Annotated in this window: 50 protein-coding genes and 2 pseudogenes (2 of these 52 cut by a window edge); 24 read left to right on the forward strand and 28 right to left on the reverse strand. The window is 70.0% G+C overall.

Annotated elements, in window-relative coordinates; all coding sequences use genetic code 11:
• The 8 genes and pseudogenes from ACZ4Z2_RS21540 to ACZ4Z2_RS21575 form a co-directional block, all read left to right on the forward strand.
• Nucleotides 1-62, forward strand: the final stretch of a protein-coding gene (locus ACZ4Z2_RS21540) for a GvpL/GvpF family gas vesicle protein (protein WP_468078236.1). Its footprint begins 652 nt before the window's first position; 62 of the gene's 714 nt are visible here — the last part of the coding sequence; the start codon falls outside the window, past its left edge; the stop codon is at nt 60-62.
• A 40-nt stretch (nt 63-102) separates the two neighbouring features.
• Nucleotides 103-366: a gas vesicle protein GvpG gene (locus ACZ4Z2_RS21545; protein WP_468078237.1), complete on the forward strand. Its 264-nt coding sequence runs from the start codon at nt 103-105 to the stop codon at nt 364-366.
• Nucleotides 367-397: 31 nt separating this feature from the next.
• On the forward strand, nt 398-1,006 hold the full coding sequence (locus ACZ4Z2_RS21550; protein WP_468078238.1) for an ABC transporter substrate-binding protein: 609 nt from the start codon (nt 398-400) through the stop codon (nt 1,004-1,006).
• The gene (locus ACZ4Z2_RS21555; protein WP_468078239.1) at nt 999-2,402 is read left to right on the forward strand and encodes an SRPBCC family protein; all 1,404 of its coding nucleotides are present in this window, start codon (nt 999-1,001) and stop codon (nt 2,400-2,402) included. Before ACZ4Z2_RS21550 ends, ACZ4Z2_RS21555 begins: the two co-directional genes overlap by 8 nt.
• Complete coding sequence (locus tag ACZ4Z2_RS21560; protein WP_468078240.1) at nt 2,399-2,968, forward strand: gas vesicle protein; 570 nt, start codon at nt 2,399-2,401, stop codon at nt 2,966-2,968. Before ACZ4Z2_RS21555 ends, ACZ4Z2_RS21560 begins: the two co-directional genes overlap by 4 nt.
• Nucleotides 2,965-3,201 (forward strand): annotated as a pseudogene (locus tag ACZ4Z2_RS21565) (gas vesicle protein); the annotation flags it as partial. The gene ACZ4Z2_RS21560 and the pseudogene ACZ4Z2_RS21565, both read left to right, overlap by 4 nt.
• A gap of 169 nt (nt 3,202-3,370) precedes the next feature.
• Complete coding sequence (locus ACZ4Z2_RS21570) at nt 3,371-3,784, forward strand: gas vesicle protein K (RefSeq protein ID WP_468078241.1); 414 nt, start codon at nt 3,371-3,373, stop codon at nt 3,782-3,784.
• 91 nt (nt 3,785-3,875) lie between these two features.
• Entirely contained in the window at nt 3,876-4,850 is a 975-nt protein-coding gene (locus ACZ4Z2_RS21575; RefSeq protein ID WP_468078242.1) for an isopenicillin N synthase family dioxygenase, read from the forward strand.
• A gap of 4 nt (nt 4,851-4,854) precedes the next feature.
• Here ACZ4Z2_RS21575 and ACZ4Z2_RS21580 read toward each other — a convergent pair whose 3' ends face one another.
• Together ACZ4Z2_RS21580 and ACZ4Z2_RS21585 are read right to left on the reverse strand one after the other, a co-directional pair.
• Nucleotides 4,855-5,343 carry an iron chaperone gene (locus tag ACZ4Z2_RS21580; RefSeq protein WP_468078243.1) on the reverse strand — a complete coding sequence of 163 codons (489 nt, stop codon included), beginning with the start codon at nt 5,341-5,343 and terminating at the stop codon, nt 4,855-4,857.
• A gap of 77 nt (nt 5,344-5,420) precedes the next feature.
• Nucleotides 5,421-6,059: a glyoxalase gene (locus ACZ4Z2_RS21585; RefSeq protein WP_468078244.1), complete on the reverse strand. Its 639-nt coding sequence runs from the start codon at nt 6,057-6,059 to the stop codon at nt 5,421-5,423.
• Nucleotides 6,060-6,204: 145 nt separating this feature from the next.
• Here ACZ4Z2_RS21585 and ACZ4Z2_RS21590 point away from each other — a divergent pair, with 145 nt between their 5' ends.
• Both ACZ4Z2_RS21590 and ACZ4Z2_RS21595 read left to right on the forward strand, forming a co-directional pair.
• A complete protein-coding gene (locus ACZ4Z2_RS21590; protein WP_468078245.1) occupies nt 6,205-7,074 on the forward strand; it encodes a hypothetical protein in 870 nt (289 codons plus the stop codon).
• Nucleotides 7,071-7,445 (forward strand): GntR family transcriptional regulator, encoded by a 375-nt coding sequence (locus ACZ4Z2_RS21595; RefSeq protein WP_468078246.1) that lies wholly within the window; start codon nt 7,071-7,073, stop codon nt 7,443-7,445. Before ACZ4Z2_RS21590 ends, ACZ4Z2_RS21595 begins: the two co-directional genes overlap by 4 nt.
• A 7-nt stretch (nt 7,446-7,452) precedes the next feature.
• On the opposite strand, the gene ACZ4Z2_RS21600 is transcribed toward ACZ4Z2_RS21595, so the two are convergent.
• Nucleotides 7,453-7,896, reverse strand: coding sequence for a DUF7848 domain-containing protein (locus tag ACZ4Z2_RS21600; RefSeq protein ID WP_468078247.1), 444 nt, complete (start codon nt 7,894-7,896; stop codon nt 7,453-7,455).
• 2 nt (nt 7,897-7,898) lie between these two features.
• A complete protein-coding gene (locus ACZ4Z2_RS21605; RefSeq protein WP_055540979.1) occupies nt 7,899-8,108 on the reverse strand; it encodes a hypothetical protein in 210 nt (69 codons plus the stop codon).
• A 183-nt stretch (nt 8,109-8,291) separates the two neighbouring features.
• On the opposite strand from ACZ4Z2_RS21605, the pseudogene ACZ4Z2_RS21610 reads away from it, so the two are divergent.
• The 3 genes and pseudogenes from ACZ4Z2_RS21610 to ACZ4Z2_RS21620 all read left to right on the forward strand — a co-directional run.
• Nucleotides 8,292-8,972 (forward strand): annotated as a pseudogene (locus ACZ4Z2_RS21610) (helix-turn-helix domain-containing protein); the annotation flags it as partial.
• Nucleotides 8,973-9,057: 85 nt separating this feature from the next.
• A complete protein-coding gene (locus tag ACZ4Z2_RS21615) occupies nt 9,058-9,315 on the forward strand; it encodes a DUF397 domain-containing protein (RefSeq protein WP_468078248.1) in 258 nt (85 codons plus the stop codon).
• A gap of 74 nt (nt 9,316-9,389) precedes the next feature.
• The gene (locus ACZ4Z2_RS21620; RefSeq protein WP_468078249.1) at nt 9,390-10,307 is read left to right on the forward strand and encodes a hypothetical protein; all 918 of its coding nucleotides are present in this window, start codon (nt 9,390-9,392) and stop codon (nt 10,305-10,307) included.
• Nucleotides 10,308-10,485: 178 nt separating this feature from the next.
• On the opposite strand, the gene ACZ4Z2_RS21625 is transcribed toward ACZ4Z2_RS21620, so the two are convergent.
• A complete protein-coding gene (locus ACZ4Z2_RS21625; RefSeq protein ID WP_468078250.1) occupies nt 10,486-10,680 on the reverse strand; it encodes a GNAT family N-acetyltransferase in 195 nt (64 codons plus the stop codon).
• A 248-nt stretch (nt 10,681-10,928) separates the two neighbouring features.
• On the opposite strand from ACZ4Z2_RS21625, the gene ACZ4Z2_RS21630 reads away from it, so the two are divergent.
• Both ACZ4Z2_RS21630 and ACZ4Z2_RS21635 read left to right on the forward strand, forming a co-directional pair.
• On the forward strand, nt 10,929-12,926 hold the full coding sequence (locus ACZ4Z2_RS21630) for a M20/M25/M40 family metallo-hydrolase (protein ID WP_468078251.1): 1,998 nt from the start codon (nt 10,929-10,931) through the stop codon (nt 12,924-12,926).
• A 127-nt stretch (nt 12,927-13,053) separates the two neighbouring features.
• The gene (locus tag ACZ4Z2_RS21635; protein ID WP_468078252.1) at nt 13,054-15,069 is read left to right on the forward strand and encodes a M36 family metallopeptidase; all 2,016 of its coding nucleotides are present in this window, start codon (nt 13,054-13,056) and stop codon (nt 15,067-15,069) included.
• Between the two features lie 33 nt (nt 15,070-15,102).
• Here the strand turns inward: ACZ4Z2_RS21635 and ACZ4Z2_RS21640 are convergent, their stop codons facing one another.
• The 12 genes from ACZ4Z2_RS21640 to ACZ4Z2_RS21695 form a co-directional block, all read right to left on the reverse strand.
• Nucleotides 15,103-16,152, reverse strand: a complete 1,050-nt coding sequence (locus ACZ4Z2_RS21640; protein ID WP_468078253.1) for a polyprenyl synthetase family protein — start codon at nt 16,150-16,152, stop codon at nt 15,103-15,105.
• Between the two features lie 12 nt (nt 16,153-16,164).
• Nucleotides 16,165-16,629, reverse strand: a complete 465-nt coding sequence (locus ACZ4Z2_RS21645) for a hypothetical protein (RefSeq protein WP_468078254.1) — start codon at nt 16,627-16,629, stop codon at nt 16,165-16,167.
• Between the two features lie 241 nt (nt 16,630-16,870).
• The gene (locus ACZ4Z2_RS21650; protein ID WP_468078255.1) at nt 16,871-17,980 is read right to left on the reverse strand and encodes a CU044_5270 family protein; all 1,110 of its coding nucleotides are present in this window, start codon (nt 17,978-17,980) and stop codon (nt 16,871-16,873) included.
• Nucleotides 17,977-18,606 carry an RNA polymerase sigma factor gene (locus tag ACZ4Z2_RS21655; protein WP_468078256.1) on the reverse strand — a complete coding sequence of 210 codons (630 nt, stop codon included), beginning with the start codon at nt 18,604-18,606 and terminating at the stop codon, nt 17,977-17,979. Before ACZ4Z2_RS21655 ends, ACZ4Z2_RS21650 begins: the two co-directional genes overlap by 4 nt.
• A gap of 87 nt (nt 18,607-18,693) precedes the next feature.
• Nucleotides 18,694-19,791: a c-type cytochrome biogenesis protein CcsB gene (gene ccsB, locus ACZ4Z2_RS21660; protein ID WP_468078257.1), complete on the reverse strand. Its 1,098-nt coding sequence runs from the start codon at nt 19,789-19,791 to the stop codon at nt 18,694-18,696.
• The gene (resB, locus tag ACZ4Z2_RS21665) at nt 19,788-21,491 is read right to left on the reverse strand and encodes a cytochrome c biogenesis protein ResB (protein ID WP_468078258.1); all 1,704 of its coding nucleotides are present in this window, start codon (nt 21,489-21,491) and stop codon (nt 19,788-19,790) included. The genes ccsB and resB overlap by 4 nt, the downstream gene beginning before the upstream one ends.
• A 4-nt stretch (nt 21,492-21,495) precedes the next feature.
• A complete protein-coding gene (locus ACZ4Z2_RS21670; protein ID WP_257234684.1) occupies nt 21,496-22,266 on the reverse strand; it encodes a cytochrome c biogenesis CcdA family protein in 771 nt (256 codons plus the stop codon).
• A 28-nt stretch (nt 22,267-22,294) separates the two neighbouring features.
• Complete coding sequence (locus ACZ4Z2_RS21675) at nt 22,295-22,897, reverse strand: TlpA family protein disulfide reductase (RefSeq protein WP_468078259.1); 603 nt, start codon at nt 22,895-22,897, stop codon at nt 22,295-22,297.
• Nucleotides 22,898-22,974: 77 nt separating this feature from the next.
• Nucleotides 22,975-24,249 carry a polysaccharide deacetylase family protein gene (locus tag ACZ4Z2_RS21680; protein ID WP_468078260.1) on the reverse strand — a complete coding sequence of 425 codons (1,275 nt, stop codon included), beginning with the start codon at nt 24,247-24,249 and terminating at the stop codon, nt 22,975-22,977.
• Between the two features lie 415 nt (nt 24,250-24,664).
• Nucleotides 24,665-25,339, reverse strand: a complete 675-nt coding sequence (locus ACZ4Z2_RS21685; RefSeq protein WP_055717429.1) for a histidine phosphatase family protein — start codon at nt 25,337-25,339, stop codon at nt 24,665-24,667.
• On the reverse strand, nt 25,336-26,655 hold the full coding sequence (hemL, locus tag ACZ4Z2_RS21690) for a glutamate-1-semialdehyde 2,1-aminomutase (protein ID WP_468078261.1): 1,320 nt from the start codon (nt 26,653-26,655) through the stop codon (nt 25,336-25,338). Before hemL ends, ACZ4Z2_RS21685 begins: the two co-directional genes overlap by 4 nt.
• Before the next feature lie 290 nt (nt 26,656-26,945).
• Entirely contained in the window at nt 26,946-27,179 is a 234-nt protein-coding gene (locus ACZ4Z2_RS21695; protein WP_468078262.1) for a DUF7848 domain-containing protein, read from the reverse strand.
• A gap of 354 nt (nt 27,180-27,533) precedes the next feature.
• Here ACZ4Z2_RS21695 and ACZ4Z2_RS21700 point away from each other — a divergent pair, with 354 nt between their 5' ends.
• Entirely contained in the window at nt 27,534-28,385 is an 852-nt protein-coding gene (locus ACZ4Z2_RS21700) for a helix-turn-helix domain-containing protein (protein WP_468078263.1), read from the forward strand.
• A 14-nt stretch (nt 28,386-28,399) separates the two neighbouring features.
• On the forward strand, nt 28,400-28,954 hold the full coding sequence (gene cyaB, locus ACZ4Z2_RS21705) for a class IV adenylate cyclase (RefSeq protein ID WP_468078264.1): 555 nt from the start codon (nt 28,400-28,402) through the stop codon (nt 28,952-28,954).
• 251 nt (nt 28,955-29,205) lie between these two features.
• On the opposite strand, the gene ACZ4Z2_RS21710 is transcribed toward cyaB, so the two are convergent.
• The 6 genes from ACZ4Z2_RS21710 to ACZ4Z2_RS21735 form a co-directional block, all read right to left on the reverse strand.
• A complete protein-coding gene (locus tag ACZ4Z2_RS21710; protein ID WP_468078265.1) occupies nt 29,206-33,789 on the reverse strand; it encodes an aggregation-promoting factor C-terminal-like domain-containing protein in 4,584 nt (1,527 codons plus the stop codon).
• Between the two features lie 1,678 nt (nt 33,790-35,467).
• Entirely contained in the window at nt 35,468-35,716 is a 249-nt protein-coding gene (locus tag ACZ4Z2_RS21715; protein WP_468078266.1) for a hypothetical protein, read from the reverse strand.
• A gap of 6 nt (nt 35,717-35,722) precedes the next feature.
• Nucleotides 35,723-36,088 carry a hypothetical protein gene (locus ACZ4Z2_RS21720; RefSeq protein WP_468078267.1) on the reverse strand — a complete coding sequence of 122 codons (366 nt, stop codon included), beginning with the start codon at nt 36,086-36,088 and terminating at the stop codon, nt 35,723-35,725.
• A gap of 8 nt (nt 36,089-36,096) precedes the next feature.
• The gene (locus tag ACZ4Z2_RS21725; protein ID WP_468078268.1) at nt 36,097-37,056 is read right to left on the reverse strand and encodes a hypothetical protein; all 960 of its coding nucleotides are present in this window, start codon (nt 37,054-37,056) and stop codon (nt 36,097-36,099) included.
• A 1,147-nt stretch (nt 37,057-38,203) separates the two neighbouring features.
• Nucleotides 38,204-38,623 (reverse strand): hypothetical protein, encoded by a 420-nt coding sequence (locus ACZ4Z2_RS21730; protein ID WP_468078269.1) that lies wholly within the window; start codon nt 38,621-38,623, stop codon nt 38,204-38,206.
• A 408-nt stretch (nt 38,624-39,031) separates the two neighbouring features.
• Nucleotides 39,032-40,777: a recombinase family protein gene (locus ACZ4Z2_RS21735; protein ID WP_468078270.1), complete on the reverse strand. Its 1,746-nt coding sequence runs from the start codon at nt 40,775-40,777 to the stop codon at nt 39,032-39,034.
• A gap of 1,540 nt (nt 40,778-42,317) precedes the next feature.
• Between ACZ4Z2_RS21735 and ACZ4Z2_RS21740 the strand changes: the two genes are divergently transcribed.
• Nucleotides 42,318-42,755: a hypothetical protein gene (locus tag ACZ4Z2_RS21740; protein ID WP_003974483.1), complete on the forward strand. Its 438-nt coding sequence runs from the start codon at nt 42,318-42,320 to the stop codon at nt 42,753-42,755.
• Nucleotides 42,756-42,813: 58 nt separating this feature from the next.
• On the opposite strand, the gene ACZ4Z2_RS21745 is transcribed toward ACZ4Z2_RS21740, so the two are convergent.
• Nucleotides 42,814-43,752 (reverse strand): MerR family transcriptional regulator, encoded by a 939-nt coding sequence (locus ACZ4Z2_RS21745; RefSeq protein ID WP_468078271.1) that lies wholly within the window; start codon nt 43,750-43,752, stop codon nt 42,814-42,816.
• 259 nt (nt 43,753-44,011) lie between these two features.
• On the opposite strand from ACZ4Z2_RS21745, the gene ACZ4Z2_RS21750 reads away from it, so the two are divergent.
• The 3 genes from ACZ4Z2_RS21750 to ACZ4Z2_RS21760 all read left to right on the forward strand — a co-directional run bounded on the left by ACZ4Z2_RS21750 (nt 44,012) and on the right by ACZ4Z2_RS21760 (nt 46,208).
• A complete protein-coding gene (locus tag ACZ4Z2_RS21750) occupies nt 44,012-44,734 on the forward strand; it encodes a dienelactone hydrolase family protein (RefSeq protein WP_468078272.1) in 723 nt (240 codons plus the stop codon).
• A 160-nt stretch (nt 44,735-44,894) separates the two neighbouring features.
• Nucleotides 44,895-45,587, forward strand: coding sequence for a hypothetical protein (locus tag ACZ4Z2_RS21755; RefSeq protein WP_468078273.1), 693 nt, complete (start codon nt 44,895-44,897; stop codon nt 45,585-45,587).
• Between the two features lie 225 nt (nt 45,588-45,812).
• Nucleotides 45,813-46,208: a TOBE domain-containing protein gene (locus tag ACZ4Z2_RS21760; RefSeq protein ID WP_468078274.1), complete on the forward strand. Its 396-nt coding sequence runs from the start codon at nt 45,813-45,815 to the stop codon at nt 46,206-46,208.
• 68 nt (nt 46,209-46,276) lie between these two features.
• Here the strand turns inward: ACZ4Z2_RS21760 and ACZ4Z2_RS21765 are convergent, their stop codons facing one another.
• Nucleotides 46,277-50,254, reverse strand: a complete 3,978-nt coding sequence (locus tag ACZ4Z2_RS21765; protein ID WP_468078275.1) for an nSTAND1 domain-containing NTPase — start codon at nt 50,252-50,254, stop codon at nt 46,277-46,279.
• A gap of 148 nt (nt 50,255-50,402) precedes the next feature.
• Here ACZ4Z2_RS21765 and ACZ4Z2_RS21770 point away from each other — a divergent pair, with 148 nt between their 5' ends.
• Nucleotides 50,403-50,897, forward strand: a complete 495-nt coding sequence (locus ACZ4Z2_RS21770; protein ID WP_468078276.1) for a hypothetical protein — start codon at nt 50,403-50,405, stop codon at nt 50,895-50,897.
• Nucleotides 50,898-50,913: 16 nt separating this feature from the next.
• Here the strand turns inward: ACZ4Z2_RS21770 and ACZ4Z2_RS21775 are convergent, their stop codons facing one another.
• Complete coding sequence (locus tag ACZ4Z2_RS21775) at nt 50,914-51,405, reverse strand: ATP-binding protein (protein WP_468078277.1); 492 nt, start codon at nt 51,403-51,405, stop codon at nt 50,914-50,916.
• A gap of 416 nt (nt 51,406-51,821) precedes the next feature.
• Between ACZ4Z2_RS21775 and ACZ4Z2_RS21780 the strand changes: the two genes are divergently transcribed.
• On the forward strand, nt 51,822-52,607 hold the full coding sequence (locus tag ACZ4Z2_RS21780; RefSeq protein WP_468078278.1) for a transglutaminase domain-containing protein: 786 nt from the start codon (nt 51,822-51,824) through the stop codon (nt 52,605-52,607).
• A 161-nt stretch (nt 52,608-52,768) separates the two neighbouring features.
• On the opposite strand, the gene ACZ4Z2_RS21785 is transcribed toward ACZ4Z2_RS21780, so the two are convergent.
• Together ACZ4Z2_RS21785 and ACZ4Z2_RS21790 are read right to left on the reverse strand one after the other, a co-directional pair.
• A complete protein-coding gene (locus tag ACZ4Z2_RS21785; protein ID WP_468078279.1) occupies nt 52,769-54,259 on the reverse strand; it encodes a HAMP domain-containing sensor histidine kinase in 1,491 nt (496 codons plus the stop codon).
• 11 nt (nt 54,260-54,270) lie between these two features.
• Nucleotides 54,271-55,038 carry a response regulator transcription factor gene (locus tag ACZ4Z2_RS21790; RefSeq protein WP_468078280.1) on the reverse strand — a complete coding sequence of 256 codons (768 nt, stop codon included), beginning with the start codon at nt 55,036-55,038 and terminating at the stop codon, nt 54,271-54,273.
• 244 nt (nt 55,039-55,282) lie between these two features.
• Between ACZ4Z2_RS21790 and ACZ4Z2_RS21795 the strand changes: the two genes are divergently transcribed.
• On the forward strand, nt 55,283-56,417 hold the 5' portion of the coding sequence (locus ACZ4Z2_RS21795; protein ID WP_468078321.1) for a glycosyltransferase family 4 protein. It continues 170 nt past the right edge of the window; 1,135 of the gene's 1,305 nt are visible here — the first part of the coding sequence; its start codon is at nt 55,283-55,285; the stop codon falls past the right edge of the window.

The raw sequence follows: 56,417 nt of genomic DNA on the forward strand, positions 1-56,417 counted from the left end.
GCCTGGGCGAGGGTGCCGAACTCCGCCTGCGCGGCCCTCTGCCGCCGTACAGCTTCGTCTGACCGCGGCAGCTTCGTACCTGCGTCGTGAGGAGGCGAGGACGTGGGACTGGTGGGGAGCATCGTGACACTGCCGTTCGCCCCTGTGCGCGGCATCGGCTGGGTGCTGGACAAGGTGCGGCAGACCGCCGAGGACCAGTACTACGACCCGGCGCCGATCCAGGAGGAGCTGGTGAACCTGGAGCGCGCGCGGACGGAGGGACGCATCGACGAGGAGGAGGCCACGCGGCGCGAGGACGAGTTGCTCCGCCGGTTGCAGGAGATCAGCGCCTACCGGGCCCAGCAGGGCGCGGGGCCCGGACCGTGACGTGCGCGGCCTACGGAAAGAAGACAAGATCATGAAGAACGCGACGATCGGCGCGGCCGTCCTGGGGGGTTACCTCCTTGGCCGGACGAAGAAGGGGAAGCTCGCGCTCAGCGCGGGGGCTCTGCTGGCCGGTTCGAAGGCCAGGCCTGGGCAGCTCGGGCATCTGCTGGACTCCCCGTTCCTCAGCAACATCACCGAGCAGGTGCGTACCGAACTGACGGACGCGAGCAAGGCGGCGGCGACTTCCGTGCTGACGGCGAAGGCCGACAGCCTGGCCGATGCCCTCCACCACCGCACCGAGGGGCTCCGCGAACGGGCCCAGGCGGGCGGCGGTGAGCCCGACGCCCAGCAGGACGAGCCGGACGAGCAGCAGGACGAGCCCGACGAGCAGCAGGACGAGCCCGAGGGGCCGGACGACCAGCAGGACGAGGAGCCGGACGAGGGCGAGGAACAGGAGGACCAGAAGGAGCCGGAGGAACAGGAGGAGCAGAAGGAGCCGGAGTCGAAGAAGAGCCGGGGCGGGTCGCAGCGCCGGAGTCCGGCGTCACGCGCGAAGAAGCAGACCGCCAAGCAGACCGCTTCCGCCGGCCGCACCAAGAGCGGCGGCACCTCCAGGTCGAGGAGGCAGGACGATGGCTGAGGGCAACGGAGCGAGGGGCGGTGCCGGCACCCTCAGCAAGGTACGTGACGAGGCACTGCACAACCCCGGCACGGCCCGGCTGAAGGAGGAGCTGCAGGAGTACGTCGAGGCCCGGCTGGGCGTGATGCTCGAAGGCGCGGGCCACAAGCTCGGCGAGGGAGCCCGCCGGATCGGCGAGGGCAGCCTGACGGGCGGCCTGGCCTCGGGCGCGTCCCACGCCAAGGGCGCCCTGCTGGAGAAGGCGAAGGGCGCCGGCGGCAAGGCCATGGACGTGGCCGGGAAGGCCAAGGACGCGGCGGGGAAGGCGAAGGACTCCGCCGCCGGCAAGAAACACGGGAGGCAGCCCGAGGGCGGCACCGGCCGGGGGCACACCATCATCGAGGACATCGACGTGGGCGTGCCCGTGCGCGAGGCGTACGACCAGTGGACCCAGTTCCAGGAGTTCAGCCGCTTCGCCAAGGGTGTGGTCTCCGTCGACCAGCAGGACGACGCGACGACCCAGTGGCAGGTGAAGGTCGCCAAGTCGAAGCGGCGCTGGCGCGGCAACATCACGGAACAGGTGCCCGACCAGCGCATCGCCTGGACGTCGGAGGGTGAGAAGGCCACCACCAAGGGCGTCGTCACCTTCCACCCGCTCGGCGAGAACCTCACCAAGGTGCTGCTGATCATCGAGTACTCCCCCAAAGGGCTGTTCGAGAAGACCGGCGGGCTGTTCCGGGCCCAGGGCCGCCGCGCCCGCCTGGACCTCAAGCTCTTCCGCACGTTCGTGACGATGCGCGGCGAGGCCACCGGCGGCTGGCGCGGCGAGATCCACGACGGCGAGGTCACCGAAACTCACGAAGCGGCCGCGGAGAGGGAGGACACCGAGGACACGGGCGACTCCGAGGACACGGGCGACACCGAGGAAACCAAGGACACCGAAGCCACCGGCGCCGACGACACCGACACCGACACGGACACCGACACCGACACGGACACCGACACGGAGGACGAGAGCCCCGAGGACGAGCAGGAGCCCCAGGACCGCGAGGACGAGGACGACGAGGACGAGGACGAGGACGACGACCAGGACACGGAGGCGCGCGACGAGGAGGACGAGGAAGAGGAAGAGGAAGACGACGAAGACAGGGACAACGAGGACAGGGACGACGAGCCGGACGACCAGCACGACGACGAGCGGGACGAGGACGACGAGCGGGACGAGGAGGCGGATGACGAGTACGAAGACGACGCGGACGCCGAGGACGACTCCGAAGCCGAAGGCGACGAAGACGAGGAAGACGACGACGTAGCCGACCAAGAAGACGAGCAGGACGGCGAGGAGGACGAAGAAGGCGAGGACGAGGAAGACGAGGACGAGGAGCCGGTAGAGGAAGCGAGGTCGAGCGAGTCGTGAGCGGGCCCGCCGATCCCCCCGCACAGACCCCGTCGCGGGCCTTCACCCCCTACGGCGGCGGCCAGGGTTCCAGCGCGAACCTCGCCGACATCCTGGAACGGGTCCTCGACAAGGGCATCGTCATCGTCGGCGACATCAAGGTGAACCTCCTCGACATCGAGCTGCTCACCATCAAGTTGCGGCTGCTGGTGGCGTCGGTCGACAAGGCCAAGGAGATCGGCATCGACTGGTGGGAGCACGACCCCGCCCTCTCGTCGCGCGCGTCCCGCTCCGACGGCAGCCGCTCCCTGGAGGAGCAGAACGAACGCCTCCGCGAGGAGATCAGGGAACTCCGCGGCCGCCTCGCGGAGTCCCCGGCGGAGCTGTCCCCGAGCGACTCGCCGGAGCGCCGTCGCGTCGACGACCTGTCCGAACGCCGTCGCGCCCCCGCTCCCGACCCCGAGCGCAAGGCCCGCGCCGCCCCCCGCAAGGAGCGCGGCGGGGACGAGCCGCGCCCGAAGCGGCGCAAGGCGTCCGCCGCGCCGCCGAAGGACGACGACGAGCGGGACGAGGACCGGCACCGATGAGCGGGTACGACGCGCCCGCCGCGTACGACGACGAGTACGACCGCCCCCTCAGCGGGCGCCAGGTCGCACTGATCGATCTGCTCGACCGGTTGCTGAGCGGTGGCGTCGTGCTGACCGGCGACCTCGTGCTGAGCATCGCCGACATCGACCTGGTGCGGATCTCGCTGCGTGCGGTGATCGTCGCCGTCCGGGAGCAGATGGAGGAGCAGTGGGCCCCGATCCTGCCGCCCGGCACGCAAGCGAACCCGGCCCATACGGACCTGGCCCACACGGACCCGGCCCATACGGACCGCCACACGGACCTGGCCCACACGGACTCGGCGCACATGGAACCACCACACACAGGCCCGGCGCACGTGGACCCTGCGCACACAGGCCCGGCGTACACCGAAGGGCGCGGCCATGGCAGCGCCGACGCCCTCTGAAGGGCCGCCCATCGACCGGCTCCGGGAGGTGGCGGAGGCCGCGCGGCGCGCGTTCTCGCTGCTTCCCGCGCGGCCGGACGAGATCGCCCCGCCACCGCTCTCCCGCGGCGGGGCGGTCGCGCACCGGCTGCGGACCGACCCGGACACGGTGGAGCGGGACCTCGTCAAACTGGTGCTCACCATCGTCGAGTTGCTGCGCCAGCTGATGGAGCGCCAGGCACTCCACCGGGTCGACGCGGGCGGGCTGACCGAGGAGCAGGAGGAACGCCTCGGCATGACCCTGATGGTCCTGCACGACCGCATGAACGAACTCTGCGACCGTTACGGCCTCACCCTCGACGACCTCAACCTCGACCTCGGCCCCCTGGGAACCCTCCTCCCGCCCCCCTGATCCCCTGATCCCCTGATCCCCTGATCCCCTGATCCCCTGATGATCTTCCGCCGCACACGTGGGCCCGCCGTTTCCCGGGCAGAGTGAGGCCATGGCTGACGAAGAGACGACCCGCGTCCCGACCATCGATCTGACCCCCTGGTTCGACGGGGACGAGCGGGACCGGGCCCGTATCGCGCGGACCGTCGACGAGGCGCTCCAGACCGCCGGGTTCCTCCTGGTGACCGGGCACGGGGTGGACCCGGCGCTTCGGACGCGTGTCCGGGAGGCGGCGCGGGCCTTCTTCGCGCTGCCCCCGGAACGCAAGAGGGTGTACGAGGTGAAGGTCGGCGGGCGGGGGTGGCTGGGGCCGGGCGCCGAGGCGAACGGCTACGCGGAGGGGACCGAGACCCCGCCGGACCTGAAGGAGTCGCTGACGTTCGCGACGCACGAGCCGTTCGAGGACCCGGTGGTCAACGCGGAGTGGTACCAGCCGAACGTCTGGCCGGCGGAGGTGCCGGAGCTGCGGCCGCTCTGCGAGGAGTACCTGGCGCGGATGGGCGAACTGGAGCGGCAGCTGCTGACCCTGCTCGGCGACGCGCTCGGCCTCGAACGGGACTTCTTCGCCCGGCACATGAGCCACCCGACCTACGGTTTCAACATCAACTGGTACCCGGGCCGGGACGTCCTGGGCGACCCCGCTCCCGGCCAGTTCCGGATCGGCCCGCACACCGACTTCGGCACGGTCACGATCCTCGACCGGCAGGCCGGCAAGGGCGGGCTCCAGGTGTACACGGACGAGGGCGGCTGGGAGGACGCGCCGTACGACCCGGCGGCCTTCACCATCAACATCGGTGATCTGATGGCCCGTTGGACCGGCGACCGGTGGCGCTCCGGACGGCACCGCGTGCTGCCGCCGCCGGCCGACGAGCCCGCCGAGGAACTGATGTCGCTGGTCTACTTCGGCGAGTGCACACCGGGCACGGTCGTCGAGTCGGTGCCCGCCCCGGTCGGCCGGGTCGCGTACCCGCCGGTCGACTCGCACGTCTACCTGCGGGAGAAGCTCGACGCGATCACCGTGGGCTGACGCCTCAGCCCACCGCCTTCTTGACGAGGGCACTGATGACCTGTTCGTCGGCCGGGGTCAGCTCCTTCAGGGCGTAGGCGGTCGGCCACATCGTGCCGTCGTCGAGTGCCGCCTGGTCGCTGAAGCCGAGCGTGGCGTACCGCGTCTTGAACTTCTCCGCGCTCTGGAAGTGGCAGACGACCTTGCCGTCCCTGGCGTACGCGGGCATCCCGTACCAGAGCTTCGGCGCGAGTTCCGGAGCGGCGGCCTTGACGATCGCGTGGATCCGCTCGGCGAGGCCCCGGTCCGCCTCGGGCATCTCGGCGATCTTCGCGAGCACGTCCCGTTCCGCCGCCGCCTCCTTCTCCGCCCGGGACGTACCGCGCCGCGCCGCCGCCTTCTTCTGCTCCTGCGCGTGCTCCTTCATCGCGGCCCGCTCCTCGGCGGTGAATCCGCTGTACTTCTCGTCGGTGGTCGTGCCGGGGTTCTCGGAGGACGACTTCGTGGAGGGCATGGCGGGTTTCCTCTCGTGCGGGGTGGGACAGGCCGGCGTGCGGGGCGGGGAGTCAGGAAGGACGGCGCGGGGGCGGACTACGCGGCGGTCTCCCAGGCGAAGCCGTCCGGGTCGGTGAAGGCGTCGGCGGTGCCGCCGAGGACGACGCGGTGCGAGCCGGCGCCATCGGCGGGGACGCCGAGGTCCTTGGCCAGGCCGCGGCGCTTGTACAGCGCCAGCTTGACGGGGCTGGACCCGCCGGAGGCGAACTCGGCGTACTTGCCGCCGAAGCTCTTGGACACCGTCAGGCCCCGGTCGACGTAGAACTGCCTGGTGGCCTTCACGTCCTCGACGCCGAGCAGGAGGACGACCTCGTCGATCTCTCGGGTGGCCGGGCCGGTGTCCTTCTTCGCCGAGGTGGCGATCTTCCAGATCGTCCCGTCCGGGGCCTGGACGACGCCGCCGTAGCCCCACAGCGACTTCGCGGCAGGCTTCAGCACCGTGGCGCCCGCGTCCACGGCGGCGGCGACGAAGCCGTCGACGGTGGCCGGCCCGGACACCGTGAGCGCCACGGTGAAGCCGCGGAATCCGGTGGAGGGCGCCTCGGACGCCCGCAGGCGTACGTACGCGTCCACCCCGAAGGCGGAGTAGAAGCGGCGGGCGGCGTCGAGGTCGGCGACCTCGAGGGTGAGGGAGGCGAGGGACGTGCGGGCTGCGGTGGAAGCGGTGGTTGCCATGACCACCACGCTAGGGGCCGGGCGGTGGCCGTGGCTTCTCGATTCCTGACCGGTCCTGCCGAGAGAGCGGGCGTTTGACACAAGGCGCGGGCAGGGCCATCTTGTATCCACCACTTGGTACAAGATGATCCGGGGGGATCTCCACATGCTCGACAGCGCCCCGCTCCCCTACCGGCTGCTCGAACACGCCGATCATGTCGCCCGCTGGTCGGGGCTGGCCGTCGGCGTGGTCGTGGCGCAGGCGGTCTCGACGCTGGGAGACGGAGACGTGGAGTTCGAGCAGCGCGTGGTGTTCTGCATCACGGCCTTCGGCCTGTGCGCGGTGGCCGGCGTCCTGCTCGCCGACGCCCTGACCCTGCGCCCGCAGGAGGCGGTACGGACCGCGAGCCTCGCCCCGCGCCTGGTCAGAGACCATGTGCCACCGCGCATGGGCCCCCTGATCGCCCTCCAGGGGGTCTCGTTGGTGGCCCTGCTGGTGATCACCGCCGCCACCGCCTCCGTCGATCCCGACCGCGCCCTCAGCACGGGGAAGGTCGTCCACATCACCTGCAACGGGATGCGCGCGAACCTCGGCCCGTGGCCCGGCCTCTACTACAGCCTCCCCATGTTCGGCGCGCTCGCCATAGCCACCCCCACCTGCGCCTGGGCGCTGCGCCGCATCGCTCATGGGCCGGGCGGGGACCAGCAGCGCCGCGACCGCGCGTGGGCGGTGACCGGGGCGTGGGGCCTGCTGGTGTCGAGCCAGCAGCTGTACGCCGTGCTGATGATCTCCGTCGCGCTGACCGAGACGGGCTGCGCCGGGGTGGTGGGCGCGCTCACGTTCTGGGTGTTCTACCCGCTGGCCCTGCTGAACCTGTTCACCCTCGTCTGGTCCCTGGTCACCGTGGTGGCCCCGAGGGCGGTCGAGGACGAACGGCCCTTCGACGACAGGGCGGGACGCGACGGCGGTACGGCCCTCGACGACGAGGTCGCCCTGGACGCCGGACCCGCCGCCGAAGGGGCGCTCCGCCGATGACCGACCCCGCCGTCCGCGTCGACACCACCAGCCAGGTGCCGCCGTACGAGCAGATCCGCGCCCAGCTGGCCGCGCTGATCCGCACCGGCCGGCTGACCGAGGGCGAGCGGCTGCCGACCGTACGCCAGCTCGCCACCGACCTCGGCCTCGCACCCGGCACGGTCGCCCGCGCCTACCGCGAGCTGGAGGCCGCCGCGCTGATCCGCACCCGCCGGGGCGCGGGCACCCGGGTCGCCGCACTCCCCGCCGGACCGCGCACCCACGACGCCGACCACCTCACCACGCTGGCCCGGGACTTCACGTCGGCCGCGCGGGCGCTGGGCGCGGAGACGGAGGACATCCTGACCGCCGTACGCGAAGCGCTGGCATGACGGCACGTCAGGAGGTCGTCCCCTCGTGGGGCACGTCCTCCTGCGCCTCGAACACCGCGTAGTCGCCGAAGGTACGGCGGTAGCGCAGATGCCCGGTCTCCTGCGTGTGCCCGCGCAGCCACTCCTCCACGTCCGCCGGGCCGCTCCGCACACCCGACGCCGCGCCGCACTCCGTCTCGTCGCCCGACACGCACCGCGCCTCGTACTCCGGCTCCGCCGTCGGGTCCTGCGCGATGACGTAGGGCACGTACCGGAAGACCCGTCGGGTACGGGCGGCTCCGCCGTGGTCGCGCCGCTGATGGTGCCGGAGCATGACGTTCGCGTCCGTCTCCGCGCTCCCGTCGTACCGGGCCCGGGCCTCGTCCCGCCGTGCCGCCAGCTCCGCGCACGCCGCGCAACCGGGGACCGGAACGGGTGGGCGGCCCGGCTCGCCCTCGTCACTGCGACGCACCCTCACACCCTCCTCTTCGTACGCCGGTTCGCCGCGCGTACCTGCGCGCCGATCCGCTCCGCCTGCGTCGCCGGCCGCAAGGCCGCCGGGTCCGCCTCCCACTCCCGGCCGCCGCCGACCGGTCGCAACAGCGCGTACGGGCCGACCTTGTCCCGGTACTCGCCGACCCGCCGCGTCATCGGGTCGTAGACAAGCTGTCCCTCTGGTTCCACGTGCACTCCACAGCCCTGCCAGTAACTCTGGGTGTACACAGCGTCGCCGAGGGGAACGGTGGCAATCAACGCGGGACGTGTGGCACTGGGCCTTTGCCACGCTGGAGCACGAGGGGGACGCGGGTGACGAGGCGGAACGCGGACGGGGCGGGCGGCGCTGGGAGCGCGGCGCTGTTCGGCGAGGTGCTCCGGCACTACCGCGAGGCGGCGCTGCTGACGCAGGAGGCGCTGGCGAGGGAGATCCCGTGCGACCGGTCGCAGGTGGCGAAGATCGAGGCGGGCACGAGGGTCCCGAGCGACCAGTTCGCGAAGCGGTGCGATGAAGTGCTGGACGCGGGTGGGGTGTTGACCCGGATGTGGGGCAAGATCGACTGGTATCCCGCCGTCCAGCATCCGGATTGGTTCGAGCGCCGGGTGGAGATGGAGGCGGTGGCGGTCGGGTTGCGGGAGTACCAGGAGCAGGTGATTCCGGGCCTGTTGCAGACACCGGGTTACGCCCGCGCGCTCTTCTCCCGGACTTGGACCGGGGATGAGGTCGAGGAGCGCGTCCGGGCGCGCATGAGCCGACAACCGCGCTTCCTGGCCGACGACGGCCCGCTGTACGTTGCGGTTCTGGATGAGAGTTGCCTCCGGCACGGGGTGGGGAGCCCGGAGATCATGCGCGATCAGTGCGCGCACCTGCTGAACGTGGGGCAGCGCCCCAATATCCGTATCCAAGTGGCCCCCGCCGACCATTTCGGAGTCGTCCGCCCCAGACAGTCCATGTCGCTGATCGAGCTGCCCGATGAGCGCTGGGTCTACTCGGAGTCGCTGGACCGGAGCCACTTCAACAACGAGCCGACGACTTACGCTCGTTATAGCCAGACCTATGATGTGCTCAGGGCCGACATCCCGTCAGCCCGCGATTCCGCCGCTCTGATCAGCGACGTGATGGAGGGGTACGAGCGTCATGGACGGCTACGAGCTGAGCGCGGCGATCTGGATCAAGAGCAGCTACAGCGGCAACGACGGCGGCGACTGCCTGGAAATGGCTACCTGGATCAAGAGCAGCCACAGCGGCGACAACGGCGGCAACTGCATCGAAATCGCCCCCGGTATCCCCGACCTCGTCCCCGTCCGCGACAGCAAGAACCCTGACGGACCCGTGCTGATCATCAACCGGTCCGCCTGGCAGCACTTCGTGGACGCCGTTCCGACATTCTCGTAATACGAACGAACAATCTGCGCCCGAGTCCGAAACAACTCCCCCTCGCGCCACAGCTGTTGATACCCACAGCTTCTATGACCCACGCGAAGGAAGAGCCGTTCGTGGTGCTGGCCGATGCCCGGGGCCCGGGCAAGAGCACGGCGCTGCGGGAGCTGCGGGACGCGTACGCGGGGCGTACCCCCGTCGCGTTGATGGACGGCGAGGAGACACGGTTCGAGCGGCCTCCGCCGGGCCGCCCGGCGGAGTCGTGGTCGCCCGTCTACGAGGCGCTGTCGACGATCGCGGAGCAGCTCGCCGCACCGGTGGCCGGGGCGGGGCGCGTCGCGTTCCCCCGGCTGGCGTGCGGTCTGCTCGCCGTCGCGGCCGGTGGATGGAGCGACCGTGAGGTGCCGAGGCTGCGGGAGGAGGCCGAGCGGGCACTGCTGCTGAGCGGCACGGGCGGTGGTGTGCTGGGGAGACCGGCGGGCCGGTGGACGGGCAAGGTGGTCGCACGGCTGGTGTCGTCCGTGTCGGGGACGGGGCCGGTGGTGGAGGCGATCGTCGAGGCGGCGTTGGAGGCGTTCACCGAGGGGGTGTCGTCGTCGTACCGGCGGTTGCGGAGAGGGGCGGTCTGGTACCGGGACTATCCGTACGCGGCGGGCAGTCCGAAGCTGGGGCTGGTCCTGTTGTCCCGGCACTTCCGGGCGGGCGGGGACGCGCGGGCCCACGCCGAGCGGCATCTCGTACGGGCGTTGCTGGCGGACCTGGGGGACGCGGGGACCGGGGGCGGGCGGCCGGTGATCCTCATAGACAACGTGCAGGAGACGGCGGGGCTGAGGGTGATGGAGTCGGTGCTGCGGGACCGGGCGGCCGGGATAGCCGACCGGGCGGTGTTCTATGCGGGATTGCGGGGCCGGGACCACCCGGCGCTGCGGCACGCGACGCGAACGAACGACTGGGTGCCGGGGCGGGCGCCGTCGTCGCGGGCGCTGCTGGTGTCGCTGCCGCAGTGAGGCCGCCGGGCGCGTAGGGCGTGCACCGACTCACTGGACGTCTCGAAGCGTGTGGGGCGGCCGCATCCAGTCGTCGTGGAGACCGGATGGTGCGGCGCCCCGCACGGACGAAGGCGTACGCCGGGTGAAGTCCCGGGCGGCACGGGTGAGGTGTGCCTGATCGGAAAAGCCCGGGGTCTTATGCCTGAACCCGGCCGCGAGTCTGCTGTTCGTCGAGGACGCCGCCGTCACGAATCCACCGCACGACCTCGGGGTCGGAATTGACGGCAACCATGGGCGCGATGTCTTCCTCGCGCCAGCGGCGCAGGATCAAACGGGGAGTCCCAAGCGTGACCATCCCACCATCCTGGAACACATGAGGGAGGTCGCTCACTCCGTACCTCATTCAACTGTGCCAAGTTGAACGGCATTCGCCTGCATCCCGGATGCAGGCACGCAACCGAAGGCGCACGATGGAGTGGTCGGCAGCCCGTTCCCGGAGGGGAGTGTGTGGCAGTGGCCGGCCGGCGCGGAGCCGTCCGAGGTCTCGCGCCGCGCCAACCGCTCTCGCGGCCGGCCGTTGCCGCCCGGGACGTTCACTCGGCCACGTGCCGACTCCCGGTTCCTCTCGGAGGCATTGAAATGCCCGTTCTCTTCTTCGACATAGGAGCGACCCTGGCGGATGCGCGGGAGGAGGCGGACGGTTCGCTGACGTTGCTGCCCCGGCCCCGCGTCCTTGCCGTGCTCGACGCCTTCCTCGACGTACGCAAGGGCGTCATCTCCAATCCGGGTTCGAGTGAAGGCGCCGCGGAGCGGGCCGCGTCGGCTCTGCGGGAGGCGTTCCCCGGCCGGTTCACCGACGACGCGCTCATCCATTGGGGCCCCAAGAACAGCCGGGAGATCTTCGAGGAAGCGGTCGTCGGCACGGCGGGCGAGGGGAACCCGTCCTCCGCGTCCGGCGAGTGCGTCTTCGTGGGCGAGGACAACCAGGAGCGCGCGTTCGCCCGGCAGGCCGGGCTGCGTACGGCGGCCCACCCCGTGTTCACCGCCGCCGCTCTGGAGAACCGTCCCGTCTTCTGGGCGCGGATCGGGTTGCCCGAGGACCGGGGCCTGCCCGCACTGGAGATGGTCGCGAACCGGACCGAGGTCGTTCCCGTGCATATCGCCTCCGTGCGGCTCGTACTGGCCATGGCGAGCATGCGCGGCGCTGCGGCGCTCGAACAGGCGGGGTTCACGGTCGACCTGCGGGGGCCGGTGGAGGACACGGCGGCCTTCCTGATCCGCGACGACCGCCCTCTCACCCCCGCCCAGGGCTTCGCGGACGCCTCGGACAGGGCGACGACGCGCGCCACGTCCGCTTTCGGCGCCGTAGCCGGCGAACTCGCCGGCGTCACGGCCCCACCGCTCCTCCCGCTGGGCCCCGCGCCGGGCGGCGTCTACGTCGCCGCACCCGTCGGCGCCCCGATCGAGGACGTCCACCCGCCGGGCGCGAAGCCCGGCCACACCGAGCGACTGCTTCCGGACCCGGCGCTCCTCTCCCGCCCCGGCGAGGCATGGGCACAAGAACTCGCCGCAGGCCCTGCGGAAGGCGTGGAAGGCGCTACGGAAGTTCCTGCGGCGCCGGGGCCGGCTGTGTCGGCGGCCGGCGACGGCCGCCCCTCCCCGGAGACGATCGCCGCGGTACGGGCGGCCGTGACCCCCGGGGTACTGCGCGGCCATGTCGCGCGCCTCTCCGGTGTCGAACCGCTCGGAGACGGCGAGGCGCCGCTGGTGTGCAGCCGTGACGCGTCCGCCGCGGACAACCCCCGAGTTGTCGAGGCGTGCGCGGATCGCTTCCAGAACCTCGGCCTGGACGTACGACTGCACCAGTTCCGGTGGCGTGGACGCCGGTTGTTCAACGTGGAGGCCGAGCACCGTGTGGCGGGTGCCAACTCCACGGTCCTCGTCACCGCGCATCTGGACTCCACTGCCTCGAGCGGTGAATTCGTCGACGAGAACGGCGCCCCGCGCCCCTACGACCCCACTGTGGACCCCGCACCGGGCGCCGACGACGACGGCAGCGGGACTGCCGCCGTCCTGGCTGCGGCCGAGTGCCTGCACCACGTGCTGGCGGAGGGCAGGACGCCGACCCGGAACGTGCGCTTCGTGCTCTTCAACGCCGAGGAACAGGGCTTGGTCGGCAGCAAGTTCTACGCCCGGGCCGCCGCCGCGGCCGACGACCGCATCACCGGTGTCTTCCAGATGGACATGATCGCGGGGCGTCAGCAGGGCAGGACACCCACCGTCGAGATCCACGCTGGTTCCTCAGTGCCGGGTCCGGTCGCCGGCGCGTCCGACACGCTGGGCGCCCTCGTCGCGGACACCATCCCCGCCATCGACCCGGCGGTGACGGTCCAACACCTCACGGGCCCCTCCGACCCGGCGATCGGACGGAGCGACCACGCCAGCTTCCACGAGCGGGGGTGGGCGGCCATAGCCGTCTCCGAAGACATCTTCGCTCCGGACGGCGGGCCCGGTACGGGCACCCGGCAGTATCACACGCCCGGAGACACCCTCCTCGACCAGGATCACAGCCCGGAGTTCGCGGCCACGGTCGCCCGCTCCGTCATAGCGACCGCCCTCACCCTCGCGGGCCTGTGAACCACAGAAGCGCCGAAGAGACCACAAGGGAGCCAAGCCGAAGAGCGCACCAGAGCCGAAGAGCGCACCAGAGCCGAAGAGCACAGACAGCCGACGCCGGGCCCCGCGCCCGTGGCAGGAGCACGTCATGACACAGCTGATCGACAAGCGGGATCTGCAGTACGACCGGCTCGCCCGGGTCCGGGGCGCCGAGGCGTTCCTCGCCGAGACCGACCGTGTGGCGGAGTCGGTGCAGCACACCCTCATAGCCGACGACAGCAAGGTCAACCGCTTCACCGGGCACCTGACCGAGCTACGGGTGGAGGGCGCACCGGTCGGCCTCGCCGAACGGGCGGGCGCCGAGGCAGCCGACGGCGACTACATCGTCCGCGCCAAGGAGTACCTTTCCTCGGTCTCGCGGGCGATCGGCTTCGCCGCCGGAGAGCCCGCCGAGTTCGAGGCCGATCCGAAGGTGACGTCCACGAGCGGCGGCATGCGCGTGGTCAGCCTCCAGCAGACACTCAACGGCATCGACGTGTGGGGCATGGCACCCAAGGTGTGGCTGAGCGAGGACGGCACGGTCGACAGGGTCGTCGGCGACACGGCGAGCGTGCCGGGCAACGTGCCCACGATGCCCACGGTGCCGGTCGAGACGGCTCTGGCCGCCGGCGCCGCGAAGGCCGCCGAACCGGTCACGATCGACGGCCTCTTCGGCACCGACGAACTTCCGGCTCTGGACATCTCGGAAGGCTTCCGCCGACTGAGTTCCCAGGCGCGCAACGACCAGCCGATGACGTTCGACAAAGGTGCCTTCGACGAGGCGGTCCCCGCGCGGCTCGTGTACTTCTACATGGGCGACGACGTCCGTCTCGCCTGGTCGTTCAGGTTCTCTCGCGCGAACGGTGCCGTGCAGTACCACGCGCTCGTGGAGGCCGACGACAAGACGAGGGACACGGCGGCACCCCAGGTCCTGTACCTCCAGGACCTGACCGATCACGTCGTCGGAGGACTGGTGGTCCGGCAGAACCCGGCCAGGACGGAGCCCGCCCTGGCCTCCTTCCCGCTGCCGCTGACCGACTATCCGGTCGAACGCCCGGCGACGCCGTTGCCCGGGTTCCCCGGGCCCTGGGTCACCCAGCAGAACGGGCACGTGGCGACCGTCGGGAACAACGTGCAAGCCGTCCACGCGGACACCGGCGACACCTTCCAGGTCGATGTCGACGCGGCGGGCAACGCGCTGTTCGCCCCGAAGCCCGGCACGCCGGAACAACTCGTCACGAACATCTTCTTCCTGTGCAACGAACTGCACGACCTCCTCATGATGCTCGGCTTCACCGAGGAGCACGGCAACTTCCAGACCGTCAACTTCTCGGGCCTCGGCGTGGGAGCCGACCCCGTCGTGGCCCGCGCCCATCCTGGGCCGGTCTTCGGCACAGCCAACATGCTCACGCGCGCCGACGGTTCGGCAGCGGAGATGAACATGGGTCTGGTCGCCGGAACCCATAGGCACACGGCCATGGACGCGGCAGTCGTCCGCCACGAGTACACGCACGGTCTGACCAACCGGCTGGTCGGCGGTCTGCACGATGCCGACGGCCTGCGCGAGGACCAGTCCCGGGCGATGGGGGAGGGCTGGTCGGACTACTTCGCACTCACCATCCCCAACTTCTTCCGGGAGCGGGAACATACCGTCGTCGGAGACTGGGTGGTCGACGACCCGGGCGGCATCCGCCAGCGGCCGTACGACGACGACTACCCCGGTGACTTCGGGGACGTCGGGCATGCCACGGGCGGGCTGGACTACACGAGGATCCACAACGTCGGCGAGATCTGGTGCGCCGCGCTCATGGAGATGACGCGCCGGATCAGCGCGGTGCTCGACAGCAGGGAGCGCGGCTACCGGGTCGCCTGGCAGGCCGTCGTCGACGGGCTGAAACTCACCCCGAAGAACCCGTCGTTCCTTACCGCGCGTGGCGCTGTCCTGCGGGCTCTGAAGGGCCTCGAGGGCAGGGCGTTCACCGAGGCCGAGTACCCCGAGGTGCGCAAGGCGGCCTGGGGATCCTTCGCCCGCTACGGCATGGGCTTCGACGCCTTCTGCCCCAACGCGTCCTTCATCGGCTGCCGGGCCGGTATCCAGCTGCCCCCGGCCGGGCACGAGGACTGAAGCGGTCGGCCGTACGACGAGGACAGAGGCGATTCAGCTGTCCCGCTCCACCATGTAGTACGGCAGGTCGAGCAGGAACTGCTTGTCCTCGGAGTCGGGGCTGTCGTCGAACGCCTTGAGCGCCTCCATGTGCGCCTCGTCGGCGAGGGCCCTCGCCCTCGCCCGTACGGTCTCGACGCAGCCCGACGCGAGCAGTTCGTCGCGTACCCACTGCACCTCGTCCTCGGTGCGGGCGGCACGCGTCCTGCCCAGGAAGCGCTCCATCCGCGCCCGCTGCGCGGCGTTACAGCGGCGCATGTATTCGATGAGGACGAGCGTGCGCTTGCCCTCCCGGAGATCCCCTGAGATCTCCTTGCCGTACTGCGAGTAGTGACCGGTCAGGTTGAGCAGGTCGTCCTGGATCTGGAACGCGGCACCGAGATAGCAGCCGTAGCGGTCGAATCGGACCGTCGCCCGGTGCTTGCCCTCGGCCACGAGGGCGCCGACGCGACAAGGGTGGATACACGTGTACCAGGACGACTTCTTCATGCACATCCGGTAGTAGTCCTCGTCGACCAGGTCGCAGGCGTTGTTCCGGATCCAGCCGACCTCGATCGCCTGCCCCTCCAGCGAATGGCGCATCATCAGGGCGGATTCCTGGAGAATCGCCCACGCGAGGTTGGGCCCGAGAGCCCACCGGTTGGCCATCAGGTGCTGCAGCGCCAGCAGATTGGTCGCGCTGCCGACGTTGACCGCGACCCCGAGGCCGTACTCGGCGGGCAGCGTCGGCGACCCGCGGCGCATCTCGCTGCCGTCCTGCACGTCGTCGAGGATGAGGAACGCGTTGTGGGTGAGCTCGATGGCGACCGCCGAGTCGATCGCCTTCTCGATGTCGCCACCGAGCGCCCGGCACACCGCCAGGCACAGCGCCGGGCGCAGCCCCTTGCCGGATCGGCTGGGGTAGTCGCGTACGAGGCTGTAGAGCTCGTCCTGCGTCGAGTCCGGAATGTCCGACAGCAGCCGTGCGATCGTGAGGTCGCGGTAGCGCGCGAGAACGGACTCCACGGCTGAGGGGCCGAGGCCCACGCCCGGTTCAGCGGTCATGGAGCGACCCTCTCAGGCGCTGGGCTGCGGTGGTTCGCCACCGGCATCCGGTGTGGCGTCCGACGCCGGCGTGGCACCCGCGGGTGGCGGCGTGGTGAAGCCCAGATTCGCCAAGGTCTTGGCGGTCGCCGGCGCGTTCTCGATGAGGTTCATCGTGGTGTCGACCACGTCGTGCGCGTCGGTGGCCATCCGCGACACCAGGGACTGGACCTCATTGGTCTTGAGTTCGGTGAACATCTCGGCGGCCATCGCGATGAGGTCGTGCACGTCCTTGCGGACCCGGCTGCTCAAGAGCTGGAACTCGTTGGGGTCCACCTTCTTCGTCGCCGCGTACTTCTTCTGCATGGTCGTGGCGCGACCCGAGCCGTCGGTCAGCTCCTGCTGAAGAATCGTGGCCGCCTGTTTGACCACCTGAGAAACCGCGCGAGACAGCTGAAGGCGCTCCGGATCGACTCGATTGAGGTGCTCGTCGGGCATGCGCTCTCCCCACACAGAGAAATGTCCTAGTTATGGCGATATGCGCGATCGTAACGGACACCGTCGGTGAGCCCTTCCGGCGAACCGCCGCGATTTTCCGCTGGGCAGGGCCCGGTGGCGATCGCCATACGACGAGAGCCGCCACTACGGCGAGAGCCGCCACTCCGTGACTGGCCTGCCCGAACCGGTACCGCTCCTGGCCGGACACGGCCCAGGGCCGCGGGCCCCTGCTTCGACTGCCTCACGGCCGCTCCCCCGCCCGGTCCACCACCCCCCGCTTCAGGATCGCCTCCGACGACACCAGGTCCCCCACCCGCAGCGACTCGCAGTCCTCGTCCAGCGCGTCGAAGTTGACCGAGTTGAACGCCAGGAACGCCGATGTCCGCTCGTCGAAGAGCAGTTCGTGGCGGGACCGGCCCTGCCCGAAGTCGGGGAAACGGCCCGCGATCCCGACGGACACCCCCGTACGGCCCACCGTGTCCCGCGCCCCCTCGTACACGGTCAGCCCGGGGATCCGGGCGAGCGCCCGGTACAGCGCGGCCTCCGCCTTCGGGGGCAGCAACAGCCCGGCCAGCAGCGTGGCGCCCTTCTCGAACGCGGCCCGGTCGGCGCGCCCGTCCCCGGCCTTCGGCTGCTCGCCGGCCTTCGCCCCGTACAGATACCGGTACATGCCCTCGACCCCGGTGGGAAGCTCGTCCTCCGCCTCCCGGTACGAGCCGACGAATCCCTTCATGCGCGGCACCACGGCGAGGCGCCGCTTGACCAGCTCCCCGTCCTCCTCCTCCCATGACAGACCGGCGTGCTTCCCGTCGACCGACCTCCAGAACTCCCGGGTCCCGAATGGATGCCCCTCCAGGGTCCGCGCGCACTCGGACCCCATCAGCCTGTCGTCCGCCTTCCAGTGGTAGTCCTCCCGCTTGGTGTAGACGAACCGGTCGTCCTCGATCGCGGGTGGCCTGCGCTTCCCGACGGCCTCGGCGGCCCGCTCCAGCACCTCGGCGGCGCTCCGGTCGCTGCGGGTGCCGCCCCACCGGCCGTCGTCCTCGAGCACACTGGGCGCCGAGGGCCCGGTGACGTGCTGGGTCACCGCGGAGCCGACGACCACGGCGACGGTCAGGGCGGCGGCGACCGCGGGCGCGGCGAAGGCGGGCCGCCGCCAGAGCGGCCGTACGGCCACCGGACGCGAGGTGTCCGCGCTCTCGGTACGGTTCTCGATCTCCCGCATCAGATGCTCCCTCAGGACGCTGTGGCGGCCCGGGGGAAGCTCCCGCTCCACGGCGGACGGGACGTCCGGGGAAGCCGCCGCGTCCGGCGGGGACGGGATGCCGCGGGGGGACGGGTTCTCGTTCACTGGTTCCCCTCCTGGATGGGCCCGGCCACGGGTGCGTGGCCGCCTTGTGTCTGTCCGCGTCGGGCGGCGGGTTCCCCGGTGAGCGCCGCGGCGAGCTTGGCGCGGGCACGGGAGAGGCGGGAGCGGACGGTGCCCACGGGCACGCCGAGCACCTCCGCCGCGGCGGCGTAGTCGAGGCCGCCCCAGGCGCAGAGGGCGAGCACCTCGCGTTCGGGCCGCCGCAGCCGGTCCACCGCCGTGCGTACGGCGCGCAGATACGCCGTGTCGTCGAGCTTCCCGGCCACGTCGTCGGCGAAGTCCCGCACGGACTCGGGCCTCGGCAGCCGGGCCACGGCGGCGGCGTGCCGCCGGGCGGTGCGGCGGCTGTTGCGGGTCACGTTGGTGGCGATGCCGAGCAGCCACGGGCGCGGCGAACCGCCCTCCGGGTCCAGCCGGTCCCGCAGCCGCCACGCCTCCAGAAAGGTCAGCGACACGATGTCCTCGGCCGTGGACCAGTCCCCCGTCAGCCGGAAGGCGTGGTTGTACACGGAACGCGCGTACGCGTCGAAGACCTCGCCGAAGGCTCCCGCGTCCCCGTCCCTGATCCGGGCGCGCAGCGCGCTCCGGTCCCCCTGATTCGTCTCCACGTCCTCCCCCTGTCCACACGCCGAAGGCCGGTTCCCGTGACCCACGTCACACGGGAACCGGCCTTCGGTGGAGGGATGTCGTCCGGGTCAGACGCCCGCGTAGGAGTGCTTGCCGCTGACGAAGATGTTGACGCCGTAGTAGTTGAACAGCCAGCAGGCGAAGGCGACGAGCGCGATGTACGCGGCCTTGCGGCCCTTCCAGCCGGCGGTGGCGCGGGCGTGCAGGTAGCCGGCGTAGGCGACCCAGGTGATGAACGACCAGGTCTCCTTGGGGTCCCAGCCCCAGTAGCGGCCCCACGCGTCGCCCGCCCAGATGGCGCCCGCGATGATCGTGAACGTCCACAGCGGGAAGACGGCGGCGTTGACGCGGTAGGAGAACTTGTCGAGGGACGCCGAGGCCGGCAGCCGCTCCATGACGGAGGTCGCGAACCGGCCCGGCCGGCCGCCGCTCGCCAGCTTGCTCTCGTACGAGTCCTTGAACAGGTACAGGATCGTGCCGACCGCGCCCACGTAGAAGACGGCACCGCAGAAGATCGCGGTGGAGACGTGGATGTACAGCCAGTACGAGTGGAGGGCGGGAACCAACTGGTCGCTGGCGGTGTACAAGACAGTGACGGCGAGACCGAGATCGAGGAGGACCGTGGTGATCAGCGGAAGGCCCAGCCAGCGCACGTTCTTCTTCAGCACGAGCAGCGCGAGGTACACCCCGACGGCCACGGTGGAGAAGGTGATGTTGAACTCGTACATGTTGCCCCACGGCGCCCGCTGCACCGACAGCGCCCGCGCGAGCACACCGGCGGCCTCGACGGCCCACGCCAGCACCGTGAGGGACACGGCGATACGGCCGTAGAGGTCGCCCTGCTCGTCCCCGCCGTGGGCGCCGGGCCCGTCCGGCACGTCCCGCGCGCCGGCAGCCGCCCGTACGACCACCTTCGGCCGTTCCAGCACGGAGGTGCCCCCGGCCGACTTCACGGTCACCGAGGGCGCGGCCGCCTTCTTCGCCCCCTCGGCCCCTTCGCCCTGGGCGGTGAGCGCGGCGGCCGTGCGGCCCACCTTGCTGCGGCTGCCGAAGAGCCATTCGGCGATGTACGCGAAGAAGGCCAGCGTGTACACGGCCATCGCGGAGTAGATCAGCGTGTTGCTGATGTTCGCGAGATTCTCGTTGGTCGCGGCGGCGAGAGTCACTTCTCAGCCCCTTCGGCAGTGACGACTGGGGGTTCGGAGTCGGGGTCGGGATCCGGGTGGGTGTCCGGCGCGGTGGGGGCCTCGTCGTGGATCAGCGCGGCCAGGTCGCCGAGTTCCTCCGGCACCTTCGCGGACTCGCTGCGGCCGAGGCCCGCCATCTCGACCACGGTCACCCCGTCGGGCCCGGCGACCGCGCGGACCCACACCCGGCGGCGCTGGATGAACAGGGACCCGGCGAGACCGAGGATCGCGGCGATCGCGCCCGCGAGGGCCCAGCCGCTGCCGGGCTGCTGGGTCACCTGGAAGCCGGCCCACTCCTTGACCCCGTCGAACGTGATGGTGCCGGCCCCGTTCGGCAGGGTCATGGACTCGCCGATCTCCAGGTTCTCCCGCACCTGCGCGCCCTTGGCGTCCCGGAACGCCTTCAGCTTCGACTTGTCGAGCTGGTACACGCTCTGCGGGAGGCCCGCGTTGACCCTCAGGTCACCGTGGTACGGCGTCAGGTTCAGCCGCGGGTTCAGCAGCGCGGGGAACTGCGACACCACCGCCGAGTCCTTGCCGCCGTACGTCGGGAGGAAGAACGCCTGGATACCGAGCTGGTCCCACTTGCCCTTGCCGTCGCGGTAGCCGTCCATCACCTTGATGGCGCCGGTGGAGGTGACGTTGGAGTCCAGCGGCAGCAGCGGCACCGCGTCCTCGTAGACGACCTTCCCCCGACCGTCCTTGATGGTGATGACGGGCGCGTAGCCGTGGCTGACGAGATAGACCTTGGAGTCGTCGATCTCCAGCGGCTTGTTGACCTCGATCCGGGTGGTCTTCTCCTTGCCGTCCGCGCCGACGGCGTAGTCGACGGTCGCCTCGTAGACGCGCGGGGTGCCCTTGTTCGGTCCGGTGGCCTCGTAGGTGCCGCGGAAGTTCGTCAGGTCGAAGCTGAAGGGGTTGAGGTCGTCGGCGGAGAAGAGGTTGCCGGACTTGAAGTCGTCGTACTGCGGCAGGACGTTGGAGAAGCCGTCGCCCTCGACGATCAGCTTGTTGCCCTCGGACTTGTAGAGCTGGCCCCAGGCGAAGGCGATGAGCATCACGATCAGGGCCAGGTGGAAGGCGAGGTTGCCGGCCTCCCGGAGGTAGCCCTTCTCGGCGGCGACCGCGTCCCCGGCGGCATGCGCGCGGAACCGGCGCCGCTTCAGCACCTTCAGCGCGACCTCGCGGACCTGCTCCGGGGTGGCCTCCGTGCGCCAGGTCGCGTACGCGGGCATGCGCGTCAGCCGCTTCGGCGCGCCCGGTGGGCGGCCGCGGAGCTGGCCGACGAACTGCCAGGTGCGGGGCACGATGCAGCCGATGAGCGAGATGAACAGCAGGATGTAGATCGCGGAGAACCACACCGAGCTGTAGACGTGGAACAGTCCGAGCTTCTCGTAGACCGGCCCCAGCGTGTCGTGCCGCTTCATGAAGTCGGCGACCCGGGTCTCGTCCTGCCCGCTCTGCGGGATCAGCGAGCCGGGGATCGCCGCGAGCGACAGCAGGAACAGCAGCAGCAGCGCGACCCGCATGGAGGTCAGCTGGCGCCAGAACCAGCGCGCCCAGCCGATCACCCCGAGCTGGGGCACGTTGAGGGCGTCCTCCTGCGGGGCGGTGGACAGCCGCGAGCCGACGACGTCGAGTTCGCTGTCGTCGCGCTTGCCGGAGTCGGTCGTCGTCATTGGCTCAGATCCCAGGGGTGAAGCCGGTGGACCAGACCTGCATCTCCTGCACGATGCGGTCCCAGGCGCCGGTCAGCATCAGCACTCCGATGGTGATCATCATGCCGCCGCCGATGCGCAGCACCCACGCGTAGTGCCGCTTGACCCAGGCGAAGGCACCGAGCGCCTTGCGGAAGGCCACCGCGGCGAGCACGAAGGGCAGGCCCAGCCCCAGACAGTACGCCACCATCAGCAGGGCGCCGCGCACGGCGCTGCCCTCCTGCATCGCGAGGACGTTCACGGCGGCGAGGGTCGGGCCGATGCAGGGGACCCAGCCTATGCCGAAGAGCGCGCCGAGCACGGGGGCGCCCACGAGCCCGGTGGCCGGCTTGGTGTGGAAGCGGAACTCGCGCTGGGTGAGCCAGGGCATGAGCCCCATGAAGAAGAGCCCCATGAAGATCATGAACCCGCCGAGCACCTTGGTCAGCACCTGCTGGTGCTCCAGCAGCGTCGTGCCGAAGTACCCGAACAGGGCCCCGCTGGAGACGAACACCGCGGTGAACCCGAGCACGAACAGCCCGGCGCCCGCCGCCATCCGCCCCTTGCGGGCGTCCGCGAGGTCGGTGCCGCCGACGCCGGTGACGTACGACAGATAGCCGGGGACCAGGGGCAGGACACAGGGCGAGAAGAAGGAGACGAGACCGCCGAGCAGGGCGACGGGCAGCGCGAGCAGCAGCGCCCCGCTGGAGACGGTGTCGGTGAGACCGGAAGCGTTGGTGGTGACGGCGGTGTTCAGCACGGTCGCGGTCGTCGTTCCCGGCACGTCACTTCTCCGCGAGAATCGGCTTGATCATCTTGCGCAGCAGTTCCTCGGTGAGCGGCGTCTGGGCCCGCGCCGCGAGCTTGCCCTCCCGGTCGACGACGATCGTCGAGGGGATCAGCTGCGGGTTGAGCGTGCCCTTCTCGAACCGCAGCAGCAGCTTGCCCGTGGGGTCGTACAGGCTCGGGTAGGTGACCTTGAACTCTTCCTCGAACGCCTGCGCGGGACGGGTGCTGGTGTCGCGGGTGTTGATGCCGACGAACTGCACGCCCTGACCGGCGAGGTCCTTGGAGACCTTGACGAAGTTGTCCGCCTCCGCGCGGCACGGCGGGCACCACGAGCCCCAGACGTTCAGGACGACGATCTTGCCCTTGTAGGCGGAGGTCACGTCGAGTTCGCCGCCGTCGATGGTCTTGCCGGCGAGCTTGGGGGCGGAGGCCCGCTCCCCCTTCTTCACGGTCGCGATGCCGTCGGAGCCGGCCACGAAGCCGGTACCGCCGCCACCGCCCTCGATGCCTCCGCCCGAGCAGGCGGACAGCACCAGCGCCAGGGCGGTGGCCCCGGCGGAGAGCAAAGCGGCACGGCTGCGGCTCGTACGGACACTCATGTGAAAAGTTTCGCATGCCCGTTTCGTCGACCGGCGGCGGGGTTCGAGCAGCCCGCCCGACCCTGCTTCTGCCGAGGTCAGGCGACAGATCCCGCCTTCAGGAACTCCTTCCAGCCCCCCGCCGGCTCCTGCCCCACCCCGAGGGTCCGGAGCTTGGCGAGGACCTCCGGCTTCTGGACGTCCATCCAGTCGACGAACTGCCGGAAGGAGACGATCCGGATCTCCCCGTCCTTGGCCTTCTCCTTGGCCCGGGCGATGTGCTTCAGGGCACCCTCGACGGCGTCCATGTAGACCCCGCCGTTCCACTCCTCGAAGTGGTTGCCTATGAACAGCGGCGCCCGGTTCGTCTCGAACGCCCGCTGGAATCCGGCCACGTACGCGCCGGTGGCCTGGGTGCGGTAGGCCGGGTAGTTGACGGGCGGAGCCTGGGTGGAGTTCTGGGACTGGTTGTACATGATGTTGTAGTCCATCGACAGGACCTCGAAGCCGCGGCCCGGGAACGGCACGGACTGCAACGGCAGGTCCCAGATGCCCTGCTTCTTGTGGGGCCAGACCTGGAGACCGCCGGGCGAGGAGGAGTCGTAGCGCCAGCCCAGCTCGCGCGCGGTGGGCAGCAGGTTCTGCTGGCCGAGCAGGCACGGGGTGCGCCCGCCGACCAGCTCCTTGTCGTAGTCGAAGGGCAGCGGGTCGAGGTCGGTCCAGCCGCTGTTCGTCTTCCACTCCTTCACGAACGACTTGGCCTGCTCGATCTCGCTGCGCCACTGCTTGGGCGTCCACTTGGCGACCGAGCCGAAGCCGTCGCCGCAGAAGTGGCCGTTGAAATGGGTACCTATCTCGTGGCCGTCGAGCCAGGCGGTGCGCAGGTGCCCCAGCGTCGACTTGATGTGCTCGTCGGTGAGGTAGCCGATGTCGGAGGCGCCGGGGGCGTTGTTCGGCGGGAGGTACTTGCGCTTCTTCGACTCGGGCAGCAGGTAGATCCCGGAGAGGAAGAACGTCATGTGGGCGTCGTGGTCCCGGCCCGCCTTGAGGAACCGCTCGAACAGGCCGTTCCCGACGTCACCGGCCCCGTCCCAGGAGAACACCACGAACTGCGGCGGGGTCTCACCCGGCTCCAACGGCCGCGGCTTCTCCGGCTGGTGGGGCTGCTTGCCGGTACGGGCGGTGGAACCGTCCCCGATCGGCGTCACCTTCTTCTTCGGCTTCCCCTTGCCCTTGCCGCCGCCCCCGGAGCCCCCGGAACCGCCGGCCTCGGTCGGCGTGCCCCCGAACCCCGTGCCACAGCCGGTCAGCCCCAGCCCGGCGGCGGCCCCCGCCCCGAGCCCGAGCACTCCCCTGCGCGATATTTGGCGCATTGCGTCCCCCTTGTTCAGGTCACGCCCCTCTTGACGTGAAGCACACCGTTTAAGAGGTCAGGCGTATCGCCGGGGTTCCGTCGATCTTGCACATATTGCAGAGCCTTTGACCGAAAACGGTTGTATGCGCCCTTCGTACGCCTCGCACCGAAGCGCACGCCGGGGGCGTACGCGTAGGCACGACCCCCCGGGCAAGAGAGCACGCCTCATAGGACAGACGTACGGACCGCAGGGTTCCAGTTGATCAAGACCAGGGGGACGCAACGCGAGGAGAAGGGAAGAGGGCGCCTCGGAACTGCGGGGAACCGCACGCTACTCAGGGGCGCGGGGAACTGCGCGACCAGCCACGACGACCCCGCAGTCACCCACCCACCCGAGCCCCCGCTCTCTCCCCCCGGCGCCCCGAGCGGAGCGCTCACGCTCCGAAGGCCTTGTCCTTCCCCTTCACCGGCTTGGCCCCGGCCAGGAGGTGCGCCGGCACCAGATCCCGCGCCGGCTCGCTGTACCCCACCGACACGATCTTGTCGCCCTGGTACGTGAACGTCGTCAGGGACGCGAGCGTGCACTGCCGCCGCCGCGGATCGTGCCACAGCCGCCGCCGCTCGACGTACGACCGGACGATCCAGATCGGCAGCTGGTGCGAGACGAGCACGGCCTCGTGCCCGCGCGCCGCGTCCTTCGCCGCGTCCAGCGCCCCCATCATCCGGACGACCTGGTCGACGTACGGCTCGCCCCACGACGGCTTGAAGGGGTTCACCAGGTGCTTCCAGTTCTCCGGCCGCTTCAGCGCGCCGTCGCCGACCCCGAAGGTCTTGCCCTGGAAGACGTTGTCGGCCTCGATGAGCCGCGCGTCGGTCGCGAGGTCCAGCCCGTGCGCCTTGGCGATCGGCGTGGCCGTCTCCTGCGCCCGCTCCAGCGGCGACGCCACGACGTGGGTGACGTCACGGGTGGCGAGGTGCTCGGCGACCCGGTCGGCCATCCGGCGCCCGAGGTCGGAGAGGTGGTACCCGGCGAGCCGCCCGTAGAGGATCCCGTCCGGGTTGGCGACCTCGCCGTGCCGCATCAGGTGGACGACGGTGATGTCACTCATGCTGCTGTGGCCTCCGCTGCCGCTCGCGCCGCCGCCGGGAGGGCGTCGGCGATTCTCTGGACCGCCTGCTCGTCGTGTGCGGTGGACACGAACCACGACTCGAACGACGACGGCGGCAGATAGACGCCCTGCGACAGCATCGAGTGGAAGAAGGCGTTGAACCGGAAGGACTCCTGCGTCTTGGCGTCCTCGTAGTTCCGTACCGGGGTGTCCGTGAAGAACACGGAGAACATGTTGGAGGCGTTCTGCAGCGTGTGCGCGACGCCCTCCTTGGTGAGCGCCTCCGTGACGAGCCCCTGGATCTGGAGGGACACGGCGTCGACGACCTCGTACGCCGTGTCGTCCAGCAGCCGCAGCTGCGCGAGCCCGGCGGCGGTGGCGACCGGGTTCCCGGAGAGCGTGCCGGCCTGGTAGACGGGCCCGGCGGGCGCGAGGTACGCCATGACGTCGGCCCGACCGCCGAAGGCCGCCGCGGGGAAGCCGCCGCCCATGACCTTGCCGAAGGTCATCAGGTCGGGGACGACCCCGTCGACCCCGAACCACCCGGCCCGGCTGGTACGGAACCCGGTCATGACCTCGTCGGAGATGTACAGGGCCCCGTTCTCGGCACAGGCGTCCTTGAGCCCCTGGTTGAAGCCGGGCAGCGGCGGGACGACGCCCATGTTGCCCGGGGACGCCTCGGTGATCACGCAGGCGATCTCGCCGGGGTGGGCGGCGAAGGCGGCGCGTACGGCGTCGAGGTCGTTGTAGGGGAGGACGATGGTGTCGCCGGCCTGGGCGCCGGTGACGCCGGGGGTGTCCGGCAGCGCGAACGTGGCGACTCCGGACCCGGCGGCGGCGAGCAGCGAGTCGACGTGGCCGTGGTAGCAGCCGGCGAACTTGACCACCTTGGTGCGGCCGGTGAAGCCGCGGGCGAGCCGGATCGCGGACATGGTGGCCTCGGTCCCGCTGGAGACGAGCCGCACCTGCTCCAGCGGCCCGACGCGGTCGACCATCTCCTCGGCCAGCGCGACCTCGCCCTCGCCGGGGGTGCCGAAGGACGTACCACGCGAGACGGCGTCCTGAACGGCGGCGATGACCTCGGGACGGGAGTGCCCGAGGATCATCGGCCCCCAGGAGCACACAAGGTCGACGTACTCACGGCCGTCGGCGTCGGTGAGGTAGGGACCGGTACCGGACACCATGAACCGGGGCGTACCGCCCACGGCGCGGAAGGCGCGCACGGGAGAGTTCACGCCGCCGGGCGTGACGGCCGCCGCGCGCTCGAAAAGAGTCTGCGAAACTGGGGCTTCATAGCTATAGGGCAGTTCGGTCATGACCTGCGTTTTCTCATCGAGGCGGACGACGGTCCCCACCAGCGTAGGCCAGGGCCACGCAGCCCACGGCGCCGCAGGCGCATGCGAAAGCCCCACCTGCCAGGCGGGCGGTAACGCGTTGGCAGGTGGGGCTTAGTTCTCCGCCCTCTCCTCGTGCGGGGGTGAGGAGCCGGTTCGGGCGGAGGGGACGGAGCGGGCAGGGTCCAGGTTGGCCGACCTCAAACGACGCCTGGACCCTGCCGCCCCACCGCGCACCGGCGGCGCACTCACACCGGGCGCGGGCTCAGGGGTCAAGACACGGGCACGTCGTACGGAACGACGACACTGAACGGCGTCTGACTCACCGTGCGGAACCGTGTGTGATACGGGCGTTCTTCGGTGTGTGCGTCTGCCCACTTCTTCGCGTCGGCCGCACTGGCGATTCCGCTGTTCTCTAAACAGCCAGCGCACTCGACCCATGCGCGGGCCGGCAGCTCCGATATCTCGGCGTCGGTGCGTACCTCCGGATACGGGTTGGCGACCATCAGCGGACCTTCTTCGGTCGAGGGTGCGGGTGACGAGTGATCTCGACGGCAAGATCCGACGCGTGCGACGGGTCGTAGGCGGGACCACCAATTTCGGTTGCCTGCCTCCACTGCTTCAGCAGGGCTCCGCACACATCGCACCCAGGGACCGGTTTTGGCTCCGACCATGTAGACGGGTCGTCGGACATGTGGCGCAACTCGTCCATCGACGTCTCAAGTGCCATCGCTATACCTCCCGCTACACACTTCGAGGTGTACATGGTTTGTGGTTCACGGCCCCATATCGATCCCCCGGCGGTAATCTCACCGTGAGATGACTTTCGATGTCCCATGTGGATAGGTGAGGGCCGCTGCATGCCGATGACATCCGCCCCGATCGAGCTTCCTGACTGGGCATGGGAGCGCATAGACGTCCGCAAGGCACTCCGTGACCGGGATATGGGGGCAGTCTTCCGGTACGCGCAGCAATACGCCGGCGCCAGTCAGGCGCGCATCGCGGTCGCTACAGGAATGACGCAGTCTCGCGTCAACGAGATCATTAACGGCCGTCGCGAAGTGTCCCGGCTTGACGTGTACGAGCGAATCGCCGGGGGGCTCAACATGCCCGACGATGCGCGACACCTCCTCGGTCTGGCCGCGAGTCGAGAACGGCGGACCGGTGGTGCCGCCTTCGATCTCGCTGCGTTTCCAGAAGTCGTCAGGGTCTACGAAGCTCAGCGATCAGCGGCGACCGAGATTCAACAGCTCGTGCGGGAGGCAAGGGAGCTGGACGTCCTGGCCGTCCGCGGTCTTGGCCTGATCGGCTTGAACGACTCCCTCCTCCGGTCCTACCTCTCGCGCAGTCCCGGTCAGGCGGAGCTACGTGTCCGTGTCCTGTTGCTTGACCCAGAGTCCGAGGCCGTACCGCGCAGGGCCGCTGAGATCGGTGAGTCGACGGAGTCCCTGTCGGGCGGCGTCCTGCTCTCAGAGGCACGCCTACGTGAACTCACCGACGCGTGCTCGATCAGCGTCTACCGGTACCGGATGCTGCCTACGTGGCGAATCATCCGGGCGGACTCGACGATGTTCGTCGGCGCCTTCGATGCCGGATGGGAGGGGCACGAGTCGGCAACGTACAAGGTGATGGAGACTCCGCACGGTCCGTTGTTCCGGGGGTTCCGCAGGATGTTTGATGCGGTCGTCGACGGCGCACAGCGAACGGTATGAGAGGGGAGCTTCAGGTGATCGAAGCGGAGTTGAAGGCTCGCGTGCAGTCGCCCGAGGTGGTCATGCGGTACCTCGACGAGCGAGCTACGGCACGCGTCGAGGTGTACCGCGACACCTACTATGACCGACCCGACGGTGCGCTAGAGAAGGCAGACCAGGAACTCCGCGTCCGCACGGTTCATGGTCCGGACAGCACTCGGACAGTGTTGACCTTCAAAGACGCAGCCGTCGACGAAGGGTCGGGATCCAAGCCCGAGCATGAGACCGACGTCGAGGACGCTCAAGCCACGCATGCGATCCTCCGCGGACTGGGTTACGTCGAAGTCATCGCGTTCGAGAAGCGATGCCGCAACTACAGCTTCGAGGCGCGCGGCCGGCGAATGCTTGCGACCCTCGTGCGTGTACCTGAGATCGACGGCACGTTCCTGGAGGTAGAGACCCTCGTCGAAGAGCCTGAGGTGTCCGCGGCTCTCGACGACGTTCGTGCCGTTCTAGCTGATCTCGGGATTGCGCCTGACGACGTCACCCGCGATACCTACACAGCCGCTGTCCAGGCTCAGCGACGGTAGCTCTCAGACCGGAAACCCAAGCGCGCGCATGCGACGTCGGTACGCCCTACCGTGCTCGCCGTCGCAGAATCGGCGCACTCGTCCCGCTCCCGGCTTCTGTGGCAGTTCTACGCCGCAGTGTCCACAGGTGACGTGCTGGCTCTTCGCTGGCATGCAGCTCATGGGTTCCTCCGTTGTCATCAAGCCCCGTGGGGCGTGGAACGGGGCCGCCCGGACGTCGAGCGGCCCCGTGTGTGCGTGTGGTGTGTATGTCAGGCGTAGCGACCGGCGCTGAGCGACGCCCCTGTATCGGCGTTGCGTACGTCGATGCGCTTGTCAATGAGTCCGTGGAGTTCCCGGCCGTCGACGTTCGTCGTGCAGGCGACGTCAACCTGAATGTTCGGGACGCCACCCCTCGACGCCCTGATGTCGTCCCACTGCGACGAGGTGAAGACGGGCTCCGGCTTGCCCGTCCCGTTGGCGACGAGGTTGAGGCCAGGCGGGAGGTACCCGCCGTCGTCGTACCAGTGAGGGCTACGCGCGAGCCACTTCGAGTAAGCGGCTGCCGGAGAGCCGTAGTCGGGACGGCCCTTGATGTAGCCGAGACCCCAACGGATCTGCGTCTTGTAGTTCGTCCTCCAGTCGGCGCCGGCCGACGCCATCTTGTTGGCAGGCAGCGACTGAGGGATTCCGTACGCGCCGGAGCTGGGGTTTCGGGCGTTCCAGCGCCAGTTGGATTCGCCATCCCACAGCTTCTTCAGGGGGCCGAACTGCGACGGCCCCCATCCGTAGTTGCTCAGGATCGACTTCGCGTACTGCTGAGCAGCGCCAACGGCGTTGGCCTTGAATCCGCCTCCGCCCCCACCGTTCAGGTAACGCATCGGGTCGACGGCCTTGCCGTTGAGCCTCGCCTCCAGGTGGAGGTGGGGGCCCGTGACGTTGCCCGTCGCGCCGACGTCGCCGATCCGGTCGCCCCCGTCGACAGCCTTCGGAACCGTCGCCCGCAGCCGCGACATGTGCGCGTAGAGGGACTGGAGTCCGGCGCCGTGGTCAATGACGATGTGCTTGCCGTACGGGCCACCAGACGCAGCCAGGGAAACCCGTCCGTCAGCAACCGCCTTGACGGCAGTGCCGACAGCCGCGGGGAAGTCGAGGCCCGTGTGACGTCCGCTGCTCCACATCGAGCCGCGCTTGCCGAACGGAGTTCCGTAGGCAGCGGCGACGGGCTTTGCCCACATGCCCCCGCCACCGCTTCCACCGTCGCCAGAGAACATGTTCGCCGCAGCGTCGACGATCTTGTCCTTCAGGGAGCTGATCATCCTCAACGGGTACTGAGTCAGCGTCGTCCCCATCGGGGCCTTGCCGAGTCCCTTGGACAGCTTGTCGACGATTGGCTTCGTCAGTTGGCTCCAGATCTTCGACGGATCCGTCAGGAGATCGGCGCCCGCCTTCGCCCAATCGACTCCCTTGCCGACGACGTCGGAGACGGTGTCCTTCGTCCAGTCCCATGCACCGTCGAGGGCGCCGACGAGACCTCCGTCCGCGAACTTCTGAACCCCTGGGATTTCGCCCGTGCGGTTCATGTATTCGAGGTTGGAGAATCCGATCTTTCTCGCGCTGTCGCGCCGGAGGATGTACTCGTCGGCCATCGCGAGGATGGGAATGGAGTCAACGCCAGGAATCCCGCCGCGAGTGCGGCCACCTTGCGCGAACTTCTCCGGGACGAGCTTTGGAGCCTTCGGGAGCTTGCCGAGTCCGACGAATCCAGCGACCTTGTCCCACACGGCCTTGATGCCGTTGGTGTAGACAAAATCGATCACGAAGTTCACGGGTCGTGCCGTGATTCCGACGACCTTGTCCCACGCTCGCTTGATGCCCCTGCGGGCAGATTCGAACGCGTCCGCCACGAGACCGACGGCCGTCTTTATCTTCCCGAACGCGGGCTTCAGACCCTTCTCGTAGATGAAGCTGACGATCGACGATATGGCCTCCATCGGAGGCTTCACACCTTTTCGGTACAGCCACGAGAATACGGATCCCACACCTCGGATGACGTCGACAACGAATCCGAAGTAGCGTTTGACGACGTTTCGCCACCACCACGCGATCAGGTCACCGATGAATCCCAGGTAGGGGCTGAAAATCTTCTGCCACAGCCACGTCACGACGGCGCCCACGCCACGCCAGTACGCAATCATGAATTTCACGTACGGCTTGATGATCTTTTCCCAGAGCCATACGACCATGACGCCGAACCACTCGAAGAAAGGCTTCAGTGCCTTGTGCCAGAGCCACAGCGAGGCCGTCTTGATGCCGTCCCAAGCGCGAAGCACGAGGTCACGGAACCAGGGGAACTTGTTGAAGGCGTAGATCCCCGCTGCTACGAGCGCCACGAGGGCAAGAACGAAGAGCCCGACGGGATTCGCGTTCATCGCTGCGTTCAGAGCCCATTGCGATATGGCCCAGACTCGCGTAGCGGCGATGACAAGCCAGATCCCTTGGACCAGCCACGGAGCGTCTTCCGCGACGATTGCGATGCCCTCTGCGAGACCGCCGATGAACTTCAGAACGACCTTCGAAACCGGAGACAGCGACTGAGCCACTTCGAAGACCGCGTCTAGGGCGTTCCCGAATGTCTCCCCGAGCACTTTGCCCGTGGTGTCGGCATAGTCGAGGAATCCCTCGAACTCTTCGGATTTCCTGAGCCCCGTCCCCCAGTCGGCGAATCGCTCCGTTATCCCCGTCGCCCGGTCCGCAATGTCATCCATGTGCGGAAGGAATGCCGAGACAACGCCGGCCATCCCCTTCAGGGTGAAGCCGAATGCCTTTCCGAGGCCAACGATCGCGGGGCGCGCGCTCTTGGTTATTTCCTTTTTGAAGGTCTGCCAGAACGGGGTTTTCAGTTCCTTTGACGCGGAGTCCTGGAGTTCGCTGACGGCCTTCGCGGAGCTACGGACGAGCGGCGACAGTCCGGGGAGAGACTTCTTCGCGCCGTCGACTCCGCGGGTGAATATCGGCAGTACGTCAGGCTGGAGTTCCTTGACCCAGTCCTTGTACGCCTTCGTCAGCCCGTTCGGGCCGGCGATGGAGTCGTACAAGTCCCGCTGCTCCGGACTGAGCTTCGCGAGTGCCTTGCGGTACTCCTCCGCCTTCGTCGTAGCCGTCGATGTCGTACTGATACCCGACAGGCGGGCCGACTCGACGCCCCGCTCCGCGGACGCGATGGAGTCCGCTGCCTGAACCTGCGTGTCCGCAGCGTTGCGGACTGCGTCGGCGAGGTGGCGCTGAGCATCGGAAACGGTCTGAGCGGCGTCGACCTGCGCCCGCGCTGCGTCGCGCTGAGCGTTGGCAAGAGCCTTCGTCTGGTCCACGACGTTGCGCTGAGACTGCGCGAGTCGGTCGGCAGCGCGCTTGACGTCCGCGTTGCCGTTGACGCCGTCCTTACGGGCCTTCGCCGCTTCCTTCTTCAGCTCGTCGAAGCTCTGCTTCTGCTCTTCGGCGTTGCGGACCGACTGGTCATAGGCCAGTTGAGCCCGCTCGCGCTGGAGGTCCGTCGCCTTCGGGTCGGCCATGACCCGGTTGAGTTCCTCCTGTGCCTCACGGACACGGAGAGCGGCGTCCCGCTGGTCAAGCTGTCCGTCGGCAAGGCGGTCGTTCAGGTCGGCAAGCTGCCGTGCTGCGTCGCGGCGGGCCTGCGTGAGGTCTTCCTCCGCCTGCTTCGCGTCCCGCTTTGCGTCGAGGAGGGAGCGCTCTGCGCGGGCGACGTTCTCCGCTGCCTGGCGTCGCTGGTCCGCGGCACGCTGTGCTGCCTGTGCGACGGCTCGTTCCGCGTCCTCGACCTGCCGGTTGGCCTGAGCGATGGAGCGGGCTGCGTTGCGGTGCGCGGCCGACAGTGCCTGTTGGGCACTGGCCATCTGAAGGGCGTTCTGTGAAGCCTTCACGTTGGCCGCTGCGGAACTATCCGTCGCGGAGGCTGCTTCCTTGTCCGCTGCGGTCTTCGCCTGAATGACGCTAGTGACACTCTTGATCGCTGGAACGGCGACGAGCGCCAGGGCTCCGACGCCGGCGCCCGCAGCGACGGCAGCGGACGCAATGGCGCCAATGCCTGCCGCTGCTACTGGGATGACCGGGAGGGCGGCTACAAGGCCGACGGCGACACCAAGTTGCATAAGTGCCGCCATCGCGGGCGCGGTATTGGCGCGCACGCGTATGTTGACGTCGTCCCGGTCGAGGTCGTTTACCTGACGCTGCATGGAAGCGATCTCGGTTCGAGCCGTCGCGATATCGGCGCGGATCTGGATATTCGGAGAGCGTGAGCCGAGACGGGAAAGCTCCGCGTCAATGGCTTGCATCTCTGCGATAGCCGTTGCCGCGTCGATGTCGACGCCAACGCGCTTTCCACTCAGCGTTTCCATGCGGGCACGAAGACGTGCGAGATCCGCATTGAAGCCCGTGTCAGATATCCGGACGTCGGGACGTGGCAACGCCCTAAACGCCGCCTGCAAACGGCTCCGGAACGCCCGCCCAAACGCGCCCGCGTTGTCGTCGCCCTGCCGCGTCGACGCCGCTCTCGCGGCTCGTCCCCCGTTGTTTATGGCGCTGGGGATAGCCGTTGTGATGCGCCGCGCCATTGCGTCGCCGATGGCGTCGCCAAGGTCGTTTCCGATGCGCTGCCCGTCGCCGGCCAGGCTGGCTCGCATGGTCTCTGCCATGCGATCACCGAGCTTCTGACCTGCCTCGATGCCCACACGGTCGGCGATCGGGAGGACAGCTTCCTTCAGCTTCCTGTGGAAGTTCGGGACGATCGGAATGACGTCGACGGCTGCTCCGCCGACAATGTCCAGGTCACCCGTCATAGAGCGACCCCAACAGTGGCCCCACCGCAAACGGGTCCGTTCGCCCGTTGAGGAGCCGTTCCAGCGCGTTTAGCGCCTGATACGCCTCAGCAACTTCAGGTGACGGAGGCGCCGTCCTTAACCCTCTTCGGAGCCACTCGAAATCGGCACAGGCATCGCCGCAGTAAACGGTAGGCATCGGCGTTTCGCCGATCATGACTAGCTCAACATGGAAGGAACAACCCTCCCTCGCGCAGACGTTTTCGTCGTACATGGATTCCCTTTCGGGCATGAAAAAAGGGCCGCTAGCGCAATGCGCTAGGGCCCTTCAGTGGTTTACGGGATTCGGTGCCGTCAGCCGGCCAGATGTATCAGAGTGCGGCGGTTCCCAGATCGACGAAAATCCCCGGAACGTGCGTCCCCGGCGTCTTGCGAGCGTCGAGGAGATCACTCAGGCGCAGGAGTTCGGCCGCATCTTCCGGCGTCCCCGCTCGCGCGGCGTACGCCGCTCTGCGGCACCACACGTAACACTGCTTCGAGCAGTGCCTATTTCGCCTCCAGCCGCCCGAACGGGTCGGTACGAGACTGCGCCAGAAGCCGCAACCGGGGCGTCGGCATGTCAGAGGTTCGTTTCCGTGCGACATGGCTCCTCCAAAGCGTTCGTTGGTGATCTTGTAACGGCTACAGCCCCGCTGACCTGCGGTTTGTCACACTTTCCCGATGGCGCCTCACGCTGACGCTTGATCGTTCCGTGGACGCGATCCGCCTCGTCCGCAATGCGGGAGAGGCTCCAGGGGGCCGCCTGGGGGCGTCTCGGGGGCGCTCTGCGGTCCCTCAGAACGACCTCTAACCGGTTGTCAGACCGCGTGGCCCAGCACCTCTTCGGTCTTCTGACTGAGGGTGACGGGATCACCCCCCTGGGGTCGCGCTGCGTTATCGCAGGTCAGAGCGTTGCAGTGTCGGCCGACCAGCCGGCCCGCATGCTGCCGTCTCACTCAGTCCGACGCGCGCGGCGTACTCTCGTCGCGCTGCCTGCCAACGTCGCCAAGCACGGATGACAAGCGCTGAGTTCATCCCGCTGCGCTCGACGTCGCTCGTCTCGTCCACGTCGAGCCAATCCCAGACGACGCAAGGCGTGCGCAACTCCCGCGGGCACGACGGTCCGCCCTCGTCGGGCGTCCGTGCTGCCGCTCGTCGGGCAAGCATGGCGTCGGTGCGTGCGCTCACGCTGCCCCACCGGGCAGCGCGTGCAGCTCACCCGTGCGCGTGTCGACGGGCTCCATCTGCCATCCCAGCGTGCGGAGTCCCGCAGGGCTCAGACCCAAGTGGTCGGCAAGGTGCCGTGCTTCCTGTGCCAGCCCTGCCGTTGCCTTGCCACTGAGGGACTGACACACGATCTGGACGTACACCGCGACGAGTGGCACGTAAGCGTCGTACCACTGCGTGGCTTGAGGCGACTGCCAAAGCTCACTCCACATGGTCCGCTCAGCGTCGCTCCACACGCGTCCCGCAGGCATGTCGGGCACGGGCAAGTCGCAGCCTGACAGCGGGAGGACGATGAGACCGGCGCGGGGTTGCTTCCCGCCTTCCCTGTGCGTGCGGCTGTAGGGCCGTGTGGGGTCTCTTCGTGGCCCTGGGGCAACCATGGTGCCTCCCTTCGTTAACGGGCTCCGTGAGTCGTTCGACGGAGCCCGGAGGCTTATCCCTGGCCCAGGCTCGACACGTGGTCGAGTCTGATCTTGTGGACCTTGGTCGACACGGTGACCGTGAGCAGCGTCGGCCAGACGATGCCACCCACGAGGTGGGTACTCGGCGCTGACGTGTACGCCAACGTGCCGGTGAGCGTCTTTCCTCCGACGAGTTCCACCGTCACCGTCTGACCGTTCAAGGTCATGGCGTGGTCGCGGATCGCGGAGGTGTACTCGTCGAAGAGGATCGTCGTAGCCATCGGTTCTTACCGTCCGTTCATCTCGTACGTGCGCACAGCGAAGGGGTTCCGTCGCTGCTGTTCCTCGGTTGGCGGCTGGAACGGCGCTCGCTGCGGGTGCGTCTGCCTGTAGCGCTCGGCGCCCCGGCTCACGGTCCCGGCGCCAGTGCCGACGTCGGGGCCCATGGCGCCGCCAGAGCGGGCGTTGAGGGGCGGAGCCGTCCCGATGCCGAGTTCAGTCGCGAACGCCTCCGCGTCGGCCGTCAGCTCCTCGTCGGTGCTGCCCTGGAGCCGCGCGCACTGCTCCGCAGTCAAACCGACGGCGAGTCCTGCGCGGAGTCGGGCCAGTTCAGCAAGAGCGTTGTCGCGCTCCTGCTCCGGGGTGAGTTCCATGGTTGCTCCTAGAAGTAGTCGGTGGTCGACGGCTCGCGGTCCGGGTGAACGGCAGTCGCCTTCGGTTTCGCCGGCGTCGGCTGTGAGTGGTCCAGGTGGGGCGTGCTGGAGTGCGTGTAGACCTGCGCCGGACGGGGCTCTCGCAGCGGACGGACGCTCGGGGAGTAGTCGACGAGCGGACCGTCAGCGCCCGCGAACGCGTCGATGAGATCCGCGGCGTTGGCGTCGTCCCGGAGATCGTCGAACGACGTGGGGACGTAGGCCGCTTCGGCGCCTGCAAGCCACAGGAGAACCGTCTCGGAGTACCTGCCGGACCGTGTGGCGTCCTGCACGTGGGCGGGGATGTCGTCCAGACGTCCGCGTACTTCGCCGTATCCCTGGCGCCTCCACTCGCGGAGGTTTCGCCGCTCGTCGGTGTCGTCGTCACCGACCATGGAGCCAGGGCGCGGGCCGGGGTCGAGAAGACTCCACTGAGCCGCGCGGATGTTGGTCAGGTCGACCACGAGACTCTGAAGGCGTCCCCACGCCTCCACGACGGCGCCTCCGGCCTTGATGGCGTCGCCTGGCGACCGGACGTCACCGAGGATCCCCGCGGCCTCCCTGGCGTCGCTCAGCACCTCCGCGAGACGAACGCCAAGGTGCTCCAGCGCGTCAGAGGCAAGCGCCTGCCGTGTGTCGTAGGCGAGAAGCTCCGTCGACTCGACGGCACGCTTCCTGGCGAGTCGCTCCGCCTCCCACTCCAGGGCGGTCGTGTGCGCCTTCGCAGCGCGCTTGCCGAGATCCGTCGGCCAGGATCCGTCAGCGTGGAAAGCGGACACAGCAGCGTTGATGACGTCGTTCTGCGCGACGTCGGGCGAGTTGCCGTGCGGATGCTCGCGAAGGCGCTTCTTCGCCTCGTCGAGGAGCCGCTCCGTGCGCTCGATTTCGGGCACGGTCGCCAGAGCTTCCGTGAGTTCAGGGTTGGTCATGGGTGAACCTCTCTTGAAACGACACAGGCGACTGACCCGTGTTGGTCAGTCGCCTGATGGCTCTGCGTTGGCTGCCATTGCGGGGAGTTCTTGAGCAACTCCGCGCGATCCGCTCTCCTCTGACGGACACGAGCGCGAATGGCGTCGGCTGAGTCCGCGTACCGGCGCCGTTCCGCGGCGTTCATGCAGTCGCGGCACCGCCGCTTCAGCCCCTGCCGGCCAAGTGCGTCACGGTGGTAGTGGTCGACGGTCCGGGGAAGCTGCCGTCCGCAGCTTGGGCATGGCCGCTCTCGCGGGGGTATCGGGACGTCACACGTCGACATGGCGTCCTCCGTTCTGTCCGTCTGGCGAATGAAGGGGAAAAAGAAAAGCGCCACCCGCAGGCAGCGCGAAACGTGATCAATTTTGAGGTCCGGCGACGGAGCGTCGGCCGTGGAGCCCGCGGAGGAGAGAGCGCTCGCTCAACACGGATGGCTACAACGTCGCCGGACCTAGCGACGCCCCGAGAGGGTGGGCGACGCGTGTGCGGAGGAGCCCCCGCACATTGGTTATGGGGCGCACTGTCGACGACGTACCATGCCATACGTCTCAACTCGGACATCTAGCCGGTGACTCGTTATCTAACCGATACCAAATGACCACATACCGAGATAAACCGTCGCGACCTCAGGTTTGGTGACCGTGCGTGACAGTGGGCTACATGCCCCCGGACGGCCCTGCGCGCCCCTCAGGGCCGCCCAAGGGCCGTAGCGGCGCCTCGGGGCGCGGGACGCTTGAAAGTCGCTCAGGCGGGCGCTCGGGCGCCTTGCTGAGCCTCCTCCTCCCCGCATCGTCCGTCGCCCTCCGTCAAGGGAGGCTGTCGACGTCCCCAGGCAGAGTGGATGCCAAAAGTGCCAAACCAACTCCCATTTTCACTTCTCTCTTAACGCGTATTAGAGAGAGTTGAAGTTAGGGGTTAGTTCGGCACTTTGGACCGCGAAACGGCCTGGAAGTATACGCAGAGCGACGAAGAGGCCGGATTGGTGTACACTGCGTGACGACCACTCGAAGCCCCTCCCCTGCGGCCGACATCGACGGCGCCCCTGGAACGCGCGGAGGCCCGCTCCCGGCCGAAGCCAGAATCGGGCCATCCGTCACTCAGCGTTAGCTACGCAGCGACCGGGAGAGCGAGAGGAGCCGTCGCACAACGGGCACCCTCGACGCAGGGGCGGCACACGGACGTCGTCCACGTCCGGCCGACGAGGACCGGGGCCGCGTCCCCGTCGGTGAAGCAGTGCCCGCACCGAGCGTCGATGGGGAACTGACGGAGCATGCTCTCGGGGATCGTGAACATATCCGCCTCCAGAGCCTCCGTACCGAGAACGACGCTCGGGACGCTGTCGAGGTAGCTGTCCGACAGGACGACGCCCTCATACGAGGTGACGTCGTACGTCATGCCGACGGCGATCTCCGCGGGGAGCTGAAGGCGGTCGGCGACGTCGTGGGCGAGCGCGGTGAGGTTGGCCAGAGCCTCCGCCGACGACGTGTCACCGACGACCAAGATGACGCCAGACGTTTCGAGTGCCACGATGAGACCTCCAGTAATGGAAGAGCGAAGGGCCCGCCGTGCATCCGCCAAGATCTCGCGGGCCCTTTGCCTTGCTTGCGTCGGGGTGTGGCTACACCTTAGGCATGGGTGTGGCCACACCGCAACCCTCTCGGTGTGGCCACACCTCTGCTACGGTTCTCCCATGCCCAATCAACCGAAGACACCAGTCAGCCGGTTCCGTATCGACGCGGAGCTGTGGCAAGCGTTCGGTGACGCCGTTCCCGACGACACCGACCGTTCAGACGTCCTGCGGCGCTTCGTGGCGTACTACTGCCGTCGGCCAGGCGCCAAGCTTCCTGAGAGGCCACCAGCCGGCCCGTGGAGCAAACCACCCCAGACATGACAAGAGCCCCCGCCGGTACGTCCGACGGGGGCTCTGCGCTGCGTCTACTCGTCGCTGACCCGTGCTGACGCCATGACCACCTTTACGCGGTCCTCGACCTTGCAGGCGGGCGAGAACCCTCCGCGACCTCCAGCCTTGGCGACCTCAATCCGGTCAACGAAGAGTTCTACGAGCATCCGCTTGTCCTCCACGTCCGCCTTCGCCCACCACGACGTCGGCCCGACGGGGTCTCCGTCTTCAGACGCGCTCCACTGCTCAATGGGCAACGGCGGAAGGTCCGGGGTGCCGACTTCCCTGATCTTCTCGTCGAGCCCCTTCAGACGCGCTTCGAGAGACTGCTTGTCGGCCAGGAACTGACGGCGCCCGATCTCTCCGTCATAGATCCCAATCTTCAGGTCGCTGTATAGCTGCTCGACGGACCGCACCACCTGAGCGCGTTCACCCAGCAGTGCAGCGCGGGCGCTTCGCGCTTCGGGATTCTCCGTCAGCCGCGCGAGCCTGGCCATGGCCTCGACGATGGTGTCCATTGTCTCGGGGTCGTCCTCGTCGGCATTTCCAATGACGGCCATGATGCGCGCTGCGACGTAGGTGTCCACGTCGCGCTGTTGAATCGTGCATCCGCCCTCGTGTTTGCCGGGCTCGACGACGCCAGAAGGGCGGCTGCACTTGTAGACGTCGGCCGACCCCGTCATGGGACGCCCGCACTCGCAGAAGAAGCGCCCAAGGGCCGTCAGGACGTACTTACTGGGAGTGCCGCCCTTGCTGCCCCTACCCCGTCCCGCGAGCCAGTCCTGAAGCTCGAAGAACTTCCCACGAGGAATCAGCTCCTCGCCCACAACGATCGGTTCCTCGTTCTCGTCGCGGAGGATGCGGTATCCGCTGACGTTTCGGGTCTGGTTCCCCTCCCTGTCGCGGGCGTACACGGGTTCAGCGGCCATTCCCGCAAGGCGAGGATCGGTCAGGAGCCGTTTCACGGTCCGCTCGCGCCACAGTCCGCCGTTCTGCGTGACCACCTGACGGCTATTGAGCCACGTGACGATGGCACCCACTGACGCCGGGTGGGCATTCTGCTTTCCCGTCCACGGCTTGTCTTTGTACTCGAAGATGCGGTCCACCATCTTCAGCACTTCGCCCGCTTGATCGGTTCCGTCTTCCTTGACAGAAGCCGGCCGGAGACGGCGAATGGTGACGGTCCGGGGCTTTCCGTCGACTTCGTGGGTCACGACGAGCGGATAGGACTCAAGCCCGTATGGGACCGCACCTCCAGTCCAGCCCCCCAGATCTTTCGCAGTCTTCTTTACGCCGGAGATCGTCTGGCTTTTGTTCTTGCTGTCTTGATGCGCCGCATCGAGCCGCATAATCAGCATGATCAGTTCCATGGTGTTGTCGGGCGAGAAAGAGCCCTCTGACACCGACGTGATGGTTACGCCGAGGGAGAAGAGTTCGAGGACGATCGGGATAGCGTCCTTCGGTTCCCTGCGTGAGAACCGTGTGACGTTGAAGACGATGATCTCGTGGACCTGTCCGTCACGACAGTCGTTAAGCAGCCGCTCGAACGCTTTCCGCTTCGCGTTAGGGTCGTATCCGGACACCCCAATGTCTCGATAATGACCCTTGAACGAGCAGCCTCGCTCTCGCGCCTTTCGCTCCGTCGCCTCGTCCTGCGTTTGCGGACTGGCTTCCGACTTGTCCGCTTTGGCTTTCGACTGGCGGGTATATCCTGCCGCTACCCGGAGCACGGTAGCGACGTGCTCCGGGGCCCAGGCCCCCGCCTTTGTAGTTGGGTTCACATGGACCAAGGTACCCTAAGTGCATGAAGCTGGGGCTTCGTACGGATAGCTCACACAGGCCATGGTGTCAGAGGCTCCGAAGATCCTGCCGACTGGTGTTTGCGCGCACGTTTCGGCGAGCGGTCGCGGGGGAGGTCACTGACACGATGATCGGGTTGCGCGGCGGGGATCACGTGGCCCAGAAATGCGTTCGGGTGGAGATATGCATCGCGGTGGCGGACTGGGCGAGGGGACCGGTGACCTCGGTCCTCGTCGTGCCCGGCGGGGAAGGCACCGGCGCGAGGCGGAGGAGACCGCGGAGACCCCACGACAGGAACGAGGCATCTCGGGCACGCCCGGATCGGCCTCGACACCGCCGAGCACCACGTCGGGCGGCACGGGCGGACTGACCGGATCCGGCGGGCCTGGCGGATCGAGCGGCCTGGGCGGATCGAGCGGCCTGAGTGGACTGGGTACGCCGGGCGGATCGAACGGGCTGAGCGGACCGGGCGGACCAGGTGGATCGGGCGGGCCGAGCGGCGCGACCGGTGCGAGCACGTCGGCCGACGCGGCTGGTGCGGCTGGTGCGGCTGGTGCGGCTGGTGCGGCTGGGCCACTCGGCCCGGGTGACCCACTCGGCTCGACCGGCCCGGATACGCCGGCGGGCGGTCCCGGCGGTGTGATCGGACCCGGTGCTCAGGACGGCCCGAGTGGTCCGGGCGGTTCCACCGGACCGAGGGGCCTGACCGGACCGACGGGACCTTTGCGAGGTCTGGGTCCGCTCGGTTCCCTGGGCGAGCTGGCCGCCCGGAGGTTGCGAGGCGGACAAGGGTCGCAGGGAGCACGGGGCTCGGAAGGCGCGCAGCCGCCGTCGGGCGCACAGCCGCCGACGCCGTCGGGCCCTCCGCCGCAGCCCCCGCTGGGTGGCACCCCCCAGTCGCCCCAGCCGCCCGCGTCCCCCATGCCACCTCACTCTCCTCACCCCCCTCAGTCACCGCAGTCGCCCTCCTCGCCGTCGGTGCCGCAGGGGTCGCCGGGGTCACAGCCCCCGTACGCTCCGCCCGGCCCGCAGGGCGTGTACGGTCCGCAGGGTGCGCACGGCACCTACGAGACCCAGGACAGGGCGACCCCGGCCGACGGGTCCGTCGGCCTGCCCGGACGGGACGGCGCGAACGCTCCGCAGGAGGGTTCGCGGTTCTCACGCCGCAGGCGTACCGCGCACAGCGGATCCGACCGCGCCCAGGGCGATTCCGACCGTGCCGAGAGCGGTCCTGACCAGCCGGAGGGCGGTTCCGACCGACTCGGGCGCGGTGGTGCCGACCCGATCCAGGGCGGCGGCCCTGAGCGGAAAGGGCGGCGCAGCCGTATGGAGGGTATGGACCGTATGGATCGCGCCGAGCATGTGGATCGTGTCAACCGTGACGGAATGGATCAGACGGGCCAGACGGACCGGCCTGACGCCGTCGACCGTGAGAGCCGTGCGGCGCGCAGGCGCCGTGCGGACCGCCTCGACCAGGTGGTCAACCGGCTCCACACGGCCGGGAGCAGGAATGGTGGTCGGGTGGGGGTGACGTACAAATACTTCGGCGCGCCCGACGGCGCGACCGCGGCCCGTGTCCCGATCTCGATGCGCCCCGAGGAACTCGGCGGCGACGAGCTGGGCATGAACGGCATGTTCACCAAGATCAAGCCGGAGACGATGGCCGCGATGGTGCTGACCGGCATCGAGGGCGTCCCCCTGCACAAGGTCCCGCCCCTGGAACTGGTCGTCCTGCACCCCGACTACGCGGTCGTGAAGCTGCCGATGACGGTCGTGGACCCGCTGCGCGGCATCGGCGAGGAAGCGGTCGGCGCGGCGGCGTTCATCTGGTCCACGGTCCCGGACCGAGGCGGCCCCCGCGACGCGTTCAACGTCTACCAACTGCTCCACGAATGGCAGGACTTCAGCCACCGCCTGCACGAGGCGGGGCACCAGCCGTACTGCCTTGTGTGGCCCTGAGCCGAAGTTTCCCCTGATACCGGGCGAGGTCTTGGGACCTCGCCCTTTTCACGCCCCGTCACTGCTGTGTCCGGGCGCGCAGAGCCTGGACGGACCACTCGAGGGCTGGAGCCGGACTCTCCGGGGCCGGCCAGTCGTTGACCACTGCGAGCAGGTGGAGGTACCGCTCCCAGCGGGGGTCACTCGCGCTCTCCAGCCGGGTCGCCAGCCGGCGACGAAGCTCAGCGTCGTCCGGGCGGCCGAGGAGGTGCGCGCAGTGCGCCGTGAACGCCGCGACGATCGGATCGGCCTGGGGCGAGGCCGGGTCGATGCCGGCGGTCAGGGCCGCGGCGACCTGGTCACGGACGACTGCGGCGATGCCGCGGCGCGGGCCCGTCATACCGCTTCGGGTCTGCTCGGCCGCCTCGTCCTCGACCATCCGCCGCACGACGGCGCGGAAACCCGGGTCCATGGACATCCCGGCCAACTCCACCCACGCCCGGACCTGTTCCGCCTCCGCGTTGTCGGGCAACTCGGGGGTCAAGGAGCGGATGGCCCCCGCGAACGCGGGGGCGGCGTCAAGACCGCCGAAGACGGCGTCGAGGAACTCCCCGATCAGACGTCGGCGTTCGTCCTCGGAAAGCTGGGCCAACCGGTGCATGAGTTCCGTCTCCTCAGGTGTCGACCCGCGCTCGGCCACCGCCATCAGCACCGCGCGCCGCAGGCGCAGGACGCGGATCTGCACTGCCAGTGCTTCGGCGTGCGCCGCGGCGACCTCGGGAAGCGAGAGCTCGCGGTCCACGACCTTGCGGATCGTGGGAAGGTCCAGTCCCAGCTCGCGCAGGGTGCGTACGAGGTCCAGGCGTGCGACGGCGTCGATGCCGTAGAGGCGGTAGCCGGCCGGGCTGCGGTCCGTCGGCGCCACGATTCCGCGATCGGAGTAGAACCGGATGGTCTTGACCGGGAGACCGGTCCGTCTAGCCAGTTCGCCGATCGAGTAGAGCGTGTCGCCGTTCATGCCCCCACCCTCGTGTCTCCCCCTACTGGAGACTCAAGTCCCTTCGCGGACGGACAGCCCCCTCGTCCACCCACCACGTGCGGCGAAAACCCTTTGGCCGCGTGCGGAGGCCCCTGTTACCTTCGCCGAGGCCGTGCGAGAGGACGAGGAGGTGGTACCCGTGAACGTTGTATCGACATGGGTGCTCCCCTCTGGGGTCACGGTCGGGCGGTAGGTCGTCCGGGAGCGCCGTTCTCGCGCACTCCCGAAAGGCACGACCATGCGATTCACTTCCGAACTGCGCCTCGACGACGGTGTCCTCGAACGCGAGTTCATCCTCGGCGACATCCCCGGCACCCTGTGGACGCCCGAGTCCGCCGCGCCGGTCCCGCTGATTCTGACGGCCCACAACAACGGCCTGCCCAAGAGCGACGCCCGGCTGGTGGCCCGGGCACGGAAATCCGCCGCGTACGGCCACGCCGTGGCCACCATCGACGCCGCCGGGTGCGGTGACCGGCCCCGTTCCGCCGCCGACGAGCAGGCCCGCGCCGATCTCCGGCGGGCGATGGGGGCCGGCGAGCCGGTCGACGAGATCTTCGAGTCCCTCGTCGGCCCGCTGGTCGAGAAGGCGGTCCCGGAGTGGCGGACCACCCTGGACGCCCTCCTCGCGCTGCCCGAGCTCGGCGGCCCGGTCGGGTACTCGGGGTGGACGGCCCTCGGCATCCGGCTGGCGGTGACCGAGCCGCGCATCGCGGCGGCCTGCTGCTTCGCCGGGGGTTTCGTGCCCCGCGCCCAGCGCGAGGAGGCCCGGCGGGTCACCGTTCCGCTGCTGCTCCTTCTGCAGTGGGACGACGAGGGCAACCCCCGGCAGCGGGCCCTGGACCTGTTCGACGCCTTCGGCTCCCGGGAGAAGACGCTGCACGCCAACCTGGGCGGCCACACCGGCACCCCGTGGTTCGAACTGGACGACGGGAACCGCTTCTTCGGCCGGCACCTGAGGTGACACCGGGCCAGCCCGCCCCCGGGTTCCGCACCTCCGGGTCGGCCTTTCGGGAGGTGCCCATTCGGGTGGTGACTGGAGAGACAATTTCGGCCAAGTTCCCGGGTTCGTAGGGTCGTTGACGCAGTCATGGTCATTGTCCACGTGTCACGGGGAGCCCCACATGTTCACTTCCGCCGCAGGTCGTCTGACGTCCGCCGCCGTCGCCACGGTGGCCGGTCTCGCCGTGCTCGCGCCCGCCGCGCAGGCCGTGGAGCGGGGGCCGGCCGACCCTGTGGCGCCGCGGCTGACCGTCGCCGGGTACACGAAGTACCTCAAGGCCCAGTCCACGCCCGAGGCGAGGAAGGCGCTCAAGAGGTTCCTGGCGCTCAGCCGGGGGCAGCAGACCGTCTTCGTGAAGGACCTCCAGGACCGCCGGATCCACAAGGCGCTCCTCGGCAAGGTGGCGGCCCCCATCGGCAAGCCGGTCACCATCACCGACCCGTACAACAACGAGGTCCGGTTCGTCACCACGGCCACCTCCCAGGTCGCCAAGGACAAGAGCCGGACGACCACGGTCAGCTTCACCGTGACCCAGGAGATCTTCCGTATCCCGGTCACCAGCGAGACGCTCACCATCAGCTACCCGACCGCCGGCGAGGGGCCGAAGAAGATCACCGGCAAGGCCAGGGTCACCAACGTCAACGCGGCCATCGCCATCAAGGACAACCCCCGCGTCGTCGTCAAGGGCTCCGGCGCGCAGACCCTCTGGGTCGCGATCCCGCAGGTGAAGTCCTTCGGCAAGCCCGTCTACAAGAAGCAGCACATCCTCCGCACCGCTCCCGGCTTCCGCGCCCAACTCACCGACCAGGGCTGACGGGAGGGAACAGCGGCCGGCCGGGGTCGGACCACCCCGGCCGGCCGCCCACCCCTTCGACGAGGCGGTGGCACTCCGCGCGGCCGGGCCGCCGATCCGGTGGTCCTCCTACCGGCGGTCGCGGGCCGTCGTCCACGGGCCGGCGGCGGGGCATGAGCGCGTGCTCCGACCGGCGTCCATCTTGCCCCCGGCGCCCATCTTGACCTCGGCGCCTATCTTGACCTCATGCAGTCCTACACGATCGGTCAGGCCGCGCGGTTGCTCGGGGTGAGTCCGGACACCGCTCGGCGGTGGGCGGACGCGGGCCGGGTGGCGACCCGGCGCGACGACAGCGGGCGCCGGCTCATCGACGGCCGGGACCTCGCGGCGTTCTCCGTGGAACTGGCCGCGGACGCCGCCGCCGAGGACGACGCGCCCTACACCTCCGCCCGCAACGCGTTCCCCGGCATCGTCACCGCCGTCAAGCTCGGTGATGTGGCCGCGCAGGTGGAGATCCAGGCCGGGCCCCACCGTCTGGTCTCCCTCCTGACGCGGGAGGCCGTCGAGGAGCTCGGCCTGGAGGTCGGCATGGAGGCCACCGCCCGCGTGAAGTCCACCAACGTCCACATCGACCGCGCCTGAGCCAAGGGCTCCCCCACCACCGGCCCACTCCCGACAGCACCCCCTGACAGCACCCAGGACGCGTCGCCTCAGCACGTCTCCCGGTACGGCAGGTCCGGCAGGTACGTCCGGCCGAAGGCGAGGGCGCGGAGCGTGCCACCGGGTGTGAGGAGGGCGGAGCCGAGCGGGCGGTTGGAGGGGATGTCCCAGAGCTGGACGCTTCCCGAGGCGCCGCCGACCGCGAGGGTGCGGCCGTCGGCGGAGAAGGCGAGCGCGGCGATCATGTCGTCGGTGAGGGCGCTGCCGTCGTACGCGGTGAGGCGGGTGCCGGGCAGCTGGCCGAGCCGTTCGCCGACCGTCCCGTCCCAGAGCGTGACCCGGCCGGAGGCGTCGCCCACGGCCAGCCGGTCGCCGTCCGGGCTGAACGCCAGCGCCATGGCCAGGTCGTTGCCGAGCGAGCGCCGGCCGACCGTGCCGGTGGAGAGGTCGGCGACCACCCCGTCCGGGGCCACGGCGATGCCCGCGTCCGGGCTCAGCTCGGGCCGCTGGCCCAGGAGCCCGAACCCGCCGCCCCCGGCGATCAGCTGCCCGGCCGCGCCGCCGTCGCGACGCAGCTTCTTCACCCGCCGTCCGGTGCGTACGTCCCACACGTCGACGGCGTCGCCCAGGGCGGTCCGGAACGTCGTCATCAGCCTGCCGTCGTGGCTGAGCGCGATGCTCTGCACGGCCTCCGACTCGCCTGCGGGCAGGTCGACGACCGCGTGTGCCCGCCCGTTCCGCACGTCCCGGACGGTGACCCGCTGCCGGGTACCGGGCCCCGGTGTCGAGGCGGACCAGCCCCGCCCGTGGGCGAAGAACCTGCCGTCCCCGCTGAACGCCATGAGGTCGACGCACAGCGCCAGGTCACCCATGTCGTCCGCGTCATCCGGGTCGTCCATGTCATCCAGGTCGTCCATGTCATCCAGGTCGCCCCTGTCATCCGTGCTGTCCGGGCCATCCGGGCTGTCCAGGCCGCCCAGGTCCCCGTACTCCGGGCACGGTTTCTCCCGCGGCTCGTGGCGTACGCGGCCCGTCCGGGTGTCCAGGAGGCGGAAGCCCGCCTCGGGGCCCGTGTACCGCAGGACGGCCAGGGTTCTGCCGTCCGGGGAGAGCCGGGCCTCGTCGAGCGGGTGCCGGGTCCAGCGGGCCGTGGCCGCCGGGCCGAGGCTCAGGGTCCGGACGACGGTCGCCGGCGCGTTGAGATAGCGCGCGACACGGGTGCGGGGGTCGAGCTGGAACTCGGGGATCCCCGCCGCCCCGGCGGGCAACGCCTGCTTGAACACCGGCTCGGCGGGGTCCGCCAGCCGCCACAGCAGGAGCCCCCGGGCGCCGATCGCGGCGACGAACCGGCCGTCCGCCGAGAACCGGAACGCGACGAGCTCCCGTTCCTCGACCTTCGGCGACCCCTTCCCGGTACGGAAGTCCACCCTCCGCATCCCGGACTCGGAGAGCATCGCGAGGGTCCGGCCGTCCGGGGCGAAGGCGAGCTGCTCCTGGCCGGTGCCGCAGGTGCGGCGGGCCGACCCGGCCGGCCAGGGCACGGCGGCCTTCCCCGCGCCCCTGACGTCCCAGACCTCCACCGGCCGCCGGTCCGAGCAGAGCGCCAGCCACCGGCCGTCCCCGCTGATCGCCGTCTCCAGCGTCTCGCCGGACTTCACGGGCACCCGCAGCAGGGCCCGCCGGTTCCGCAGGTCCCACACCTGAGCGGTCCCCGGCCCGTCCGCCTCGTCCCGCGCGGCCCCGGGGTCCACGAGGAGCGTGCGTCCGCCGGGCCCGAACAGGGCCGTCTCCGCGGGGCCGGTGGGCAGCGTCGCCGTGACCCGCCCGGCCCGGACGTCCCACAGGGCGACCCCGTCGTACGTCGCCACCGCCAGCCGGCGGCCGTCCGGCGCGACGGTGACCGTCCCGGTGTCGTTCAGCCGCCCCAGACCCGGTGCCGTGTGCGTACGGCGATGGGTGCGCACGTCCCACGTCGTGATCCGGTCCGGTGCCACCGACACCAGGGTCCGGCCGCCCGCGACGAGATGCCGCCCGGTGGTCAGGCTGGTGTCCAGGGACGCGGTCTCGGCGCCGGGCACCGCGAAGGTGTCCTCCTCCCGCTGTGTGACCGACCCCAGCAGCGCCGAGCGGGTCTCCGTCGTCCGGGCCAACCGCCAGGCCGCGACGCCGAGCCGCATCGCGCGTACCGGGTCGGAGTACCGCAGGCTCTCCGCGACCGCCGCGATCCGCCGCGCCTCGGCCTCCGCGTGGCGCCGCTCGCTGGTACGCCCCTGCTGCCAGGCGGCGACGCCCGCGACGAGCGCGAGCACCACCAGGACCGCGAGACCGCCGGCCAGCACCCGGCGGCGCCGGCGCTCCCGGGTACGGGCCGTACGCCCCGCCGCCAGGAAAGCGGCCTCCAGGGGGGTGAGCGCGGCCCGCCGTCCCGGCTCGTCGAACAGTTCGACGGCGGTGTCGAGCCGGGTCCCCCGGTACAGCGCGCCGGGATCACGCCCCAGGTCGTCCCAGCCCTGCGCGGCCTCGGTCAGCCGCCGGTGGAACCGGAGCCGCTCCCGGTCCTCCTCGATCCAGGACCGCAGCCGGGGCCACGCCGTGATCAGCGCCTCGTGCGCCAGATCGACGGTGCCCTCGCCGAGCGTGACGAGCCGCGCCCGAGCCAGTCGCTCCAGTACGAGATCCACGTCGGCCGCGGCGGCACGGGGGCCGTCGGACCGGCCGGCGGAAGGCTCCGCGTCGCCTTCGGGCGGCCCGTGGTTGCCCAGCAGGTCCAGCTCCGCCCGGGCGACGGGTCGGCGGGTGTCCTGGGAGCCGTCCCCCGGGGTGATCAGACGCAGCAGGAGGGAGCGGGCCAGTGCTGCCTGGCCGGAGGAGAGGCCGCCGTACACCTCCTCGGCGGTCTGGGCGATCGCCCCGTGCAGACCGCCCGCGGCCTCGTACGCCTCGACGGTGAGCGCCCGGCCCCGGCGGCGCCGCCAGGTCTCGTGCAGGACGTGCGACAGCAGCGGCAGTCCGCCCGGCTCGCCCTCCACCTCGGCGACGAGCCGCGCGGTCAGTTCCCGTTCGACGATCAGCCCGGCGGTCTGCGCCGGTCCGACCACCGCCGACCGCAGCTCCGCCGCCCCCATCGGCCCCACCAGCAGCCCCGACTCCGACAGGGCCGCGGCCAGACCGCGGTGTTCGGCGCACCGTCCGTAGAAGTCGGCCCGTACGGCGATCACGACCCGCAGCCGGTTGTCCGGCTCCCGCGCGGCGAGCAGCCGTTCGATGAACTCGGCGCGTTCTGCCGGGTCCTGGCAGAGGGTGAAGACCTCCTCGAACTGGTCCACGACGACCACGACGTCCCCAGCGCGCCCGCGCGCCCCCGCGCCCGCCCCGTCTCCCGCCGCTCCCTCTCCCGCCGCCCCCAACGGGCCCGGTGAGCCCGGCACACCCGGTACGCCCAACGCCTCCGCGTGCGTCCGCCACGGGTGCGCCCCCGGTGTGAGGATCCGTACGCCCGCCACCATGAGGCCGCCGGCGCCGCTCCCCCGGAGCCCGGTTGACGGCCCCTGTGTCAGCCCCGGTATCAGCCCCGCCCTCAGCAGGGACGACTTTCCGCTTCCCGACGGTCCGAAGACCGCGGTGAACCGGCGGCCTGAGACCAACGTCCGTAATCGGCCCGCCAGTTCGTCGCGCCCGAAGAACCGGTCGTGGTCGTCCGGTTCGAACCGCGCGAGCCCTTGGTACGGCGAGCGCGCCGGGTCGTCCGGCGGCCGTAGCGCCTCCGCCTCCTCGCTGACGCTCTTCCAGCGCCGCTCCCACTCCTCGGGGTCGCCGCCGCAGACCCGTACGTACGCCAGGGTGACGGCGAGGGAGGGGAGTTGGTCGCCGGCGGCGGCCTGGGAGAGCGCGGTCACCGAGTAGTGGGCCCGGCGGGCCATCTCCCGGTAGGTGATGCCGCCGGCCTCCCGCCGCAGTTTCCGCAAGTCGTACGCAAAGCTCTGCACCGGTCCCGCGTTCGGATCCACGGGTGTTTCACGACGCCCCATGTCCATCGCCCCCTCGACGAACTACGCCTAACACGTTGTTCAGTTGTGGCGAAAGGGGCCTGCTGAACAACCCCGACCAGGCTGGACTCATGGAGCGGCCCGATGCGAGGCCGCACCGGACATCAGGTCGAAAGGACTGGGACAGCCCATGTCATTCAGCATCCGTACACCCTTCAGCATCCGCACCGCGATGACCGCGACCGCGGCGATGGCGGTCCTCGGCGCCCCGCTCGCGGTGGCGGCCCCCGCGACGGCGGTACCGGCCGGCACCGCGGCCACGCCGGCGCCCGCCGGCGACATGAGCGCGCGGGAACGCGAGGACGTGTGCTTCACCGGGGCCTGCGGCAGCGCCACCGTGACCTTCACGGGCCCGAACTCCGCGGATGTCAGCATGTCGGTGAACGACACCAAATGCCGGGACGGCAAGAAGCCCAAGATGCGCATCCACGCCCGCCAGTACAGCTACGCGAACCAGAAGCCGTACACCTGGAAGGGGCCGTGGCGGAAGTACACCAGGAACTGCGGCGGCTACCAGGTCTGGAACAAGTTCTTCCAGGGCGAGGAGCCCCTGTGGGCCATGCGGGTCGAGATCTGCAACGGCAGCCGCTGCAAGACCTCCGGCTGGATGGGCAACTCCAGCTGATCCGCGTCCAGCGGTCCTAGGCGCGCGCCGCGAGGTCGAACCAGACCGCCTTGCCGTCGGGATGGACCAGGCCGCCGCCGTAGGGGAGGGCGGCGGCCGTTCCCCAGTGGCCCTCGGTGAGGGCGTCCACGAGATACAGACCGCGGCCGCCCTCCTCCCACCCCTCGGGGGTCACATCCCGCATGACCGGGGGGCTCTCGTCACCGTCGTAGACGATCACCCGGACCCGCCAGCTCTCCACCGCCAGCCACAGAACCGATCCTCCGCCTTTGGCGTGCACACACGCGTTCGTGACCAGTTCGGACGTGCACAGCGCGGCCGCGTCGACGAGGTCGTCCAGACCGAGGGCGCGCAGCACGGTGGCGACGAAGTCGCGGGCGATCAGGGGGGAGGTGTCGAGGGGCGGACAGAACAGGGTGTAGGTCGTCGCCGCGGGTGAGACCCAGGGGGTGGGGGACGGGGTCCTGGGTGACGGCAGGGCAGGGAGGTTCGGGGCGGTATCGGGCATGGCTGACCAACTCCATTGCGACGAGAAGGGATGAGGCGGGTCCCTACCGCGTCGCGCTCCTCCTCGGGTGTCGACGGCCCGGGGTGCGCTTTCAACTGGCGGTACTCGGGGGTGAGTTGCGGAATAGTTGCGCTTCGTACATCAGTCGGGCACTCTCCGTGAGCGCAGGAATGACCGTAGTCGGCATATTTGCACCGCCGCAATGGGGTCGCTGGAAGTACTACGAAAGCGCGTCGCCGGACCTCGGCCGACGCGGGGGTCGCGGGGCCGGGGGGCCGAGGGGGGCCGGCCAGCCGGTGGGAGGGGGACGGTCGCGGCCTCGGACGCGCCCCGTGTGAGGATGGACGGGGCGCTCGCCCGGCACGGGCGGGGGCCCGTACGGGGAGCGGCGGACACACCGGGAAACGGGGACGGACATGACCAGTCGGTTGCTCATGGCGTACGGCGCGCGGGACAGGCGGGCAGCGGCGGCGGTACCAGGGGGAGCGGCGGTACGGGACGCGCAGGACGTCCGCGGCTCCACCCGGGCCACGCCCATCCTGGACCACGACGACCCGCTGGTGCGGGCGATCGCGGGCCGGGTGGCGGGCGAGGCGACCCCGCTGGAGGCGCTGCGCGCCGCGCACCGGATCGTCGCGCGGGACGTGCGGCCGGTGTACTCGGTCGAGGACCGCCGCCGGGTGTCCCGGATCCTGCGGCTGGGGCGCGGCTCGTGCAGTCAGCGGATGGCGGCGGTGGAGGCGGTCGCCCGCGCCGTCCGGGTGCGGACGCGGGTCCGCGGGCTGCTCGTCGACGGCGCGTTCTGGTATCCGCGCTTCCCGCGCCTGAAGCCGTTCGTGCCGGCGCAGGTCCTGCTGGCCTGGCCGGAGTTCCGGATCGACGGGGCGTGGCTGCCGATCGGCGAACTGTTCACGGGGTCCGCCGCGGGCCGTCACTACGCCAACGACGGCGGGGAGACCCTCTTCGACGCGGTGGCCCGCACCGGCATCGACTGGGACGGCGGATCCGGGGCCGGGGTGAGCGCCTGCGCCGCCGACGAAGGTTCCTGCGACCTGTCCGCCCAGATCGTCGCGGACCTGGGCCACTTCGACGACCGCGACACCCTCTTCGACCGCCACGGCCAGACCCTGTGCCGCACGGCCCGCACCCTGACCGAGCCCGTCCTCGGCCGCTGGACCCCGGCCACCCGCACCCCGGCCTGACCCGACCACCCGCACCCCGGCCTGACCCGGCCACCCGCACCCCGGCCTGACCCGGGCGGCCGTTCACCGCCCGTCCGGGGGTTTCTCGCCGCCGCTCCCCGTCCGGCGGGCCCGCGCCGCCGCTCCCCGTCCGGTGGCCGCCGTCATGGGACGTCAGGTCGTCAGCTCCCGGTGCCCCGTACCGTGAAGCCGATCACCAGGCCGCCGCCCTCTCGGCGGAAGGCGAACGGGGTGCCGCCGTGTGCCGAGGCCACCGCGCGGACGATGGACAGGCCGAGGCCGGAGCCGGGGAGGCTGCGGGCGTCGGCGGCACGGTAGAACCGGTCAAAGATGCGTTCGAGGTCGCAGTCGGCGACACCGGGGCCCCGGTCCAGGACCTCCACCCGGACCACCTCGGGCCCGTCGCCCTGGCCCATGCCGTCGAGGTCGACGAGGTCGCCGCCGCCGCCCGCCGGCCCCCGCGCGACCACCACCTCGATCGCCCCGGTCCCGGCGCGGTCGAACTTCGCGGCGTTCTCCACCAGGTTGGACACGGCCCGCTGCAACGCCCCCGCCCGCCCCTCGACGGTCGTGTCCCCCTCCACCCGTACGACGACCTCCCGGCCCGTCCGCCGCCGCGCGGTCGCCGCGACGTCCTCGGCGATGTCGGCCAGCTGCACCCGCTGCACGGGCTCGGTGCTCGACTGCCCGGCGGCGAGGTCCACCAGCTCGTTGACCAGGTCGGTCAGTTCGCGGGCCTCCTGGGCGAGATCGTCGACCAGTTCCTCCCGCACCCGGGCGGGCAGTTCGTCGATGCGCCGCAGCAGCGAGATGTTCGTCCGCAGCGACGTCAGCGGGGTCCGCAACTCGTGCCCCGCGTCCTGCACCAGCCGCCGCTGGTCCTCCTCCGACTGGGCCAGCCGCACCAGCATCCGGTCGAAGGAACGCCCGAGGCGCCCGACCTCGTCCCGGCCCGCGACCGGCACCTGGATCCCCAATTGCCCCGTCCTGGCCACGTCCTCCGCCGCCCCGGCCAGCTGCACCAGCCGCCGGGTCTGCCGCCGTGCCAGCCACCACCCGAACAACCCCGCCGAGACCACGACACCCGACACGAACAGCAGGGTCCGCTGCTGCAACTCCCGCAGCAGGTCCTCCGTGTCGCTGAACTCCTGGGCCACCTGCACGGCTCCCCGCCCGCCGCCGAGCGCGACGGTCGCCACCCGGTACCGGCCGCCCCCCACCTCGACCTCGCCGTGCTCGACCATCGTCCCGGCGAACCGCGCGCCCGCGACACGCACGTCGGCGGGCCGCACCGGCAGACCGGGGTCGCCCTTGTCGAGGATCTCCCCGTCGGGGCCGAGGACCTGGACGTCCGTACGGCCGGAGCGGATCAGGTCGTCACGGGGACCGCCGCTGTCCGAGGGCGCGAAGTCCTCCGGGCCCAGCCGGTCCTGCTCCACCAGTTCCCGCAGATCACGCACCACCTCGGCGAACACGGTCTGCTGGTCCACCCGCACCAGCCGCGCCGCCGCGCTGTAGCTGAGGATCCCGACGAGCACGGTGACGACACACGCCACGGCCACGAACGACACGGTGAACGTCGCCCGCAGCGACGGCACCGGACGCAACCGGGCCGGCACCCGCGACAGCAGCCGGACGACACGCCGCGGCACCGCCCGCCGCCTCAGTCTTCCCGCAGCGCGTAGCCCACACCCCGCACGGTGTGGATCAGCGCGGGCGCCCCGGGCTCGTCGAGCTTGCGCCGCAGATAGCCGACGTAGACGGCGAGGTTCTTGGAGCCGGGCCCGAAGTCGTAGCCCCAGATCCGGTCGTAGATGGTGGCGTGGTCGAGGACGATGCCCGCGTTGCGTACGAGCAGTTCCAGCAGGTCGAACTCGGTCCGCGTCAGCTCCAGCTCCCGCGACCCCCGCCAGGCCCGCCGCGCCTGTACGTCCATCCGCACCCCGGCGGCCGACACGAGCCCGCTCTCCTGCCCCTGACCCGCGACGCCCGCGACGCCCGCGACGCCCGCGGCGGCCGTGGCGGACGGCTCGGGCGACGGCCTCCCGGTCAGGTCACCGGCGTTGCCGGTCCGGCGCAGCAGCGCGCGCAGCCGCGCGAAGACCTCCTCCACGTCGAACGGCTTGACGACGTAGTCGTCCGCGCCGGCGTCGAGCCCGGCGATCCGGTCGGCCGTCTCCACCAGCGCGGTGAGCATCAGGATCGGCGTCCGGTCACCCTCGGCGCGCAGCACGCGGCACACCTGGAGACCGTCTATGCCGGGCATCATCACATCGAGGACGAGCACGTCGGGCTGCCTGCGGTGCGCCTGCGCCAGCGCCTCGACGCCGTCGGCGACCGCCGTCACCTCGTAGCCCTCCAGCGTCAGCGCCCGCTCCAGGGCGTGGCGGATGGCGCGGTCGTCCTCGGCGAGCAGCACGTTCTGGGGCACCCCACCAGTCTGCCAAGGTCACGGCCGCGCACCACCTCCCCGAGGACGCCCGGGCGCCCTTCTTACCGGCCTCTCACCACGACCGCGTGGCCGGCTTACCCCGCCGCAGGACGGTGTTCGTGTGACACCGGCCCGCAAGGGAACCCGGATGCAAGGGGCGCATGCAGTAGAAAGGGTCCGAACCCGCCCCAATTCTCCGTAAACATGGCCAATACCGTCGGGAAGGTAGTGCATGAGCCGCCGGATGAAGATCGTGTTCCTGCTGCACAACGCGTACGCCATCGGCGGCACCGTCCGGACCACCCTGAACCTGGCGGCGGCGCTCGCGGACCACCACGACGTGGAGATCGCCTCGATGTCCCGCCACCGGGACGAGCCCCGCTTCACGGTCGACCCCCGGATCACCCTCGTGCCCCTGGTGGACATCCGCCCCAACAGCGCCGATCTGCGTGATCCGGCCCAGATGCAGCCCGCCGTCGACTTCCCGGCCGCCGACAAGCGCCACCGCCAGTACAGCCGCCTCACCGACCGGCGCGTCCGCGGCTATCTGGCGGGCTGCGACGCCGACGTCGTCATCGGCACCCGCCCCGGCCTCAATGTGTACGTCTCCCGCTTCGCGCCCCGCCGCGCCCTGTGCATCGGCCAGGAACACCTGCGCCACGACGCCCACTCCAAGCAGCTGCGCACGGTCCTCGCCCGCCACTACCGCGGCCTCGACGCGGTCGTCACGACCACGGCCGCCGACGCGGAGGTGTACCGCGCGCGGATGGCACTGCCGGGCGTACGGGTGATGCCCGTGCCCAACATCGTCCCCGCCACCGGCGTCGCCCCCTCGGACGGCACCGCCCCCGTCATCGCCGCCGCCGGACGCCTCGCCCGCGGCAAGCGCTTCGACCTCCTGCTGGAGGCGTTCGCCAAGGTCGCCGCCAAGGAACCCGACTGGGAGCTGCGCATCTACGGCGGCGGCAAACAGAAGGACAGCCTGCGGGCCCTCATCGAGGACCTCGACCTCACCGGGCGCGCCCATCTGATGGGCCCGCACACCCCCATCGAGGACGAGTTCGCCCGCGCCTCCCTCGTCGTCAGCGCCTCCGACGCCGAGTCCTTCGGCATGACCCTCGTCGAGGCCATGCGCTGCGGTGTCCCGGTGGTCAGCACGGACTGCCCGCTGGGCCCCGCCGAGATCATCACCGACGGCGTCGACGGCCGCCTCGTCCCCGTCGACGACCCCCACGCCCTCGCCGACGCCATCCTGGAGCTCGTCACCGACGACGCCCTGCGCCGCGCCATGGGCCGGGCGGCCCTGAAGTCGGCCCACCGCTACGACCCGGCCCCGATCGTCGCCCGGTACGAGGACCTCTTCGAGGACCTCCGCGCGA

It is taken from the genome of Streptomyces sp. NPDC030183, from assembly GCF_055573455.1.

What these genes read in the sequence shown, in the direction of transcription:
- ACZ4Z2_RS21550 (WP_468078238.1), top strand. Translation starts at nt 398, where the DNA reads ATGAAGAACGCGACGATCGGCGCGGCCGTCCTGGGGGGTTACCTCCTT.
- ACZ4Z2_RS21555 (WP_468078239.1), top strand. Translation starts at nt 999, where the DNA reads ATGGCTGAGGGCAACGGAGCGAGGGGCGGTGCCGGCACCCTCAGCAAG.
- ACZ4Z2_RS21570 (WP_468078241.1), top strand. Translation starts at nt 3,371, where the DNA reads ATGGCAGCGCCGACGCCCTCTGAAGGGCCGCCCATCGACCGGCTCCGG.
- ACZ4Z2_RS21575 (WP_468078242.1), top strand. Translation starts at nt 3,876, where the DNA reads ATGGCTGACGAAGAGACGACCCGCGTCCCGACCATCGATCTGACCCCC.
- ACZ4Z2_RS21580 (WP_468078243.1), bottom strand. Translation starts at nt 5,343, where the DNA reads ATGCCCTCCACGAAGTCGTCCTCCGAGAACCCCGGCACGACCACCGAC.
- ACZ4Z2_RS21585 (WP_468078244.1), bottom strand. Translation starts at nt 6,059, where the DNA reads ATGGCAACCACCGCTTCCACCGCAGCCCGCACGTCCCTCGCCTCCCTC.
- ACZ4Z2_RS21590 (WP_468078245.1), top strand. Translation starts at nt 6,205, where the DNA reads ATGCTCGACAGCGCCCCGCTCCCCTACCGGCTGCTCGAACACGCCGAT.
- ACZ4Z2_RS21595 (WP_468078246.1), top strand. Translation starts at nt 7,071, where the DNA reads ATGACCGACCCCGCCGTCCGCGTCGACACCACCAGCCAGGTGCCGCCG.
- ACZ4Z2_RS21615 (WP_468078248.1), top strand. Translation starts at nt 9,058, where the DNA reads ATGGACGGCTACGAGCTGAGCGCGGCGATCTGGATCAAGAGCAGCTAC.
- ACZ4Z2_RS21620 (WP_468078249.1), top strand. Translation starts at nt 9,390, where the DNA reads ATGACCCACGCGAAGGAAGAGCCGTTCGTGGTGCTGGCCGATGCCCGG.
- ACZ4Z2_RS21630 (WP_468078251.1), top strand. Translation starts at nt 10,929, where the DNA reads ATGCCCGTTCTCTTCTTCGACATAGGAGCGACCCTGGCGGATGCGCGG.
- ACZ4Z2_RS21635 (WP_468078252.1), top strand. Translation starts at nt 13,054, where the DNA reads ATGACACAGCTGATCGACAAGCGGGATCTGCAGTACGACCGGCTCGCC.
- ACZ4Z2_RS21640 (WP_468078253.1), bottom strand. Translation starts at nt 16,152, where the DNA reads ATGACCGCTGAACCGGGCGTGGGCCTCGGCCCCTCAGCCGTGGAGTCC.
- ACZ4Z2_RS21645 (WP_468078254.1), bottom strand. Translation starts at nt 16,629, where the DNA reads ATGCCCGACGAGCACCTCAATCGAGTCGATCCGGAGCGCCTTCAGCTG.
- resB (WP_468078258.1), bottom strand. Translation starts at nt 21,491, where the DNA reads ATGACGACGACCGACTCCGGCAAGCGCGACGACAGCGAACTCGACGTC.
- ACZ4Z2_RS21675 (WP_468078259.1), bottom strand. Translation starts at nt 22,897, where the DNA reads ATGAGTGTCCGTACGAGCCGCAGCCGTGCCGCTTTGCTCTCCGCCGGG.
- ACZ4Z2_RS21680 (WP_468078260.1), bottom strand. Translation starts at nt 24,249, where the DNA reads ATGCGCCAAATATCGCGCAGGGGAGTGCTCGGGCTCGGGGCGGGGGCC.
- ACZ4Z2_RS21685 (WP_055717429.1), bottom strand. Translation starts at nt 25,339, where the DNA reads ATGAGTGACATCACCGTCGTCCACCTGATGCGGCACGGCGAGGTCGCC.
- hemL (WP_468078261.1), bottom strand. Translation starts at nt 26,655, where the DNA reads ATGACCGAACTGCCCTATAGCTATGAAGCCCCAGTTTCGCAGACTCTT.
- ACZ4Z2_RS21695 (WP_468078262.1), bottom strand. Translation starts at nt 27,179, where the DNA reads ATGGTCGCCAACCCGTATCCGGAGGTACGCACCGACGCCGAGATATCG.
- ACZ4Z2_RS21700 (WP_468078263.1), top strand. Translation starts at nt 27,534, where the DNA reads ATGCCGATGACATCCGCCCCGATCGAGCTTCCTGACTGGGCATGGGAG.
- ACZ4Z2_RS21710 (WP_468078265.1), bottom strand. Translation starts at nt 33,789, where the DNA reads ATGACGGGTGACCTGGACATTGTCGGCGGAGCAGCCGTCGACGTCATT.
- ACZ4Z2_RS21715 (WP_468078266.1), bottom strand. Translation starts at nt 35,716, where the DNA reads ATGGCTACGACGATCCTCTTCGACGAGTACACCTCCGCGATCCGCGAC.
- ACZ4Z2_RS21720 (WP_468078267.1), bottom strand. Translation starts at nt 36,088, where the DNA reads ATGGAACTCACCCCGGAGCAGGAGCGCGACAACGCTCTTGCTGAACTG.
- ACZ4Z2_RS21725 (WP_468078268.1), bottom strand. Translation starts at nt 37,056, where the DNA reads ATGACCAACCCTGAACTCACGGAAGCTCTGGCGACCGTGCCCGAAATC.
- ACZ4Z2_RS21745 (WP_468078271.1), bottom strand. Translation starts at nt 43,752, where the DNA reads ATGAACGGCGACACGCTCTACTCGATCGGCGAACTGGCTAGACGGACC.
- ACZ4Z2_RS21750 (WP_468078272.1), top strand. Translation starts at nt 44,012, where the DNA reads ATGCGATTCACTTCCGAACTGCGCCTCGACGACGGTGTCCTCGAACGC.
- ACZ4Z2_RS21755 (WP_468078273.1), top strand. Translation starts at nt 44,895, where the DNA reads ATGTTCACTTCCGCCGCAGGTCGTCTGACGTCCGCCGCCGTCGCCACG.
- ACZ4Z2_RS21760 (WP_468078274.1), top strand. Translation starts at nt 45,813, where the DNA reads ATGCAGTCCTACACGATCGGTCAGGCCGCGCGGTTGCTCGGGGTGAGT.
- ACZ4Z2_RS21765 (WP_468078275.1), bottom strand. Translation starts at nt 50,254, where the DNA reads ATGGGGCGTCGTGAAACACCCGTGGATCCGAACGCGGGACCGGTGCAG.
- ACZ4Z2_RS21770 (WP_468078276.1), top strand. Translation starts at nt 50,403, where the DNA reads ATGTCATTCAGCATCCGTACACCCTTCAGCATCCGCACCGCGATGACC.
- ACZ4Z2_RS21775 (WP_468078277.1), bottom strand. Translation starts at nt 51,405, where the DNA reads ATGCCCGATACCGCCCCGAACCTCCCTGCCCTGCCGTCACCCAGGACC.
- ACZ4Z2_RS21780 (WP_468078278.1), top strand. Translation starts at nt 51,822, where the DNA reads ATGACCAGTCGGTTGCTCATGGCGTACGGCGCGCGGGACAGGCGGGCA.